A 57671-nucleotide genomic window follows, 5' to 3' on the forward strand; every position below is an offset into this window, starting at 1 on the left:
TCGCTGCTGCAATCCCAATCAGCCAGCAGTTCGCTTTTCTGCACCAGCTTGCTCTGGAAATCGAGCAGGTTCGGCAGTTTGTCCGTCAGCAGACCGAAACGGTCAACCATGAAGACGCGTGCGCGTGCTTCTTCTTCGCTCAGCCCTTCAGACTTCATCTGCGCGACGATTTGCTCAGCAATACCACAGCCTGCGGAGCCCGCACCCAGGAAGGTAACGGTCTGATCGCGTAGCTGAGTACCTGCTGCACGACTGGCGGCAATCAGGCTGCCAATCGCAACGGCGGCGGTGCCCTGAATGTCATCGTTAAAGCTACAGATCTCATCACGATAGCGGTTCAGCAGCGGCGTCGCGTTTTTCTGCGCGAAGTCTTCAAACTGCAGCAGCACGTTCGGCCAGCGGCGCTTCACTGCCTGAATGAATTCGTCAACAAATTCATAGTATTCGTCGTCAGTGATACGCGGATGGCGCCAGCCCATGTACAGCGGATCGTTCAGGCGCTGCGGGTTGTTGGTGCCGACATCCAGAACGACAGGCAGGGTGTAGGCTGGGCTGATACCGCCACACGCGGTGTACAGCGACAGCTTACCGATTGGAATCCCCATGCCGCCGATACCCTGATCGCCCAGACCCAGAATACGCTCACCGTCGGTCACAACGATGACTTTTACATTCTGCTTGGTGGCGTTTTGCAGCATATCGTCGATATGCGCGCGGTTAGGGTAGGAGATAAACAGGCCGCGGGCGCGACGATAGATATCGGAGAAGTGTTCACAGGCTTCGCCAACGGTCGGGGTGTAGATGATAGGCATCATCTCACTGAGGTGACCGTCCAACAGGCGGTAGAACAGTGTCTCGTTGGTGTCCTGAATGTTGCGCAGGTACACGTGTTTTTCAATATCGTGTTTGAATTCCTGATACTGACGCCAGGCGCGTTCTGCCTGTTCTTCGATAGTTTCGACGGCTTCAGGCAGCAGACCATGCAGGTTAAAGTTAGCGCGTTCTTCTTCGGTAAACGCGCTGCCTTTATTCAGCAGGGGAAATTCAAGCAAGATTGGGCCAGCGTAGGGAATATGGAGAGGACGTTTGCTTTCGTATTCTAATTCCATGACTTTTTACTCTCGGATAACAGAAAAAACTCAGGTGTTGTCGATCAAAACTGTTGCGGATCTTAAATTACCCAGAAAATATGTACAGGAATTGTTAATTTAAATAGTTACAGATGGCTTGCATCTTAGTCAAAATGCAGGCTTTATCGATTCACCTCTCGTTTCTCACACTTCCTTTTGCTGAAATCCTGTGCTGACCTCTGCCGTTATTCCTCAATAAAGTGATGTTCAATGTCGGTGCAGCCTAATTCGGCCAGCATAATTTGCGAAATGGCCCAGTGGCTGACAACTGCATTACGACGCTCAACGACTGCCGCGTGTTTAATGGTGCACGCATCTTCGCCAGCAAGGTTCATCAGATTCAATGCAACTTGCAAAGGCGGCAGGCTCGGGTTGAATGCCGCATTTTCTGCATAGCGTCCGGTATAAATGTTGCCACTTGAGGTTTCCAGCGCAATGCCGCTGATGGCTTTGCTATAGGGCGCGTGGCTACGGTTGGCGGCATCCAGCGCCCGACGCGCAAGTGCGTTCACGTTCTGCAAGGTTGCGCCGTGGTTGACGTCATCCATCAGCAAGGTATCGATGTGCAGATCGACGGGGCCAAAGGAATCCGGCAGATAGTGGCTGAGCACGGCAGGCTGGCGACCCGGCAATTGAATGCGCAGCGAAGCAGCATTACGCAATTCATTCATAAACTGACGACAGTGGCCACATGGCGTGTAGTTCACGGTCACGGCCCGCAACCCACGTTCATTGCGTATCCAGGCGTGACTGACGGCGCTTTGCTCGGCATGCACCGTTTGCTGCAATTGAACAGCACTGAACTCCATGTTGGCACCAAAGTAGAAATTGCCACTGAGTCCTTGCGCAATTGCGCCAACCTGAAAATTCGAGATAGGCGCTTGTGCGCAGGCCGCTGCCAGAGGCAATAGCGCAAAGGCCAACGCGTCGGCGTCTAGCTGGCTGGCTTCGCAGACGGCATTCACGTCGTCTGCGGTGAGCATGGCGGCGAAATCTGGTTTATCGATCAAAGGACCGATCGCGGCTTGCAGACTGGCAGGTAATTGCTGGAAGGCGTTTTCAAATCGTGGATGCATATCGGCGTACTCTTTTTACCCGTCAATGACGTCATGTTAGGGAGCAGAGTAGCAATAAATTGTGATCAAAATCTCTTTGTTGAATGAAAGGAATGCAAATTAACTGCTAAATGCGAGATGTATCTCAATTTTATACCTGGCAATGCGAGGGACGCACCGTCCCCCGCGAGATTCAGCCAGCGACGTGCAAGAGTAGAGGGAAGATGAGCGGCGCAATCAGCGACGTGATGATCCCGCAGATGACCAGCGCCAGCGAACTGAATGCGCCTTCCTGATAGTCAACCTCCGCACAGCGCGCCGTACCGAGTGCGTGTGAGGCGGTGCCCATCGACAGCCCGCGTGCGGCTTTGGTTTTAATTCCGACGCGGTTGAACAGGCTGTGGCCTAATACCGCGCCGAGAATACCGACAAAAATCACGCAGACGGCGCTGATAGCCGGAATCCCACCAATCGAGCTGGCAACGGCCATCGCAATCGGCGTGGTGACGGATTTAGGCAGCACCGAGGCGGCGATTTCTGGCGATGCGCCCATCCACCGCGCCACCAGCGTACCGGAGATAATGGCGGTCAGGCTACCGATGAAGCACACGCTGATGATCGACTTCCAGCGAGCGCGAATTTGGTGCAGCTGTTCATAAAGCGGGAACGCCAGCGCGACCACCGCCGGTTGAAGCAGATCGTTAAGGACTTTGCTGCCCTGAAAATAGTGCTCGTAGGGAATCTTCAATACCAGCAGCAGCGGAATAATAATCGCCATCGATACCAGCAGCGGGTTCAACAGGGAAACTCGGGTCAGCACGGCCAGTTTACGCGCGGCGAAAAAGACAATCAGAGTGAGGGGCAGCGACCACCACAAATAGCTGAACATTATTCATTATCCTTCGGCGGCGTGCGATCGCCAGCCACGGCTCGTTCACGCTGCATTATCTGGGTACTGAAACCCACAACCAGCATCACAATAAAGGTACTGATCAGGCAGGAAACCACGATAGGGCCAAACTGTTGGCTGACCAGATCGTAATAATTCATCACGCCGACGCCGATTGGGACGAACAGTAGCGCCATGTGACGAATAAGAAGATGGCAACCCGGTTTTACCCACTGCGCGGGCAGGATTTGCGAGGCGAGAAGGGTGAACAAGACCAGCATGCCTATGATACTGCCGGGGATAGTGAACGGAAGTAACGCGGATACCGCATTGCCTGCCAGCAGGCAGAGATAAATCAATGCGAAAGCGCGTAAATACTGCCAGCACACGATGAACGTATTACGCATGGGAAATTCCTGATTAGCATAGAGGATTATCATAACGCTAATGGAATTGACGTGCCATAGATCACGAATTTTGTTGGGGAGGGAAGGCAAATCCGTCTAAAAGATGAGCGATAGTTGTCCGATCCGACAGGAATCGAGAAGTCGATGGAAGAAATTCGGTTCAACCCCTCGCCAGTGTGGGCGTCGACGTTGAACCGGAAAAGATTGAGATGACAGGCGTGTTATTTTACGTCTACGCTCCACTTGGTGATGTCAATTTGCCCATCACCACCAAAGATCTCAGTGCCAAACTCAACGCTGCTGATATATTTTGCATTACTCATCCATTTCTTGGTTCCCACCAGATAGTTGGTGAAATGGCGAATATTGAGTGACGCACTATTGGTATTGGAGGTACGCACAAAGGAAAAGACATTCCACCCTTTACCGTTACCGGCGTTGATCCAGCCTTTGAATACGTTCCAACTGCTGCCACCGAGGAAAACGGTTTCAATATAATCACCCGCCGGGCCTGCATTGGTATTATTTAGCCAGATCATTAATTCATCGGTAGGGGTAGAATCCCAACTGGCTTTGTCTGTGGTGTGGAACCAAATGTCATAAGCCGCGTTGTAAGTCCCGGTGGATTTGATGGAATAGGTGACGTTACTGGTAATACTTTTATTACTGGATAATTTTATCGGCAAGCCACTGTTTGCTGTATAACCCGCCGTCCAGTGCCAACCGCTCACCAGCGACGGATAGGCTTTAACGCTGGAGGAGCTACTTGGCCAGTGCCAGTTCCACCCCATGCTGGTTGGGCTATTATAGAAAACCGTTTGTTGCCATCCTTTTACTTCATCCTTTCCCCAGACGTTATTGAATACATAATATTTATTATTCTCAAAATAGAGTTTGTCCGCGTCTTTGGATGAACTGACCGCAGAAGCAGTGAATGGAGAAAGCAACAAGGCAGAAAATAATACGGGAAATAATGTGCGGAAGATACGGTACGGCTTCTTATTTGCTGTAAGCATAATAAATCTCCTTTTAAATATATGCTTGAGGTGTTTCACGTTAAAATCTAACACGTATTCATCACGTGTCTATGGTCGGTTGAATATAAACTGTGGCGTGCTTAACATTTTATATTTATTCTACCGATATCAGAGTAATTCAATACGTTAACCATGAATAAAATGAAAAACTTATTCGTGTGCATAATTATAAGAGCGGTAATAAATAGCTATCATTTGAGATGAAATAGGGGACATGTTTTTCGGCGCACGAATGCGTGCGCCTTGGCTGACTGATTAGTCAAATAGCCGTTCATCACGAATCGCGGCACAGACCGCGTCGGTCAGCTTATGCAGTTCATCAGGCTGAATGATAAACGGCGGCATCAGATAAATGAGTCGGCCAAAGGGGCGAATCCACACGCCACGTTCGACGAAGAAACGCTGTAACCGCGCCATATTAACTGGACGCTGTGTTTCCACCACGCCGATAGCGCCCAGCACGCGAACGTTCGCCACCAGCGGCGAATCCGCGCAGGGTTGCAGGCCTTCTCGTAGCTGCTGTTCAATCTGTTTGATCTGCTGCTGCCAGCGGTTCTCCGCCAGCAGCGACAGGCTGGCACTGGCCGTCGCGCAGGCCAGCGGATTGCCCATAAATGTAGGGCCGTGCATAAAACAGCCTGCCGCGCCGTTGCTGATGGTTTCCGCCACTATCCGAGTGGTCAGCGTGGCGGAGAGCGTCATATAACCGCCGGTCAGCGCTTTTCCCAGACACATAATATCGGGTGAAATCCCCGCATGTTCGCAGGCAAACAGCTTGCCGGTGCGGCCAAACCCGGTCGCGATCTCATCGGCAATCAGCAAGATCCCCCATTGATCGCACAGTTCCCGTACCCGACGCAGATAGGCCGGATGATAAAAGCGCATGCCGCCCGCGCCTTGTACGATGGGTTCCAGAATCACGGCCGCAATCTCATGCGCGTGCGCTGACAGCATCGACTGTAGCGGCGCGATCTCCGCTTCCTGCCAGTCGTCGGTAAAACCGCCTTCGTTGATTGCGGCGCAGGGCGGCGCATCGACAAACAAGTGGGTCGGCAGATAGCCCTGATACAAGCTGTGCATCGAATTCTGCGGATCGCACACGGACATCGCACCGAAGGTGTCCCCGTGATAGCCATGACGCAGAGTGAGAAAGCGCTGACGGGTTTCACCGCGTGCCTGCCAATATTGCAGCGCCATTTTCATCGCCACTTCGACGGCGACCGAGCCGGAATCCGCCAGAAACACGCATTCCAACGCATCCGGCGTGATGTCCACCAGTTGGCGGCACAGCGCCACCGCTGCCGGATGGGTGATCCCGCCAAACATCACGTGCGACATCTGGCTGAGCTGAGTCTGTACCGCTTGATTGATCGTCGGGTGGTTGTAACCGTGAATCGCCGCCCACCACGATGACATGCCGTCAATCAGGCGACGTCCGTCATCCAACTGAAGCTCGACGCCGCTGGCCGATACGACCGGATAGCAGGGCAGCGGTTCGGTCATTGAGGTATAGGGATGCCAAATGTGGCGTTGGTCAAAAGCAATGTCTTCCGGGCTCATGATGATCTTTCGTAAACCAAAATGGATTCTATTTGGTTGACAGTATATCGGGTTAATTTACACTGGCGAAACGTTTTTAGTTTGGAGATGCCGAGATGGCTGACCGCATGTACTGGACGCTTGAGCAAGCGCAAGACTTATTTAATAAACCATTTCTGGAACTGATGTTTGAAGCGCAGCAGATCCACCGTCAGCATTTTGATCCCCGTCAGGTGCAGGTTAGTACGCTACTGTCGATCAAAACCGGTTCCTGTCCTGAGGACTGTAAGTATTGTCCGCAAAGTTCCCGCTATCGCACTGGAATTGATACCGAACGCCTGATGCAGGTTGAACAGGTGTTGGAGTCAGCCCGTCAGGCGAAAGCCGCAGGATCGACGCGCTTTTGTATGGGCGCGGCGTGGAAAAACCCGCACGAGCGTGACATGCCGTATCTGGAACAGATGGTGCAAGGCGTGAAAGCGATGGGAATGGAAACCTGCATGACGCTGGGAACGCTGCACAACGATCAGGCTGCGCGTCTGGCCTCTGCCGGGCTGGATTTCTATAACCATAACCTCGATACCTCACCAGAATTTTACGGCAGCATCATCACCACCCGCACGTATCAGGAGCGTCTGGATACGCTGGATAAAGTGCGCGGCGCGGGCATTAAAGTTTGCTCGGGCGGCATCGTTGGGTTGGGGGAAACCGTGCGCGACCGCGCCGGGCTGCTCGTGCAACTGGCTAACCTGCCGACGCCGCCGGAAAGCGTGCCGATTAACATGCTTGTGAAGGTTAAAGGCACACCGCTGGCGGATAATGATGATGTCGATCCATTTGATTTTATTCGGACTATTGCCGTTGCACGCATCATGATGCCGGCTTCCTATGTGCGCCTGTCTGCCGGACGCGAGCAGATGAGCGAGCAAACGCAGGCGATGTGCTTTATGGCGGGGGCGAACTCCATTTTCTACGGCTGCAAACTGCTTACCACGCCAAACCCGAAAGAAGACAAAGATCTGGCGCTGTTCCTCAAATTAGGTCTGAATCCGCAACAGACGGGGACGGAATACGGGGATAACCAACAGCAGCAGCGGTTGGCAGAACAACTGATTAACGCCGATAGCGAGCAATTTTATAATGCCGCGGTATAACGGCCAGCCTGCAAACCATCGGGCAAGGCGTACTGAATCATGAGCTGGCAGCAACGTATTGACGCCGCGCTGGTACAACGCCAGCGCGATGATGCCTACCGTGTGCGGCGGGTGAATCAAGGCGGTAGCGGGCGCTGGCTGATGCAGGGCGATCGCTGCTACCTGAATTTTTCCAGCAACGATTATCTGGGGCTGAGCCACCACCCGGAGATTGTGAGCGCATGGCAGCAGGGCGCGGAGCAATACGGTATTGGCAGCGGCGGTTCCGGGCATGTGACGGGGTATACCGATGCCCATGCCGCGCTGGAAAGCCAGCTTGCCGACTGGCTGGGCTACCCGCGTGCGCTGCTGTTTATTTCCGGCTATGCCGCGAATCAGGCGGTGGTGGCCGCGCTGGTACAGGCGGAAGACCGTATTTTCGCCGATAAGCTCAGCCACGCTTCACTGCTGGAAGCGGCTGCACAGTCACCCGCGACGCTGCGCCGTTTTAAACACAATCAGGTCGATAGCCTGCAAGCGCTGCTGGAAAAGCCTGTGGACGGCCAGACGCTGGTGGTGACCGAAGGCGTTTTCAGCATGGATGGTGATACCGCACCGCTGTCGGCGTTGCAGGCTCAGTGCCGAGCGCACGATGCCTGGCTGATGGTGGACGATGCTCACGGAATTGGCGTGCTGGGTGATGAAGGTCGCGGTAGTTGCTGGCAGCAGGGCGTTAAACCCGAGCTGCTAATTGTCACGTTTGGCAAGGCGTTTGGGGTGAGCGGTGCGGCGGTACTGTGCGCCGAACCGCTGGCCGAATACTTCCTGCAATTCGCTCGTCATTTGATTTACAGCACCTCAATGCCTGCGGCGCAGGCCTGTGCGCTGAGCACAGCAGTTAACTGTGTCCGACAGGGCGACGCGCGGCGTGAGGCGCTACAACGCAACATCGCCCAGTTTCGCGCGGGCTTTTCCAACTCGTCCTATCAACTGATGGATTCACAGAGCGCGATTCAGCCGCTGATTGTCGGTGAGAACGCGCGGGCAATGGATCTGATGAGCCATCTGCGTGAACAGGGCGTCTGGGTCAGTGCGATGCGTCCGCCGACAGTGCCTGTCGGCAGCGCGCGTCTGCGGATTACGCTGACGGCGGAACATCAGCCGGAAGATATCAGTCGCTTGCTTACGGTATTGCACGATGCTGACAGAAAACTATAACAAGCAGGCGATTGCGCAGGCGTTTGGGCGTGCGGCGGGGTGTTACGATCGCTTTGCCGAGCTGCAACGTACTAGCGGAGAACGCCTGCTGGCATTGATGCCGCCGCACAGCGGTGTACAGGTATTGGATGCGGGCTGCGGAACCGGGCATTTTAGCCGTCACTGGCGTCAGACTGGTAATTATGTGACCGCGCTGGATTTGTCGGTAGACATGCTGGCATATGCCCGTGAACTGGACGCAGCAGACTGCTATCAGGAAGGGGATATCGAAAACCTGCCGCTGGCGGATGGCTGTGTAGACATCAGCTATAGCAATCTGGCCGTGCAGTGGTGCGACTCGTTACCGCGTGCGCTGGCCGAGCTGTATCGGGTTACGCGGCCGGGGGGCATGATTGCGTTTGCGACGCTGGCGGACGGCTCCTTAAGCGAACTGTCGCAGGCGTGGCAGCGATTGGACGGCACGCAGCGGACGAATCGCTTTCTGCCGCTCTCCGCTATCGACGCGGCCTGTCAGCCTTACCGACATCATTTAGTACAAGAACGTGAGGTCTGCCTTTTTCCCGATGTATTGACGTTGATGAAATCGCTTAAGGGGATTGGTGCGACCTGGCTGCACGAAGGGCGTACGCCTGGACTACTGAGCCGTGCGCGTCTGGCGGCGTTGTCTGCCCACTATCCGCAAGAACAGGGCGGCTACCCGCTCAGCTATCAACTGGTTTATGGAGTGATTTATCGTGATTGAGCGCTGGTTTGTGACGGGCACGGATACCGAGGTTGGGAAAACGGTCGCGAGTACGGCGCTGCTTCAGGCTGCCAATCAAGCTGGATACCGCACCGCAGGCTATAAACCCGTGGCGTCCGGCTGTGAAATGACGGCCGATGGCATTCGCAACAGCGATGCGCTGGCGCTTCAGGCCAATAGCAGCGTCCGGCTGGAGTATCAGGCGGTGAACCCGCTGGCGTTTATGGAACCGACGTCACCGCATATTATCAGTGCGGTGGAGCAGCGGTCTATCCAGCTCCCAGCGTTGTCTGCAGGGCTACGGGCATTAGAAACGCAGGCGGATTGGCTGTTGGTTGAAGGCGCTGGCGGGTGGTTTACGCCGCTGTCAGAGCAGGAAACGTTTGCCGACTGGGTGGTACAGGAACAGCTTCCCGTGATTTTGGTGGTCGGCATCAAGCTGGGGTGTATCAACCACGCGATGTTAACGGCCCACGCCATTCAACACGCGGGCCTGCGACTCGGCGGCTGGATTGCTAATGACATCACGCCACCTGGAAAATGGCATCAGCCGTATCTGCAAACGTTGCAACAGCGCCTGCCCGCGCCGATGCTGGGTGAAATTCCTTATATATCGGATCTTCAGCAGCATGATTTGGGGCAGTATATTGATATTGGGTTATTAGCGGAGTAATCATTTTAACAAACCCTTCGCCTGCGTTTAATCAAGCATCGGTTTTTGTTGTTTTTTACCGGCATCTGTTTCATGAGTATAAAACCTACATTGTCATGCCGATTAATAGCTAAAACCTTCTTGAGTTTTCCCCTCACTCCCCGCTATGCCTGAATTGTTGCGATTTAGCCCTCTGCTGTTTTTAGTCTTTTTCCGTCTAATACTTATGCGATAAATCACAGAAAGAGTGTGAAGAAAATCCATATCAGGGGGAATCGTGAATGAAGCGGGTATTTCTCTAACTCAGTGCTGATGCGGGGTTGTGGGAGTTATCCACCATTTCTGTGGATAACTATGTGTATTATGGATAGACAACGCGCCTCAACCGAGAGCTGGCGCGGGTTGTCGCCAGGTTGACGCTATTCTCCACGCTTTTGCTAATCTATTTATTATCATATGCTTAAGTAAAATCAAGCGTCTTGAACATCAATGGGGCGTAGTTGCATAAATTAACGTCATCGATCATCCCCGCATGTTACATTTTTACCAAATCTGGGGATAAATGGTGATGTTTTTATCTGGTAGATTGAATATGAATGTGCTAGCAAATTCATTTGTCGATTAATCATCCAATCCAGCGATAATTTCCTTGATGCTGTTTTTATATCCAGTATCATTGCGGTGGCGAATTTCGCCATTGGCATTCAAAATAAAGTTCCGAGCATACATCCACGAACGTCGCATTGCGCGATGGGTAATAACGATAAGTAGCGTGCTTAACGATGAGTAAAGTATTTACACTGAATTCCGACTTTAAACCGGCAGGCGATCAGCCTGAGGCCATTCGTCGTTTAAAAGAGGGCCTGGAAGACGGGTTAGCGCATCAAACGCTGCTCGGGGTAACAGGTTCAGGTAAGACGTTCACGATCGCCAATGTGATTGCCGACCTCAATCGGCCGACGATGATGTTGGCGCCGAATAAAACGCTGGCAGCCCAGCTGTATGGCGAAATGAAAGAATTCTTTCCTGATAATGCCGTCGAATACTTCGTCTCGTACTACGACTATTATCAGCCAGAAGCCTACGTTCCAAGCTCAGACACCTTTATTGAAAAAGATGCGTCGGTTAACGAACATATTGAACAGATGCGTCTTTCTGCGACAAAAGCGCTGCTGGAGCGGCGCGATGTGATCGTCGTGGCCTCGGTATCCGCGATCTATGGTCTGGGCGATCCCGATCTCTATCTGAAAATGATGCTGCACCTGACGCAGGGGATGCTGATTGACCAGCGTGCTATTTTGCGACGTCTGGCGGAATTACAGTATGCCCGCAACGATCAGGCGTTTCAGCGCGGCACGTTCCGCGTGCGTGGTGAGGTGATTGATATCTTCCCTGCGGAATCTGACGAAATCGCGCTGCGTGTTGAACTGTTCGATGAGGAAGTCGAGCGGCTGTCGCTGTTTGACCCGTTAACGGGTCACGTCCTCCAGATGGTGCCGCGCTATACCATCTATCCAAAAACGCACTACGTCACGCCGCGTGAGCGTATTTTGCAGGCGATGGAAGAGATCAAGGTTGAACTGGCCGACCGTAAAAAGGTGCTGCTGGCCAATGACAAACTGGTGGAAGAGCAGCGGCTGAGTCAGCGCACGCAGTTTGATCTAGAGATGATGAACGAGCTGGGTTACTGCTCCGGTATCGAAAACTACTCACGCTACCTTTCCGGCCGCGGCCCCGGCGAGCCGCCACCGACGCTGTTTGACTATCTGCCTGCGGACGGGCTGCTGGTTATCGATGAATCCCACGTCACCGTGCCTCAGATCGGCGGTATGTATCGCGGCGACCGCGCGCGTAAAGAGACGCTGGTCGAATACGGTTTCCGGCTGCCTTCGGCGCTGGATAACCGACCGATGAAATTTGAAGAGTTTGAAGCGCTGGCTCCACAGACGATCTACGTGTCTGCGACGCCGGGTAACTATGAATTGGAAAAATCAGGCGGTGAAGTGATCGATCAGGTGGTGCGTCCCACCGGATTGCTCGATCCCATCATAGAAGTGCGGCCTGTCGCAACACAGGTGGACGATCTGCTTTCCGAAATTCGTCTGCGTGCCGCGATTAACGAACGAGTACTGGTAACCACGCTGACCAAGCGAATGGCGGAAGACCTGACAGAATATCTGGAAGAACACGGCGAGCGGGTACGCTATCTGCACTCGGATATCGATACCGTCGAGCGTGTGGAAATCATCCGTGATTTACGCCTTGGCGAGTTCGACGTGCTGGTGGGTATCAACCTGTTGCGTGAAGGACTGGATATGCCTGAAGTGTCGCTGGTGGCGATTCTGGATGCCGATAAAGAAGGCTTCCTGCGCTCTGAACGTTCCCTGATCCAGACGATTGGCCGTGCGGCACGTAACCTGCGCGGCAAAGCCATTCTTTACGGCGACAGAATTACGGCGTCAATGGCGAAAGCGATTGGTGAAACGGAGCGTCGCCGCGAGAAGCAGGAAGCCTACAACACCGAGCATGGCATTGTACCTCAGGGAATCAATAAGAAGATTTCCGATATCCTGCAATTGGGTCAGTCGGCGAACAAAGGCAAAGGGCGTGGCAATCGTAAAGCGGCAGAGCCAGCTGCACGTTATGAACTCATGACGCCGAAGGCGCTGGAGCTGAAAATCCGCGAGTTGGAAAGCAAGATGTTGACGCACGCGCAGAACCTTGAATTTGAAGAGGCAGCCGCTCTGCGCGATGAAGTGCAAGCACTGCGCGCACAATTTATCGCGGTATCCTAACGATGCAAGCGTTCACTGAGGAGCAATGATGGATCATTCTATATCGGGTGTTGAGGTACTGTTTGTGGCAGGTTTTGGGCCGATCGTGAAATCACTTTCTGCCAGCCATGCGCTCTATGTTGATACGCTGAAGTTGCCGCTGAAGCCCGTTGCGGAAGGGAGCGACTATCTGGTGAGCGATGAGATGGAAGGCGTGAAGCATTTCGCGCTATGGCCGCTGTCACAGGCTAGCGAATCCTGTTTCGGACAGGCAAGTTGGCCAGCACAACACCCTGAGCCACAAAGCTGGCTGGAGTTCGAAGTGGCTGACATGGTGGAAGCGACCAGCACGCTGAAAGCGCAAGGCTATGTGTTGCTGGTGGAAAACCGTCTTGAACCCTGGGGGCAGCAGGTCACACGTTTCCTGAGTCCCGAAGGCATTCTGATTGGCGTGACTTATACGCCGTGGCTGCGGGATTGAGAGCCCAGCAGCTGTAGCGCACGATCGATGGCCTGGCGCAGTAACTCACGGTCGTGATGGTGAGGAACATCTTCTGCGGCCAGCGCCTGTTGCACGACCAGCCGGTCGCCAATCTGGCTGATATCGACTTTTGGACCGACAATTGCGGCATCAACGACCGGTTTCCCTACCTTGTGCTCAATCCAGGATAGCTTCTCCACCAGCGTTAGACGGGCGGCGGGGTTGCTCAGCTCGCTGCCCAGATTACCGATGTATACCATGGGGGCGGGCGTGCGGCGAAGCGCCTGTGTCAGATCGTCCAGTAGCAACAGCGGCATCAGACTGGTCAGAAAGCTGCCGGGACCAATCAAAATCAGGTCGGCTTTTGCGATGGCATCAATCGCCTCGCGTGTGGCCGGCACCGTCGGGTACAGCATCAAGTCCTGTGGCAACGCTGCCAACTGATCGATCTCGACTTCACCATAAACAGGATTGCCCTGTTCATCAATTGCCATCAAATCGACAGGATGTTCGGACATCGGAATTAAAAAGGCGTCCACTTTGAGCAGGTTGCGAATCAGGTTAATGGCTTCCAGCGGACGCACGCTCAGGTGGTCGAGCGCTTTCAGCATCAGGTTACCCAGATTGTGTCCGGCAAGTTCCCCGTTACCGTTAAACCGATACTCAAACATCGCAGATGCCACGCTGGGCGTCGTAATGAGTTGATTCAGGCAGTTACGGGTATCGCCCCAGGCAATGCCGCCTTCAGAGCGACGGATACGGCCGGTTGAACCGCCGTTATCTGTTGTTGTAACAATGCCGGTTAGCCGTGAACCCAGGGAAGAGAGCGAAGACATCACACGACCTAAACCGTGTCCGCCTCCGAGTGCGACAACCCTGTCGAGGTCGGCCAACGTGCGATTGCGCATAGAGAACCTTATGAATGAGTCAGAGGAATATGAATAACGTGTGACAATCGTCGCTAAGGTAGCTGATTTAACCTTAAAACGCGAAAAATCCTCATGCAGGCATGACCTGAGACAATTTCTGCCGCGTATTTTTCCGTATGCTGTACACCATAAGATATTGAAAATTCGCTATATATTTAATTATATACCGTTTTTGAGAGTGGTTGACTGTGCTTTTTCGCAGTAGACTGCTTAATGAAATCACGATTCTTGATCGGTTATCTCGCTGCGGTTTAACGGAAACTGATAGGAATCAAACTCCTAGCCTTGGTGCCTAAGTGATGCGCTGATTGCGCGTGATACGGTGCCCTGGCCGTGGCCTTCGCGGTCACCAGGGTGCGAGGCAGAAATGCCTGCATCTCCCGTATTTGGAAAGGTGTTTATGGTGAGTCAACTGACTGATGCGTTTGCGCGCAAGTTCTACTATTTGCGTCTGTCTATCACAGACGTCTGCAATTTTCGCTGTACCTACTGTCTGCCGGATGGTTATCAGGCCAATGGTACTAATCCACATCGCTTTTTATCACTCGATGAAATTCGTCGCGTCAGCCGCGCCTTTGCCGAATTAGGGACGGAAAAAGTCCGCCTCACTGGTGGCGAACCGTCTCTGCGCCGCGACTTTGTCGATATCATCGCAGCCATTCGTGAAAACCCGGCGATTCGTACGCTGGCGGTCACCACCAACGGCTATCGCCTTGCGCGGGATGCCGCACAGTGGCGCGATGCAGGGCTAACGGCGCTGAACGTGAGCGTGGACAGTCTGGATGCGCGCCAGTTTCACGCGATTACCGGGCAGGACAAATTCCGGCAGGTGATGGACGGCATCGACGCCGCCTTTGACTGTGGCTTTGCTAAGGTCAAAGTTAACACTGTGCTGATGCGGGATGTGAACGCGGGCAGCCTGCAAACCTTTCTCGACTGGATTAAACACCGCCCGATTCAACTACGCTTTATTGAGTTGATGGAAACAGGGGAAGGGGGCGATATGTTCCGCCGTCATCACGTTTCCGGCGAGGTGATCCGCCAGCAACTGTTGCAGCAAGGCTGGCAGCAGCAGCAACGCGCACGCAGCGACGGCCCGGCACAGGTCTTTAGCCATCCTGACTATCAGGGCGAAATCGGGCTGATTATGCCGTATGAGAAAGATTTCTGCCTGAGCTGCAACCGTCTGCGGGTTTCTGCCGTGGGGAATCTTCACCTGTGCCTCTTTGGCGAACAGGGTATTCCGCTGCGCGATTTACTGGCTGACGATCGTCACCTCGATGATTTGAAAATGCGTATCTCGGGCGGGCTGTCGGCGAAAAAGCAGACCCATTTCCTGCATGAAGGGAATAGCGGCATCACGCAAAACCTGTCATTTATCGGCGGTTAATCCGCGACATCACTGATTCTTAAAGGAGCCTGACATGAGCAAAGTCAGCAGCGAATTTGTTTCTCTCAATCTTGCGGTTCTGACCGTTTCCGAACGCCGTACGGCGGAAGATGACACCTCCGGCGACTATCTGCGCGAAGCGTCGCAGTCTGCGGGGCATCACATCGTTGACAGCGCCATCGTGAAAGAGAACCTGTACCAGATTCGGGCGCAGATCTCGGCGTGGATTGCCAACGACAAGGTGCAGGGCATTTTGATTAATGGTGGGACGGGCTTTACCGCAGGGGACGTGGTGCCGGAAGCCATTGGCGTTTTGTTCGACCGCGAAATTGAAGGCTTCGGCGAGCTGTTTCGCATGGTGTCGTATGAAGATATTGGTACGGCGACGCTGCAATCCCGTGCGCTTGCAGGTCTGGCTAACCAGACGGTGATTTTCGCCATGCCGGGGTCGACTCGTGCCTGTCGCACCGCATGGGAACGCATCATTCAGGAACAGTTGGATGCGCGCCAGAAGCCATGCAATTTTTACCCGCACTTGAAAAAATCCTCTTAACGGTAAGCCTTATTCACTATGTCATCATCTAACCCACAATTGACCCACATTAACGCCGCTGGCGAAGCCGCGATGGTGGATGTGTCCGCCAAAGCTGAAACCGTGCGCGAAGCCCGCGCGGAAGCCTTCGTTGAAATGGCACCGCAGACGCTGGCGATGATTATTGCCGGCAGCCACCACAAGGGCGATGTGTTTGCCACTGCGCGCATCGCTGGGATTCAGGCGGCGAAACGCACCTGGGAACTGATTCCGCTTTGTCATCCGCTGTTGCTGAGCAAAGTTGCTGTCGAGCTGGAAGCACAGCCGGAGCACAATCGGGTTCGTATCGAGTCCGTGTGTCGTTTAACAGGGAAAACCGGCGTGGAGATGGAAGCGCTGACGGCGGCCTCCGTCGCTGCGCTGACTATCTATGACATGTGCAAGGCCGTGCAGAAAGACATGGTGATAGGTCCGGTGCGCCTGCTGGCGAAAAGCGGCGGCAAATCCGGCGACTTTACGGCGGAGGGATCATGATTAAGGTTCTGTTTTTTGCACAAGTTCGTGAACTGATCGAGACAGACAGCCTGTCGCTGCCTGCCGAGTATGCCACCGTAGAAGATGTCCGACAGTCGCTGTGCCAACGCGGTGCACGCTGGGCGCTAGCGCTGGAGTCGGGCAAATTGCTGGCTGCGGTGAATCAGTCGCTGGTTGAGCTAACGCACCCGTTACAGGACGGCGATGAAGTGGCGTTTTTCCCACCGGTAACGGGAGGTTGATCGTGGCAGAGACGCGTATTCGGGTTGGCGAAGAGAACTTCATCGTAGGGGATGAATATCAGTGGCTGGCGCAGTGTGATGAAGACGGCGCAGTGGTGACGTTCACCGGTAAGGTGCGTAATCACAATCTGGCGAAAGACGTCAGTGCATTGACGCTGGAACATTACCCCGGCATGACGGAAAAGGCGCTGGCAGAGATTGTTGAACTGGCTCGCGAGCGCTGGGAACTGCCGCGTGTGAGCGTGATTCATCGGGTGGGCGCCCTCTATCCGGGCGATGAAATTGTGTTCGTTGGTGTCAGTGCTGCTCACCGCAGCGCAGCGTTTGATGCCGCCCAATTTATTATGGATTACCTGAAAACTCGCGCGCCATTCTGGAAGCGGGAAGCGACGCCGGAAGGTGAACGCTGGGTGGAATCACGCGACAGTGATAAGCAGGCCGCACAACGCTGGTAGTCCATTTCTGTGTTAGGATAAAAGGATGGTGGGGAGAGAATATGTCGTCTCGATCCTCAAACGGGCGGTTCGCGCCGCGTTAATCAGATAACTTTATGCAAAGGTAACATCATGGACAGATATCCACGCTCGGGTTCGATTGTTGAACGCTCGCAGACGGGTCTCCAGGCCTATATGGCACAGGTTTATGGCTGGATGACCTGCGGCCTGCTGTTGACGGCGTTCGTCTCCTGGTATGCGGCGAATACGCCCGCCGTACTGAATTTTGTTTTCTCCAGCCAGATCACGTTCTTCGGTCTGATCATTGCCCAACTGGGGCTGGTCTTCGTGATTTCCGGCATGGTACAGCGCCTGAGCGGTACGGTCGCCACGTCGCTGTTTATGCTCTATTCCGCGCTGACGGGGCTGACGCTCTCCAGCATTTTCATCATGTACTCCGGTGAATCCATCGCCAGCACCTTCGTTATTACGGCGGGGATGTTCGGGGCGATGAGCCTTTATGGCTACACCACGAAGCGTGATTTGAGCGGCTTCGGCAGCATGCTGTTTATGGCGCTGATCGGGATTGTGCTGGCCTCGCTGGTGAACCTGTGGCTGAAAAGCGAAGCGCTGATGTGGGCCGTGACCTATATAGGTGTTGTGGTGTTTGTCGGTCTGACCGCTTATGACACCCAGAAGCTGAAAAATATCGGCGAGCAACTGTCCGTTGATGACAAAGACAGCTTCCGTAAATACTCCATCGTGGGCGCGCTGACCCTGTACCTCGACTTCATCAACCTGTTCCTGATGCTGCTGCGTATTTTCGGTAATCGTCGTTAAGGGCAAGGCTGTAATCTAAAGGCTTCACTGCGTTATGTGAATCCGTGCAAAGGTTTCGGGCGTGTCAAACATAGCGTTTTTTGTGACTCATCACACGCCCGACAAGGAGCGCTCAGCTGCCGCAGCTCCTTGACCTATGGCTGTTTGGCGCTAATTGTGCCGCTACGCGGTGCCTTCGGCGATCGTGATCGCTATTCGTGCTGCCAGTGACGCGTTCTCGACGCGGCACTGGCTTTCGCGGCGTCCTGCCGCTCACACGGCGGTCACGCCACCTCAGCACAATTTTTTACGCCACTTGGTCATCTTTTTCCCTTACCCGCTATTACGCGATATTCCGCCTGAAAATGGCGTAGGCTGCTGAGCCTGTGGTCAGCGTGATGATAAACAGCGGCCATAAACTGCCCCAGATAATGCTGAAATCTGCATCCTTGAGGTAAATCTGCTTGGTGATGTCGGTGAAGTGGCGGATCGGGTTAATCCAGGTGAGATGCTGCAACCAGATCGGCATGTTCTCAACCGGCGACACATAGCCGGAAAGCAGAATCGCGGGCATCAGGAAGACGAACACGCCGATAAATGCCTGCTGCTGCGTTGAGCAGAGTGAGGAAATCAGCAGACCGAAGCCGACCAGCGACAGGCCATAGATGAGCATCGTGGTGTAAAAGAGCAGTAGCGATCCGGCGAAAGGGATATGGAAAATCAGTATGCCCGCCAGCAGCACGATCGTGGCCTGAAACGTGGCGACAATCAGCGCGGGTACCGCTTTGCCAATAAATATCTGGCTGGTGGACAGCGGTGAAACCAGCAGCTGTTCCAGCGTACCCTGTTCCCGCTCGCGTGCCACGGAAAGCGCCGTAACAATCAGCACGCCGATAGTGGCAATCATGGCAATCAGCGACGGCACCACAAACCATTTGTAGTCCAGATTTGGGTTATACCAGTGACGTACCACCAGCTCGCTGTTGTTTGGATTGGACGTGCTCTGATTCGCGCCGCTTTGAACCGGTCTGGCCGCCAGCAATGCCAACTGATAGTCCCGCACGATGTGCTGCACGGCATTAGCGGCGATCTGTGCGCTGTTAGAGCGTCTGCCGTCCAGAATAAGTTGGAGCGATGTGCTGTTCCCGCTGGCGATATCGCGCGAGAACTGCGGCGGAAAGCGCAGGATCAGAAGCGCGTGCTGATTATCCAGCGTCGGTGCAATATCCTGCGAGTTATGCAGCATCAGCACGTGAGAAAAGGACTTGGCCTTGGCAAAGCGCTGCGTCAGTTCTATCGCGTGAGGGCCGCTGTCTTCGCTGTAAATCGCAATGGTCGCATTGGTCACGTCGAGCGTTGCGGCGAAAGGAAACAGCGAAACCTGGAGGATAACGGGCAGCACCAGAATGGAGCGCGTTTGCGGATCGCGCAGCAGCGATTGCAGCTCCTTAATAATCAACGTCCACAGACGATGCAGCATAATCGCTCCCTAATCCAGCCTGCGCCGGGTTTGCCAGGCCGTCAGGCCAATAAAGACCAGCGCGGAGAGAATGAGAAACAGCAGGTTGGTCATCAGCACCGTACCGATATTCCCCGCGAGAAACAGCGTTTGCAGCGTGCTGACAAAATAGCGCGCCGGGATGATGTACGACACGCCGCGGACAAATTCCGGCATGCTGTCGATTTCAAAAATAAAGCCGGACAGCATGATGGCTGGCAGAAATGCTGCATTCAGCGCCACCATTGCGGCGTTGAACTGGTTGCGGGTGAGGGTGGAGATCAGCAGCCCCATGCCTAGCGTGCTGGCAAGAAACAGGCTGCTGATGACAAACAGCAAAATCAGCGAACCGCGATAGGGCACCTGCATGATGAAGGTGGAAACCAGAATACATAGCGTCATGGCGATCATCCCAAGAAAGTAATACGGGATGAGTTTGGACAGTAGCAGCTCGGCACGGGTGACCTGCGTAGAGAGCAGTGCCTCCATCGTCCCGCGTTCCCACTCACGGGCAATCACCAGCGAGGTGAGGATCGCACCAATCACCGTCATGATGATGGTAATCGCGCCGGGAATGATGAAATGCTGGCTGATGGCGGCCGGATTAAACCAGTAGCGCGATTGCACCTCGATAAGCTGCTCGAAGGTTTCGCCGCGATCTTCCGCCCGCTGTTGTTGCCACAGCAGCCAGATGCCTTCCGCGTATCCCTGCACAAAATTCGCCGTGTTGGGTTCGCTACCGTCGGTAATGACCTGGATCGGCGCGCGATCGCCCGGCCGCGCCAGCCGTTCGGCAAAGTCAGTAGGAATGACGATCAGCCCGCGAATGCTGCCGGCCTGCATCTGTTGGATCAGGTATTGACGATTATTGCTGATGGTCGGCTCGATAAACGGCGACGCCGAGAAGGTATTCGCCAGATCGCGCGCATCCTCACTCTGCTGTTCCATCAGGATACCGACATGCAGGCGGCTGGAATCCAGATTGATGCCGTAGCCAAAGATAAACAGCAGCAACAGCGGAATGACGAACGCAATCAGCCCGCTACTGGGATCGCGCAAGATTTGGCGCGTCTCTTTCAGGCACAGCGCCCGCAGGCGACGCGTGGAAAAATGCGTGCTGCCATGCTGGCTCGTTTTATCCTGCTCTGGCCTATTCTGTTCAGCCATGTTCCGCCTCCCCGTCGTACGCCTGAATCAGCGCAATAAATGCTTCCTCCATCGTCGGTGATGGCGTCTGTGTGCTGGCCGCCTGATGCTTCAGTTCGTCCGGCGTGCCGCTGGCGATCAGCTTGCCGCGGTACACCAGCCCGATGCGATCGCAGTATTCGGCTTCGTCCATGAAGTGCGTGGTGACCATCACCGTGACGCCACGGTTGACCATGCCGTTGATATGTATCCAGAACTCGCGCCGTGTCAGCGGATCGACGCCGGAGGTCGGTTCGTCGAGAAACAGAATGTCGGGTTCGTGCATCAGCGCACAGGCTAGCGCCAGCCGCTGCTTGAACCCTAGGGGCAGGGCGTCCGGCGTTTGGTGGTAAATGGGCTGAAAGTTAAAGGCGTCGGTCATTCCGGCCATTTTATCGCGCTGCGCCTTGCCCTTGAGTCCATAGACGCCGGAGAAAAAACGCAGGTTCTGTTCGACGGTCAGGTTGCCGTAGAGCGAGAACTTCTGCGCCATGTAGCCCAAATGCTGGCGCGCTTTGCCGGAGCTGGTTTTCAAATCCATGTCGAGCACCAGCGCTTTACCGTCAGTCGGTACCAGCAGGCCGCACATCATCTTGAAGGTGGTCGATTTTCCCGCGCCGTTCGGGCCGAGCAGTCCGAAGATTTCTCCTCGCTTCACCTGAAAACTGACGTGATCGGTGGCAGCGAAATCACCAAATTTTTTCGTTAGCGCTTGGGCTTCAATCACCGTTTCACCGCCGCTAACGTCAATCTGCGGCATGATGCTCGCCAGCGATGAATCACTGGCTGGGCCGCCGCCCAGCAGGTCGATAAAGGCATCTTCAAAGCGTGGATCGGTGTCGTGCAGGCTGCCTGCTTCCAGATGCAAGGCGGAGAGCAGCGATGTTCGATCCGCATCGGGTTTTAGCATCAGCCTGACGTACTGCCCCTGAATCACGCCGTCGCTGACCTGTGGCAGACGCAGCGCTTCCTGTAACACATCCCGATGTCGGCGCGTTCCGGTATCAATCAGAATGCAGCGTCCGGCCATGCGGGCGGTCAGATCGCGCGGCGCACCGCGATACAACAGTTCCCCTTCGTTCAGTAGCAGCACATCCCGGCATTGCTCCGCTTCATCGAGGTAAGACGTGCTCCACAGGATCAACATGCCGTCGTCGGCCAGTTCATGCACCATGTGCCACAGTTCGCGGCGAGAGATCGGGTCGACACCCACACCCGGCTCATCCAGCAGGAGCACTTTGGGTTGTCCCAGCAATGTACAGGCCAGCCCCAGCTTCTGTTTCATGCCGCCGGACAGTTTGCCCGCCAGCCTGTAGGTAAAGCGGGTCAGGTCGGTAAATGACAGCAGGCGCTCGAACGTTTCTCTGCGCACTTCGCCAGTGATACCACGCAAGTCGGCATACAGCGTCAGGTTTTCCATCACCGTCAGGTCTTCATACAGGCCGAATTTTTGCGGCATGTAGCCCAAAATGGCATGGAGCTGACGATCTTCTTTGATGGGATCCAGATTCGTCACGCGCAGTGTTCCGTTACTGGGCGTTAATAATCCCGCCAGCATGCGCAGCAGGGTGGTTTTACCCGCGCCGTCGGGGCCAACCAGCCCGGTAACCGCACCGCTGTGTATCTCGGCGGTGAGGCTGGCGAGCGCGGGCTTCTCCTGTCCGGCAAAGCGTTTTTCCAGCCTGTCCAGCGCGATCTGCGCGGGAGAATTAGTCATGGCGAACGGGCTCTTGAGCGCGATCGGCATCCTCCGTGCGTGCGTCTTCAAAACGCAGCGTGACTGGCATCCCTTGCCGTAAGCCATCATCGGGATCGTTAACGACGATGCGCAGGCGATAAACCAAATCGGTGCGGAGATCTTCCGTTTCGACGCTTTTCGGTGTGAATTCGGCACTCGGCGAGACAAAGCCGACTTTGCCACGATAGGGCTGATTGGGGCGGCCATCGGTGTAAATCAGCATCTGGCTACCGGGCACGACGCGACCGAGATCTTTCTCGCTCACGTAAGCGCGAACCCAAACCGGGCGAGTGAGGGAAAGGGTGAAAACGGTACTGCCCGCCGCCAGCATGCTGCCTTTTTCGGCTGCGCGGGTGAGAATCACGCCGGGAGACGGTGCCAGCAGTTCGGCATCCTGTTTATTCAGCTCCGCCTGCGCCAGTCCGGCTTCGGCCTGTGCTACTGCTGCCTGAGCAGCGGCAATTTCCTGCGGTCGGTTACCGCTTTCGAACTGGCTCAGCTTGTCTTTCGCGGCCTGTAGTGTTGCAAGCGCCTGATTACGTGACGTTCTGGCGTCGTCCAGCATGTTGGCGGAAATTGCGCGTTTGTCCCACAGCCCTTGCTGACGCTGGTAGAAGCTGTTGGCGTAATCATAAGCCGCCTGACTCTGTGCAACCTGAGATCGCACCTGCGCGATCTCTTCCTGTCGGTAGCCTTCCTGCGAAAGTTGAAGCTGTGCCTGCGCGCTGGCGAGGTTCGCCTGTGCCTGATTCTGTGCGTTCAGATAAGGCGCGGCGTCCAGCGTTGCCAGCGACTGGCCCGCCTGCACGGCATCGCCCTCATCAACGTTCAGCTCGGCCACTCTGCCTCCGACGCGGAAAGCCAGATTGACGGTGCGGATATCCACATTGCCGTAGAGCGTTAACGGTTTTTCCTGCTGTTGCTGGTGGTGATAAAGGCCATAACCCGCACCGAGCAGGACAAGAACGAGGGCGGCGAACGCCAGTTTTCTCTTGTTCATCACGCATAATTCCTTGTTTATCAAGAATAGTTCCTGGTTTGTCAGCGGTGATCTTGGCAGCGGTAGCGATCCCGCAGGCCGTTAAGAGGGCAGGTCGTTTCTAACTTCTGGAAATGATTAATCATATGACGAGTTACAAGGGTTGATGGTGATTTGGTGTGATCGAGTTCACAAAAATGCATTGCATCCGGCTACAGTTCGCACGTAATTCCGCCCATATCTGGCGTAACGCCTTTATTTTGTTAAAGAAATGGCAGGAATTAGAAAGAATTGTAATTTATTTCATTGAATGATAATAATTGTTATTAGCAATTACATATGTATTGGTACTGACATAGTGATCTGACAGCACTGACACGGCGTACAGAGTGAAAAAACCTGTGTTCAATGCCTGAACGGATCATCACCCGCCAAGATGTTTCGCGTGAGACGAAGCATTTTGGCATTTTTTTGTCTGCGACGACGTGCCTGTTTTCAGGTAAGCACCTCGCCACAGGCGGTGACGTTTATTGACGGTTGGATACATAACCAAAGGGGAAGGACAGTGAACCAGATGCGCACTTTACTCGCATTGATGCCATGCGTGCTGATTGCTCCGGCGTATGCACAGGATGACACGACCAAAAAGGATGAGGCGAGCGGTGATGAGATGGTGATTACCGCCTCACGCTCGAATATCCAGCAGCAGAAAGCGCCGCAGGTGGTCACGGTGATTACCAAAGAGCAAATCGAGCAGCAGATGCAGGTCACCTCCGACTCGTCACAAATTCTCAGCAACCTGCTGCCTTCGTTCTCCCCCAGCCGTCAGAAAATGAGCGGCAGCGGTGAAACCTTCCGCGGCCGTGCGCCGCTGGTGATGATCGACGGCATTCCACAATCTAACCCGCTGCGTCCGACCGGTCGTGAGATGCACACTATCGATTTTTCGATGGTTGAACGTGTAGAGGTAATTCATGGCGCCAGTGCCACTAACGGGTTGGGCGCATTGGGTGGAGTGATTAATATCATCACCCGTCGACCGGAAAACGGTTCATTTAATCAGCACGTCAACGTACAGACCACGATCCCGACGGAAAAGATTCGCGGTGAAACCGCCAGCTATAAAACCACCTATCGGGTTGATGGACGTGAGGACTATCTCGATTATCTGTTCTCAATTGGCTATGAGAATCAAGGGTTGTATCTGGATGGCAACAACCGACCCGTCGGCGTGGATAATACGCAGGGCGATACCATGGACTCCCGCTCTTACGACCTGTTAGCGAAAGTCGGCTACTGGCTGGATGACTATCAGCGCATTCAACTGAGCGTGAACCGGTACCACATCAAAGGCGAGAATAACTACCTCAGCGTAGATGGTATTCGTACACAAGGTATTCCGACGACGTCGGTACGCGGCACACCACCGGGTGAGGCACCGAATAACAGTATCTGGACTTCAGGGTTAACCTACGAACATCACGATCTGGCAGGAATGAAACTGTCCGCACTGCTTTTTAACCAGCGTTATGAAGCATTATTTGGTGCGACGAATTCATCCTCTTTTCAGGATACGACGATTGCTCCAGACAAAACGCTTTACGATCAATCTCGCTCAGTAGCCAATAAGTACGGAACCAAGCTGGCGTTGACCAAAGACGATCTGCTGGATGATACGCTGAAAGTCACAGTCGGTTTCGATACCCTGTACGATAAGGGGAAACAGGATCTCTATCTGACCAAGCGTACCTATGTGCCGGAGATGGAATACACCAGCTACTCACCGTTTATTCAGGGTGAATATCAATTATTGGATAATCTGGTGCTGCATGGTGGCGTACGCCACGAAGCCACGAAGCTAAAAGTAGACAGTTTTCAGGCTGTGGCAGCGAATAACCGCGTAGCTGTCGAAGGCGGATCGTTGAAGTTTAACGAAACGCTTTATAACGCTGGTGCGGTGTATTCCATTACCGACTCAGTCGATCTGTTTGCCAGTTATTCCGAAGGTTTCGGGATGCCGGAAGTAGGGCGTGTGCTGCGTGCTATAGACAATCCAGGCGTTAGCCTGAGCGACTTTACTGACCTGCAACCGATTGTCACCAATAACGTGGAAACGGGATTCCGGGTTAAAAAAGATCGCTTTGATTTTGAGGCCAACTATTATCAGTCCAACGCTAAAATGGGCGACCGTGTAGAGGCTCGAGGTGATAACTTTGTCTCCGTGCGTGAAAAAACACGTATTCAAGGCTTCGAAGTCAAAGCGGGCTATCAGATCAATGAACGCCACAAAGTGAATGCTTCCTATGCGCACAGTGAAGGTAAGTATGACAGTAATAAAGATGGCAAAGTGGACAAAAAACTTAACGGCCTGAATATCGCGCCGGATCGCCTGATTACCAGCTGGTCCGCGAACTGGAACGACCAATGGAGTTCATTCGTGCAGGCGAATTATGCCTTTGGCCGCAGCTTTGACGATGCAGGTATGGCGTTTGACGGTTACCTGTTGATGGATGCTGCCGTGGGGTACAAGCTGCCGTATGGTCGCCTCAACGTTGCGGTGGCGAACCTGCTGGATAAACAGTACATCACCTACTATTCGCAGGCGGGGCTTGTTAACAACACGCGCTATTTCTCCGGGCGTGGTCGTACGGTGACGCTGGGTTATTCGATTGATTTCTAAGCTTAACCGATTTAATTCCGTCCTCAGTTCAGCAACACGGCAGCGTTTTACGCTGGCCGTGTTGTTGTCTTTTCTGCTGGTGACATTAGTGCAGGCGGCGGAGTCCCCGCGTCAGATTCGGCATGCGCTCGGTGTGACTAACGTGGCTGGGACGCCGCTGCGCATCGTGACGCTGTTTCAGGGCGCGACGGACTCTGCCGTGGCGCTGGGAATCAAGCCGATTGGCGTGGTGGAATCGTGGACGGAGAAGCCGACTTATCGTTACTTGCGTCCCGCCTTGCAGGGCGTAACGCTGGTCGGGCTGGAAACGCAGCCCAGTCTGGAAACCATCGCGCTACTCAAGCCTGACCTCATCGTGGCGTCTACGTTTCGGCATGAGAAAATCTACGGCCTGCTATCGCAGATTGCACCGACGATTGCGCTAGACAGGGTGTCTGAATTTAAAGAAACGGTACAGATGATGGGTGTGGCGCTGAACAGGGAAGAGAAAGCGAACGAGATTTTAGCCCACTGGGATCGGCGCGTGGATGCGCTGCGTGACCGGTTGAAAGCCCGGTTCGGCGAACGCTGGCCGCTCCGCGTGTCTATTCTCGAATTCCGTGAAGATCACATGCGCAGCTATCTGCCCGCCAGCTTTGCCGGATCGGTGCTGTCGGAAATCGGCTTTGTCTGGTCGCGGCCGGAAAGCTACACGTCAGGCGTGATGCAAAAGCTCACGAGCAAAGAGAGCATTCCGGTGGTGGATGCCGATCTGTTCTTTGTTCTGATGCGTTCAGACAAGCCTGCGGTGGCGCAGAACTATCGCGACTGGCAGGCGCATCCGCTCTGGCAGCGGCTGCATGCGCCCCAGCAGCAACAGGTTTATCCGGTGGACAACGTGGCCTGGAGCCTGTCTGGCGGGATCTTGGGAGCGAATAATATGCTGGACGATATCGAACGGCAGTTTGCTGGCAAGGCCGAATCTGCCGGTCAAAAAAGCGATATCGCAGAGGAGAACCCTACGCGATGAGACAGGGCATCGTGACGGCAGCGGGCGTCGTATTGCTGCTGCTGAGTATCGTCGCCAGCCTGATGCTGGGGCAAACCACCATTTCGTTGGGGGCCGTGTTCAATTCACTGTTCCATTACGATCCGCAGCAGATCGATCACATACTGGTGCTGACTACCCGCCTGTCGCGGACGGTGATTGCTATCGTCGTCGGTGCCAGTCTTGCCGTCGCCGGGGCGTTAATGCAGGCGTTGACGCGTAACCCGCTGGCGTCGCCGGGGATATTCGGCATTAACGCCGGCGCCATGTTTGCCATCGTCCTGCTGTCTTCCCTGTTTACCTTTTCCTCGCAGATCGCGCTGGCGTGGACGGCCTATCTGGGTGCCGCTGTGGCTGGCGTCATGGTGTATGTGTTGGGAACGCTGGGCAACGCCCGTTCCAGCCACTTACGCATTGTGCTGGCCGGTGCCGCCATTAGCGCGCTGTTTATTTCGTTTACGCAGGCGTTGCTGGTGATCAATCAGGACGGGCTGGACAGTATGTTGTTCTGGCTGGCTGGTTCGGTGTCCGGGCGCAGCCTGTCGATGCTGTTACCGCTCCTGCCGTACTTTGTTATCGCGCTATTCCTCGCGCTGCTGCTGGCACGTCATCTGAATATTCTGGTGGCGGGTGACGAGATCGCCAAAGGGCTGGGGCAGCGAACCGCGCTGGTGCGTGCGCTATCCGGGCTGTGCGTGATCGGGCTGGCGGGCGGTGCGGTGGCGATAGCCGGAAATATCGGTTTTGTCGGGCTGATTGTGCCGCATATTGTGCGTCGCGTGCTGTCTGCCGATCACCGCTGGCTGTTGCCCGGCTGCGCTATTTTCGGTGCCACGTTGTTGCTGTTGGCTGATGTCGCCTCGCGTCTGCTGATCGTGCCGCAGGAAGTGCCGGTCGGGGCAATGACCGCGCTGCTGGGCGCGCCCTTCTTCATTTATCTGGCGAGAAGGGGAATGCGGCATGGCTAAGGTGTATACCGTGCGCGTGGGAAGGGTCTCGCGCCAGATTGATCGCCGTACGTCTGCGGTGGCGTTGTCGCTCCTGCTGGTGCTGTTAGCCGTCGTGTTCCTGTCGCTGTCATTAGGACAGGTGGTGTTGTCTCCCGCACAGGTGATGTCAGCGCTGCAGGGAAAAGCAGACAGCGGTGTGCACTTTATCGTCAACGACCTGCGTTTGCCGCGTGCGTTGCTGGCGCTGTTAGTGGGCGGCGCGCTGGCGATATCCGGCCTGATTCTGCAAAGCATTGTGCGCAATCCGCTGGCCTCGCCGGATATTCTGGGGATTACCAGCGGGGCATCGGCGGCGGCGGTGTTCTTCCTCTCGTTTCTGGCGACGGCGATAAGCCAGCGTTGGCTACCGCTGGCGGCAATGGGCGGGGCGTGGGTGACGGCTATTGCTATTTATCTGCTGGCCTGGAAGCAGGGCGCATCGCCGTTGCGGCTGGTGCTGGTTGGCGTTGGGCTGTCCGCCATTATGGGTGCGGCGGTGACGATGATGCTGGTGTTTAGCCCGATAGGCACCACGCTGACGGCCTATGTGTGGCTGACGGGTAGTATTTATGGCGCGCAGTGGCAGCATGTGTCTGCGCTGGCGGGCTGGCTGCTGCTTGGCGCGCCGTTTCTGGTGGGGCTCGCGCGGCACGTTAACGTGCATGAGCTGGATGACGCGCTGGCCTGCGGCGTTGGGCAATCTGTCGGGCGCATCCGGCTGGCGCTGCTGACGCTGAGCGTCGCGCTGGCAGGGGCGGCGATTGCCTATGCGGGCGCGATGGCGTTTGTCGGCCTGCTGGCCCCGCATATTGCGAAAAAGCTGGCGAGTCGCTCATTCCCTGGACTGGCGCTGGTGTCGGCGCTGACGGGCGGATTACTGGTGATGGTGGCCGATTTGATTGGCCGCACGGCGTTCTTACCGCTGGATCTGCCGGCCGGCATTTTTATCTCCGTGCTCGGGACGCCTTTCTTTATCTATTTATTGCTTCGGCAACGTTATTGAGATTGTAAGATTATGCCAGAGAATGTGCAGCCAACACGCATCCCCCACACTAACCGAGAGGCGATTGCCAGCCAGTCGCTGACGTTGAGTTACGAAAAGCAGGTCGTGATTGATGCGCTGGATATCACGCTGCCCGCTCAGAAGATTTCGGTGCTGGTGGGCAGTAACGGCTGCGGCAAGAGCACGCTATTGAAGTCGTTTGCCCGTCTGCTGAAACCCACGAGCGGGACGATTATCGTCAACGGAGCGGATATCCATCGGCAATCCACCGTTGAGGTGGCGAAGTCGCTAGCGATTCTTCCGCAAACGCCGACCGCGCCGGAAGGCCTGACGGTCTATCAACTGGTGAAGATGGGGCGCTACCCGCATCAGTCGTGGTTGAGGCAGTGGTCGGCAACGGATGAAGAGAAAGTGCTTCAGGCGTTGCGCAGTACCGGCGTGTTGGCATTAAAGGATCGCGCGGTGGATTCGCTATCTGGCGGACAGCGCCAGCGCGTCTGGATCGCGATGACGCTGGCGCAGGATACCGACATCGTCCTGCTGGATGAACCGACGACCTATCTCGATCTGGCGCATCAGATGGAGGTGCTGGATTTGTTGCGGGAACTGAACGCGCAGCAGCACAAGACCATCGTTATGGTGCTGCATGATCTGAATCTGGCGTGTCGCTACGCACATCACATGGTGGCCGTCCATAATCGGACGGTATTTGCGCAGGGCAACCCGCGCGATATTCTCACGGAAGCCACGGTAAAGACGGTGTTTAACCTGAACTGTCGCATCATTGACGATCCGTTCTTCGGCACGCCACTGTGTATTCCGTTTGGACGTGAAGCGTCGGAGCGCGCGGCCGATGTCGGCTAACCGCCTGACCGCACCGCAGTGGGCGATGCTCTCCGGCACGCTGCAATTAACGGATGCCGCACAGCGCGCAGGGCAGGAGAGTTGCCCGAGCCGTAGGGTGTTGGATCCTGAGTATTGCCGCTGGCTGCTGGAAACGCTGACGCCGCCGCTGCTGTCGCCATCAATCAAGATTACCGCTTCGCTGCTGGCGAAGCGGATTGGCTTCTTAACCACGGCCGCCAGCCTGTACGCCATGTCGGTGTATAACAAAGGGCTGAACATGACGCTGGATAACTGCGTGTTGGAATTCGGACACGCTCGCCTGTGGACATCGACTATGCCGCTGTACGATCTCACTGTCTCCCTGCCGGAACTGGGGCAACGGGACGCGTGGCGCGATAGCCTGTTCGATACGCTGTTTGCTCAACACCTGTCGCCGATCCTGCATACGCTGTCGGCGGTGTCGGGCGCGCCGCTGCGTATTCTGTGGGAAAACGTCGCGGTGCGGGTGTTCTCGTTATACGAACAGCGTATTGAGTGGGACGATCCGGCGGCGGAGTGCTCGCCGGGAATGACGCTGGAACAGCAGGTGCAGCAGGACTTTGACGCCTTGCTGGCTGCGCCCGGCGAACGTTTTGGCTGTGATGATAATCCGCTGAAACCGTTCTTTCGTGCGAAAACGCGGGTTCCCGTCGCGGGGCGCTCGGTGAGCTTTCGTGACGTGCGCTTTCGCCGCACCTGCTGTTTTTATTACAAGGCGTCACAGCCGCAGGAATACTGCCAAAACTGCCCATTACTGCGCCCCGCTAGAAAAACGTAGGGAACGTTTTTCAACGTCGCTTGCGACGGCCCGTAGGGTGGCGGGCAGGAAGCTCGCCATACAAAAACCGGCTGATACAGATAAAAATCCCTTAGTGCTCAGAATCTCTGCTACAATCGTCGGCAGTCATGCACCGTAGTTGTGCTCGTTCACCGTGGTTGTTGCGTATGTCGTTGTTACGTGAAGTGTTACGTGAGTTGTTACGTAAATAGTGGCCCAGCAAACCCGTCTTACTGACCCTCTGAAAACTACACCGGCTGCTGTCCGGTCAGAGCGGATCTGGAGTTGTTCTTTTTATGTCATTTGATTCTCTCGGCCTGAGTGCCGATATTCTGCGCGCGATTGACGAGCAGGGTTATCGCGATCCTACTCCTGTTCAGCGTCAGGCGATTCCTGTCGTGCTGGAAGGGCGCGATTTAATGGCCAGCGCACAAACCGGTACGGGTAAAACAGCGGGCTTTACGCTGCCGTTATTACAATTGCTGACCAGCCGTGAAGCGCAGCATAAAGGGAAAGGTCGCCGTCCGGTACGCGCGCTGATCCTGACGCCAACCCGTGAGTTGGCTGCGCAGATTGATGAAAATGTGAAGGCGTACAGCAAGTATCTGAACCTGCGTTCACTGGTCGTATTCGGTGGGGTGAGCATTAACCCACAGATGATGAAACTGCGCGGTGGCGTAGATATTCTGGTGGCAACGCCGGGGCGTCTGCTCGATCTGGAGCATCAGCGTGCCGTTGACCTGTCACAGGTTGAAATTCTGGTGCTGGATGAAGCGGACCGTATGCTGGATATGGGCTTCATTCACGATATTCGCCGTGTGCTGGCGAAGCTGCCTGCTAAGCGTCAAAACCTGCTGTTCTCGGCGACCTTCTCTGATGAGATCAAAGCGCTGGCGAACAAGCTGCTGACTAACCCCGCCTCGGTTGAAGTCGTGCGTCGTAATACGCCGTCTGAACTGGTTACGCAGCACGTGCATTTTGTTGATAAGCGCCGCAAGCGTGAACTGCTGTCGCAGCTGATTGGTGAAAATAACTGGCAGCAGGTGCTGGTATTTACCCGCACCAAGCACGGCGCTAACCATCTCGCTGAGCTGCTGGAAAAAGACGGTATTACCGCTGCCGCTATCCACGGCAATAAAAGTCAGGGGGCGCGTACTCGTGCACTGGCGAATTTCAAAGATGGCAGCATTCGCGTGCTGGTGGCGACAGATATCGCCGCGCGTGGTCTGGATATCGACCAACTGCCGCACGTGGTGAACTATGAACTGCCAAACGTGCCGGAAGATTACGTTCACCGTATCGGTCGTACCGGCCGTGCGGAAGCAACGGGCGAAGCGCTGTCGCTGGTCTGTGTGGATGAGCACAAACTGCTGCGCGACATCGAGCGTCTGTTGAAGCGTGAGATTCCGCGTATCGCTATCGAAGGCTACGAGCCGGATCCGTCCATCAAAGCCGAGCCGATTGTGAATGGTCGTCAGGGCAACCGTGGCGGCGGTGGTGCGCGTAACGCATCTCCTCGCGCACCGTCTGGCGCACCACGCGGTCAGTCCGAACGTCGTCCGGCCGATGGCAATCGCCAGCCGCGTAAAGCGGGCGGTAATAGCGACAGCCCGTGGGGTGGGAATAAAGGCAATAGCGGTAAGGGCAGTGGCGAAGGCCAACGCCGCGCGCCGCGTCCGCAAAACCGCAGTAAGCCAGCGGACAAGTAAAATCGATAGGGAGCCCAGCGGCTCCCTTTTTTATCGCGTTATTTCACCGTGGCAGGCTGTGCGGCCAGACGGCGTGGGCGATAGAACATTGCCGCGTTGCCCGCCAGAATCAGCAGCAGGCCGATAAGCGCGTTGGGCCGCCACTGGTAATCTTCAAATAGTGTCGAAATCGACAGTGCCACCAGCGGAAAGAGCAGCGTGGTATACGCTGCCTGACTGGCACCGATGCGACCGATCAGGCTGAAGTAGGCACCGAAGCCGATGACGGAACCAAAGATAGCCAGATAGAACAGGGAACCCAGATAGCTGGCGCTGTACTCCGGTGCGAAGCTATACCCCTGAATCAGGCTGAACAGCCCCATCCACAGTGCGCCATATCCCATGCCCCAGCCGTTGGTCGTCAGTATGTCGCGGCCCTGTCGCTGGTGCTGAGCGCTAATCATATTGCCAAGTGAGAAGCAGTAGGTGCCCAGAATGCTCAATCCCACGCCCCACAGCAGATAGGGCTGAGCATCGATTTGCATCAGGTCATGCCAGAACAGCGCGACGATGCCGATCAGCCCGAGCGGTGTGGCGATCGCCACGTTGCGTGTTAACGGCTGGCCGAAGAAAATACGGCTATTAAAGGCATTAAACAGTACCGCCATCGAAAAAATGATGGATTCCAATCCGCTCGAAATCCAGGCGATGGCGTGATAAAAACAGAGAAAGTTGACGCCGAATACGCATAGCCCTTGTACCATACACAGCAGATGAGCGCGTGACGAAAGCGGACGCAGGCGACGTGTCAGGGCCAGAAACGTCAGCAGGATGGCCGATGCCAGCGCAAAGCGCCAGAACACGGAGACTTCGGCAGTGACTTCACCGTGTTGCAGGCTAATCGCGATCCAGGTCGTGCCCCAAATCAGGACGACAGAAAAATAGAGTAAGATATTCATTGAGTGATTCCGCATGAGTGCATGACGGCAGTATGGCGCGTGCGTTTGTCGCGGGCTTTCAGCCCCTTGCGGTGAATAACAGAATCTTGCGGTTAAATGAAAAACGGAGGCAGCAATGCATCGTTATAAAGCGTTCGATACCATGCTGCATCATAAAACCGAGCTGCGCGACACCGTTGAGCTGACGTCCGGCGTACGGCTGGCCTCCTGGTTTAACCGCCATGACCGCGTCACGATGGAAAACACCGAACACCATACGCTTAGCCTTTATATTGCGGATGGCTATGAGAGCTATCATAAAACGGCGGACGGCTGGCATAACGGCGGCGGGCCGGATCGTTTCTGCCTGATGCCGAAACAGAGTACATCGACCTGGGACATCCGTGGCGACCTCGAGTTTGTGCATCTGTATTTTGACGATACGCACCTGCGGCAGCTGGCCGAGCAAACCTGGGATCGCAGCCCGGCGTCGATCTGCACGGAAGAACGGATATTTGGTAGCGATCCGCTGATTACCTCGCTGTATCGGCAATTTCTGCTCAGCAACCGCTGGGACGACTCGGCGAATCAGCTTGTGCTGAGTAGCGCCGCAACGCTGTTGATGATTCAGGTGCTGCGTGGCTACACCCAATTGCAGTGGGAACTGCCGACGGTGCGCGGCGGGCTGGCACCTGCTGTACTGCGGCGCAGTAAGATGCAAATTGAGGCACATCTCGATCAGCCGCTGACGTTACAGACGCTGGCGGCGGAAGCGGGGCTTAGCGAGTTTCACTTTGCACGCATGTTTCGCCAGAGTGTGGGCATGGCACCGCATCAGTATGTTCTGAAACAGCGGTTGGCCCGTGCGGAGGCGCTCGTGCGACAGGGTACGTTGTCGATTACGGACATTGCGCTGGCCTGCGGGTTCAGCTCAGCTAGCCACCTGAGCCACCAATTTAAAAAGGAATATGGTTTGACGCCATCGGCGCTGCGGCTGGCGCAGAAGTAGACCGGAAAAGTAGATGGGTAAACAGTCAGTGAGGCGTTGTTGAGGCGGACAAGTGTCCGCCTCACGTTTTTCTGGACGCGATTACTTCGCCGCCAGCAGGCATAAATTCAATGCCACTTCATACGATTTCACAAACGATGGCACAGGAAGAAACTCAAAGCGCGAGTGGAAATTGTGTGCACCGGTAAAGAAGTTCGGCGTGAGCAATCCTTTGGCAGACAGCGCGGCGCCGTCCGTGCCGCCACGCATCGGTGTCACTTTGGGTTCAATGCCCAGCGTGTCCAGTGCGGCAAACAGCAGGTCGATAGCACGGCGATCGTCGGTGATGGCGTTGCTGATATTGCTGTAGATATCGGTGAGGGTGTAGGTCACGTTGCCAGTCGGATACTGCGCGGCAATCTTCTCTGCGATTGCGGCAATCTGCTGCTTCCGCTGTTCAAACGTAGCTAAATCAAAATCGCGGATAGACGCTTTGAGCTTCGCCTCATTGGCGTTCGCCGTCAGATCGTTAAACCAGACATAGCCCTCGCGTCCTTCCGTGTGCTCCGGCGTCTGCTGGCGATCGAACTGGCTGATAAAGTCATGTGCCATGAGCAACGGGTTAACCAGCACGCCTTTCGCCGACATCGGGTGCGCTGGCACACCGGTAAAGCGAATTTCCGCGGAAGCCGCATTGAAGTTCTCATACACCACTTCACCCAGCTCGCAACAGTCGATGGTGTAGGCAAAATCAACATCGAAGCGTTTAAGATCGAGCGCTTTCGCCCCACGCAGCCCAATCTCTTCATCCGGCACGAAGGCGACCACGATATCGCCGTGCGGCGTCGCGTCAGTCAGGTTCTCCATCAGCGTCATGACCACGGTAACGGCAGATTTGTTGTCCGCGCCGAGTACGCTGGTGCCGTCGCTAAAAATAATGTCCTGCCCAACATACGGTAGAATTTCCGGGTGTTCCGCCGTGCGCAGCCAGATGTCCTGTTCGGCATTCAGACACAGGTCTTCACCGGTAAAGCGCAGCGTTTGCGGGCGAATATGCGGCGACAGACCAACGTCAACCGTATCGATATGAGTAATAAAACCGATGCGCGGTGCGGACGGACAGTTGCCCGGCTTCACGGCCGTCACGGTGGCATGCTCATCAATCACCACATCCTGTAGGCCCAGCGCGCGCAGCTCGTCCGCCAGCAATCGCGCCATGTCATGCTGTTCCGGTGTGCTAGGCAATGTTGTCGAACGGGCATCGCTTTGGCTGGTGACGGCGAGGTAACGGTAAAAACGCGTGCTGAGCTGCTGAGCTAAACGGTCTGTCATAACGAATCCTTTTTATTCAGTAATAGCTATGACAGTTATCCTAACGTAGAAATTATTTCATTCGGTGGTTTTATTTGTCATTTTATTGTCATGGCTTTCTCTTTCAGGCAGGGGACGTCAGAAAGCAAACGCACTAAATGGGACACGAATAACACTAAATGGGACACGAATAACACAACAAGCGAGGACTGGAATGAAAAAAGCAGGAATACTATTGACTCTGGCAGCGTTGACGCTGGCGGTCGCCTCAGCGGCTTCGGCGAATACGCTGGTGTACTGCTCTGAAGGATCGCCGGAAAACTTTAACCCGCAGCTTTACACCTCCGGCACCAGCGTGGATGCCAGCGCCGTGCCGATTTATAACCGTCTGGTGGATTTCAAGGTGGGCACCACGGAACTGGTGCCGAGTCTGGCAGAGCGTTGGGACATTAGCGCCGATGGGCGCGTCTATACCTTCCATTTGCGCAAAGGTGTGAAATTCCAGAGCAATAAATACTTCAAACCTTCGCGCGATTTTACCGCCGACGACGTTATTTTCTCCTTCATGCGGCAAAAAGATCCGCAGCACCCTTACCACAGCGTCTCGAAAGGGACCTATGCCAATTTTGAGAGCTTGTCCTTTGGCTCGCTGATTCAGAGCATCGAGAAAGTGGATGACCACACGGTGCGCTTTACGCTCTCCCATGCGGAAGCGCCGTTTCTGGCCGATTTAGCCTGGTACTTCGCGTCTATTCTCTCTGCGGAATATGCCGATGCGATGCTTAAAGCCGGGACGCCGGAGCGCGTGGACATGGAGCCGATTGGCACCGGACCGTTTGAATTAGCGCAATATCAGAAGGATTCTCGTATCCTGTTTAAAGCGTTCCCCGACTATTGGGAAGGCAAGGCCAAGCTGGATCGGCTGATTTTCACCATCACACCGGATGCCTCTGTGCGGTATGCCAAGCTGGAGAAGAATGAGTGTCAGGTGATGCCGTTCCCTAATCCCGCCGACCTGCCGCGCATGAAAGAAAACAAGGACATCGTGCTGATGCAAAAGGCCGGACTGAACACCGGTTTCCTGTCGTTCAATACTCAGAAAGCACCAACGGATAATGTGAAAGTACGGCAGGCGTTAACGATGGCGATTAACAAGCCGGCGATTATCGAAGCCGTTTTCCAGGGGACCGGAACGGCGGCGAAAAACCTGCTGCCGCCGGGTGTCTGGAGTGCCGATAGCGACCTGAAAGATTATGACTACGATCCTGAGAAGGCGAAGGCGTTACTGAAAGAAGCCGGTTTGGCGGAGGGCACCGCTATCGAACTGTGGGCGATGCCAGTGCAACGTCCGTATAACCCGAACGCCCGCCGCATGTCGGAGATGATTCAGGCGGACTGGGCGAAAGTCGGCGTGCAGGCCAAAATTGTCACCTTCGAGTGGGGCGAATACCTGAAAAGAGTGAAAGGCGGTGAGCATCAGGCGGCACTGATGGGCTGGACAACGGCAACGGGCGATCCTGATAACTTCTTCGGACCGCTCTTTACCTGTACGGCGGCCAACGGCGGATCCAACTCGGCAAAATGGTGTTATGCGCCGTTTGATAAACTCATTATCGAAGCACGCGCTTCACAGGATCACGAGCAGCGTATTGCCCTGTACAAGCAGGCGCAGCAGATGATGCACGATCAGGCACCGGCCGTCATGATTGCGCATTCCACCATCTTTGAACCCGTACGTAAGGAAGTGACCGGATATGAGGTTGACCCGTTCGGTAAGCATATTTTCTATCAGGTAGACGTGAAGAAATAAGATGCAGAGAGTCTGGTACGCGCTGTGCCAGACTCTGGTGTGATGCGGTTACTCGGTTTCATCACCGTAATACAGCTTACCGATGCGGATAATATCGCGCCCCTGTGATTTGCGATGCTTATTGGAATCGCGCAGAGAATAAATGCAGCCGCAATACTCCTGTTGATAGAAACGTTCGCGTTTGCTGATTTCGATCATGCGCGATGAGCCGCCGCCTTTGCGCCAGTTGTAATCCCAGTAGGTGATGCCGGGATATTTCTGCGCGGCGTTCTGACCACATTCGTTAATCTGCTGCATGTTTTTCCAGCGGGAAATCCCCAATGAGCTGGAAATGACGCTAAAGCCGTTTTCTGCGGCGTACAGCGCCGTGCGCTCGAAGCGCATATCAAAGCACATGGTGCAGCGAATGCCGCGTTCCGGTTCCCACTCCATGCCTTTGGCGCGTTCAAACCAGTTATCCGTATCGTAATCCGCATCGATGAAAGGCACGTTATGCTGTTCGGCGAAACGGATGTTTTCCTCTTTGCGGATCAGGTATTCGCGCTGCGGGTGGATATTGGGGTTATAAAAGAAAATGGTGTAATCGATGCCAGAAGCGGTGATGGCTTCCATGACTTCACCAGAGCAGGGCGCGCAGCAGGAGTGCAGCAACAGCTTGTCGGCATCATTCGGCAGAGAAAGCTGTGGACGTTGCAGTGCAGCGGTTTTGACGTTCTGCATAGTTTTGACATTCGACATAAGAAATGGTCACTTCGTTGTGGTCCGTAAGGACGGTGTCGGCACAAGTTCGTCACGAATTATTGATGATATGTTCACAAGAGGCAACCTCATGGCCTGCCCTGCGTTATCTTTCCCGTTGCGTTCCCCGTACAATACCCCCTAAGATTGCCTGCTTTTTTTGGCCTGAATGGCTGTGATTAACGATCGAATGGTTACCGAGTAGCGTTATGCGTGTTCTGCTTGCCCCGATGGAAGGGGTTCTCGACTCATTGGTGCGAGAACTGCTGACTGAAGTAAATGATTATGACCTGTGCATCACCGAATTTTTACGCGTGGTGGATCAGTGTCTGCCGGTTAAGTCCTTTTATCGCCTTTGCCCGGAATTACACCATGCCAGCCGCACGCCATCAGGCACGCTGGTACGTGTTCAACTGCTGGGACAATATCCACAGTGGCTGGCGGAAAATGCGGCGCGAGCGGTAGAACTGGGCTCGTATGGTGTCGATCTTAACTGCGGCTGCCCGTCGAAGCTGGTGAACGGCAGCGGAGGCGGGGCGACGCTGTTAAAAGATCCTGAACTGATTTATCGGGGCGCAAAAGCGATGCGTGAGGCGGTGCCCGCACACTTGCCAGTCACGGTGAAAATCCGGCTGGGCTGGGATTCCGGCGCTCGCCAGTTTGAAATTGCCGACGCGGTGCAGCAGGCGGGTGCAAGCGAGCTGGCCGTGCATGGCCGCACGAAAGAAGACGGTTACAAGGCCGAATGCATTAACTGGCAGGCAATAGGGGAAATCCGCCAGCGATTGCGGATTCCGGTGATCGCCAACGGCGAAATCTGGGACTGGGAGAGCGCACAGGACTGTATGGCGACAACGGGCTGCGACGCGGTGATGATCGGGCGGGGCGCGCTGAATGTGCCGAATCTGAGCCGCGTGATTAAGTATAACGAACCGCGCATGCCGTGGCCGGAGGTCATGCTGCTGCTACAAAAGTATGTGCAGTTGGAAAAGCAGGGCGACACGGGACTGTATCACGTCGCGCGCATCAAACAGTGGCTCGGCTATTTGCGTAAAGAGTATGACGACGCCACAGAATTATTCAGCGAAATCCGTACCTTGAAGACTTCAACAGATATTGCACGCGTGATTGGTGAGCCATAGAGGCTTACCGTTTCTTTTTCTGTCTTCCTACGCTTCGTGTTCTCATGACGCTGTTCAGTTTTAACGCACCCCATCACTCTCGCACTGGCCTGTACTTTACTTTACGAATCGGTTGACGGTATAACACACCATCTATCTGGAAGTTTAGACGTCTATACCCGTCATACTTCAAGTTGCCTGTGCGTTGGCTGTGCTCACTCACCCGAATCACTTACCTGTGTAAGCTCATCGGGATTCCCTCACTTGCCGCCTTCATGCAACTCGAATTATTTAGGGTCTATACCGTTCTGCTGCATAAAGCAGGGCGGATACACTGATAAAGAAAGGTCATCATGGAACAACACGCATCAGGCACGGAAGGGCAGTTTAAACGCACCATGAAAGCTCGCCATTTGGTGATGCTTTCGCTCGGTGGCGTCATCGGTACCGGCCTGTTTTTTAATACCGGCTACATTATTTCCACGACGGGCGCGGCCGGAACGCTATTGGCGTATCTGATCGGCGCGCTGGTGGTGTATCTGGTGATGCTGAGTTTGGGTGAGCTGTCCGTCGCCATGCCGGAAACCGGGGCGTTCCATGTGTATGCGTCCCGCTATCTCAGCCCTGCAACCGGCTATACCGTGGCGTGGCTGTATTGGCTGACGTGGACGGTTGCACTGGGCTCCAGCCTGACCGCGGCCGGTTTTTGCATGCAGTATTGGTTTCCGCAGGTGCCGGTCTGGACCTGGTGTCTGCTGTTTTGTGTGCTGATCTATCTGCTGAATATCGTGTCGTCCCGCTTCTTTGCCGAAGGCGAATTTTGGTTCTCTATCGTTAAAGTCGTCACGATTCTCGCTTTTATCGTGCTCGGTGCTGGCGCGATGTTTGGCTTTATTCCGATGCAGGACGGTTCACCCGCACCGTTCTTCCAGAACATTACCGCGTCTGGCTGGTTCCCACACGGTGGCCTGCCGATCCTGATGACGATGGTGGCGGTGAACTTCGCTTTCTCCGGTACGGAGCTGATCGGCATCGCGGCTGGAGAAACCGAGAATCCGCAGAAGGTCGTGCCGATGGCGATTCGTACTACCGTTGCGCGGCTGGTGATCTTCTTTCTGGGCACGGTGCTGGTACTGGCGGCGATCATTCCGATGGAAGAGGCCGGTATCGCTAAAAGCCCGTTTGTGCTGGTGTTTGAAAAGATTGGTATTCCTTACGCCGCCGACATTTTTAATTTCGTGATTTTGACGGCGATCCTGTCTGCCGCTAACTCGGGGCTGTATGCCTCGGGGCGTATGCTGTGGTCGCTGTCCAACGAAGGCACATTGCCGCGCCGTTTCTCTCGCCTGACGCGTCGTGGTATTCCGCTCTTTGCGATTTCCGTCAGTATGCTGGGCGGGCTGCTGGCGCTGTTTTCCAGCGTGGTCGCGCCGGATACTGTCTATGTGGCGCTGTCCGCGATTTCTGGTTTTGCCGTGGTGGCGGTGTGGCTGAGCATCTGCGCCTCGCACTATATGTTCCGCCGTCACCATGTCCGCTCGGGAAAACCGCTTTCCGACCTGCAATATCGCGCCCCTTGGTTCCCCATCACGCCGATTCTTGGCTTCCTGCTGTGCCTGCTGGCCTGCGTCGGGCTGGCGTTTGACCCAAGCCAGCGGATTGCACTGTGGTGTGGAATTCCGTTTGTCGCGCTGTGCTATGGTGCTTATTATTTCACGCAGTCAATGAAGAAACGTAGATTAACGGGAGCGGAAGACATTGCGTAAGAATACGGTTACCGAAATGCTGGCGACGGCATCAACGATTGTGCTGGACGGCGCGTTGGCGACCGAACTGGAAGCGCGCGGCTGTGATTTAACGGATCCGCTGTGGTCGGCGAAAGTGCTGGTTGAAAATCCGGCGCTGATTTATCAGGTGCATCTCGATTATTTCAAAGCTGGGGCACAGTGTGCGATTACCGCCAGCTATCAGGCGACGCCGCAAGGGTTTAAGGCGCGCGGGTATAGCGAAGCGGAATCACTGACGCTGATTGCCAAGAGCGTGCAGCTGGCGGCGCAGGCGCGAGATGATTATCGTCGCGATAATCCGCAGGCTGGCACGCTGCTGGTGGCGGGGTCGGTGGGGCCGTACGGTGCCTATCTGGCGGATGGTTCGGAGTATCGCGGTGATTACCAACTGCCGCAGACCGAGATGATGGCGTTTCATCGGCCGCGTATAGCGGCGCTGCATGAGGCGGGTGCCGATCTGTTGGCCTGCGAGACGCTGCCGTCTTTTGCCGAAATAGAGGCGCTGATTGCGTTATTGGCCGAATTCCCTCAGGCGCAAGCTTGGTTCTCCTTTACGCTGCGTGACAGCGAACACCTCAGTGACGGCACGCCGTTGCGTACGGTGCTGGCGCAGGTCAATGCCTGTTCGCAGGTGGTCGCTGTGGGTATCAACTGCATCGCGCTGGAAAATGTGACGCCCGCGCTGACGCACCTGTCCTCGCTGACGGATTTGCCGTTGGTGGTTTATCCCAATTCCGGCGAGCAGTATGATGCGGTAACGAAAACCTGGAGCAGCGCTCACGATGACGCCTGCTCGTTGACCGCGTATTTGCCCGAGTGGCAAGCAGCAGGCGCACGGCTGATTGGCGGCTGCTGCCGAACCACGCCCGCGGATATCGCCGGTATCGCACGCTGCTGCCAGCATGAGGGCCAGCACTAAATAAGGGGATGCCGTGATGGAAAATGATGTGAATCTGCAACAGGCGTACTCGCTTGCCAGACAGCGTGTCGCGCCGGATGTGCCGGTAACGGTGCTGTACATTGGCGAACAGCAGACGACGGTTGTCTGCGGAACGGCGTCACAACCGTCGGCAACCCTGCAATTGACCATCGGTTTTGACAAAACGGCGGCGGCGTTTTTCAAGCATCTTCCCCCCACGCCAGACGAGATGGAGCGGGCGATCATGGCGGTAGAGGATGAGGTGACGCGCATTCGCCACGACATCCCAGCGGATTCCGTTCTGTTTTCTTTCGACCCCGCATTGGTGACTCTTGCTCAGATTTCGGGAGCAGAAGAAGAGGACGCAGGCTGGCGTTTACCGCAAGATGACATGGAACGGACATTTAAACGTCTGGAACGCGTCATGCAGGGTAGCCCGGCAAGCTGGGAGGGGATCCCGCTAGAGAACGCTTTCTCCGCCCGATTGCTAATTTTTCGTGAGTTTATGCACCATCACGGCTTCGATTCTGCACTGATTTTGCTATTACCTGCAGTTGCTGCGTGAAGAACTAGCGGTTTTTCCCTTCTCAGCTACTATTAACGGCGGTCAGCGTCCAGCAAGGATTCTGACCGCATTTTTTTGCTGAGAAATCGCCGATAGCATTCATCTAACAATATTCGTTGTCAGGAAATTGCGATCGGGATATCTGACGTTGTAAGGTAATAACGCTGCATGATTATCAAGGTCATGCTATCGCGGTACCAGGATGTGACAGGATGTGGAGGTGTTAATCAAGGAGGATTAGAGGACGGCCCCTGGGCCATATTATGTTACCTGTATGATCTATTTTGCGGATGACCGAATCATTATTATCTTGAATTTCCGTATGACAGCGTAATAAAACGCTGAATGATGTAGCGGAGAGTCAATGTTATTTCAGGGAATCCAGTGAGGGGAAAGAACATGGTTGAACATTTCACAGGGAAATATGAAGTTGAGCTTAAATTTCGCATCGACGATATCGCTGTTTTCAGGAATACGCTTTTTAGCCTTCATCCCGAGGCTTTCGTCTTTGAAAATAAAGAACACGATGTTTATTACGATGATGCAGAGAATCGCCTACAGCAGCAAAATATCAAAATGCGGGTGCGCCGCATGGAGCCATCGGGCATTAAGCTCTGGATTGTGAAAGGGCCGGGCGTCGATCGCTGCGAAGCGGTTAACGTCGAAGACTTTGAAAAAACCGACAGCATGCTACAGACGTTGGGGTATCGACCTCTTTTTGAAATACATAAAATCCGTAGCATCTACTTTTTAAACGCCTTCCATATTACGCTCGATTATATTGAATCACTGGGTTATTTCGTGGAAATATCAGTGATGACCGATGATGAGACCCAGTTGAAAGCACTCAGAGAACGGTGTATAGAGTGTGCGTTACGGCTTCAATTGCCATTGGATAATATTGAAACGAAATCTTATTATCAATTATTAGGCTTTAATTAACTGTTATTTTCTGGTTATTGAATTGTTGTTTTTATTGTTCTATTTGCACACGGGGAAATGATGAAAAAATCTATTTCGGCGGCGCTGGCTACGTTAGTGATGGCGTTCTCTCTGTCCGTTCATGGTAGTGATGGGGTGCACTACAAAGACGGTGCCTACATCGGTAAAGCGCAGGGGAAGGCAGCAGAAGTTGAGGTCACGGTTAGCATTAAAGACGGGAAGATCGCCAATGCTGAAGTGCTGAAGCATGGCGATACCGAAGCGATGATGCTGAGCGCGACGGATCAGATTGTGCCGGAACTCATTGAGAAGCAGGACATTAACAAGGTGGATGCGGTAACAGGGGCAACGTTATCGAGCCAGGGGGTGATTAATGCGGTGAAACAGGCGCTGGAACAGGCCAAAGTCACGCCGTAGTCACCCCGGTTTTTTGGCTATTACCGTTAATGAAGGCCTAAGTGATTAAGGAGTCGTACTGCCGTGGAAAACCTGCTGATTATTCTGCGTCACACGCCTTATTGGGTGTGGATCGTGTTGGGTTACCTGATTTATGCCGGCGTAAAAGCCAGTCAGCCACGGCAGCAATCGCTGGCACGGATGTTAGTTGTGCCGACCATTTTTATGGTGTGGGGCATCAGCGCGATTTTTCATACGCTGCGGCTCCCGCTTGCGGCAGCGGGCGGATTTCTGCTGGCATTGATGATTGGTCTGGGCATCGGCTGGGCATGGGGGAAAACGTCAGGCATTTATTTGCCGGAATCACGCTGTTTTAAACGTACCGGTTCGTGGTGGTCGCTGGTCTTGATGCTGCTGACGTTTTGTTCTCATTTCTACTTTTCCGTCCAGTTGGCTCTGTTTCCCGCGTTGGCGCATGACCCCGTATTCTGCCTGCTGTCCGGCGCGGCAAGTGGGATTACCGCAGGGATATTCAGCGGCGTCAGTCTGCGGTTGCTCAACCACATGCGCAAAATAAGACCATCTCTGACGTAACATAATAAAAAACGGTAGGTTGCCAAAACCGTCTGTCAACATTTGTCACAAAGCTTTTCTGCTGTATGAGTGCGCAGGGAAGGACGGTAAATTATAATGCCGCTGCCCATCCCTTTCATTTAACAGAATACTGTTTAAGTTATTGAAGAATGACTAAAAATTTTAAGCTTTCTCTTTTTGGCCTGTTGGTGCTATCAACCCATGCTGTGATGTTGCCTCAGGCTGTGGCGAAAGCGCCGACGTACTCCGCTGGCACGGCGCATCAGGAAATTGCTTCCGGTAGCGCCATGGTGGTGGATCTGCGTGATAACCACATCCTTTATTCCAGCAATCCTGATGTGGTGGTGCCGATTGCTTCGGTGACGAAACTGATGACGGCGCTGGTGGTGTTGGATGCCAATCAACCGCTGGATGAAATCATCTCTGTCGATATCAGCCAGACGAAAGAAATGAAAGGGGTTTACTCGCGCGTTCGTCTGAACAGTGAGATCAGCCGCCGTGACATGCTGTTGCTGGCGCTGATGTCATCAGAAAACCGCGCGGCAGCCAGTCTGGCGCACCACTATCCGGGCGGCTATCAGGCGTTTATCCGCGCGATGAATGCCAAAGCCCGTGCGTTGGGGATGGCCCATACGCGCTATGTTGAGCCGACCGGGCTGTCTATCAATAATGTCTCGACTGCCCGCGATCTCACCAAGCTCCTGATTGCCAGCAAGCAATATCCGCTGCTGGGCCAGCTTAGTACCACTCAGGAGAAAACCGCGACGTTCTCCCACCCGGCGTACAGCCAGCCGTTCAGAAACACGAACCATCTGGTCTATAAAGCGGACTGGAGCATTCAGCTCACCAAAACGGGTTTTACGAATCAGGCGGGGCACTGTCTGGTGATGCGTACCGTCATTAATCAGCGGCCTGTTGCGCTGGTGGTGTTGGATGCCTTCGGTAAATACACGCATTTTGCGGATGCTAACCGCCTGCGTAAGTGGATTGAAACCGGTAAGGTTAGCGAGGTGCCTGCCGCCGCGTTGAGCTATAAGAAACAAAAATCGCTGGCTTCCCGCCAACCACAGAGCATGGCGAGTATCGAAACCGAATAATCAGTACTCCCCTTCCTGATGGTGTGGAAGGGGATGACTTAACGGTGGCCTAGGGAGCCACCGCCTGCACGGGCTGTCACGCTTGAGCGCGAAAATCTTCTATCACTTCACCCGCTTTTTTCACTTCGTCATCATGCGCAGCTTCACGCCAGGTTTCCGCTAATGCATCCTGTAGCCAACGCTGCATGGCTGGCTGTGCTAACAGATGGTCGCAATAGGCAGTGGCTTCCGGCGAAACGGGAAGCTGGTAGGTTTTGATACGGAAGACAACCGGTGCAAAGAAGGCGTCCACGGCCGAAAACTGTTTTCCTGCCAGAAACGGTCCGCCAAAGCGCGTCAGTCCTTCCTGCCACAGCTCGCAGATGCGGTTAATGTCGTTACTGAGGTCTGGCGATATTTCGTTCATTTTAACGCGCACGCCGCAGCTCATGGAGCAGATGCTACGCAGTGCGGTAAAGCCGGAATGCATTTCGGCAGCGGCACAGCGTGCCCAGGCGCGGGTTTTGGCATCAGCAGGCCAGACGCCGGGATGTTGTTCAGCCAGATATTCGGTAATCGCCAATGAATCCCAGACGGTGGTTTCGCCATCGATCAGGCAGGGAACTTTTGCCGTCGGCGAAAAGGCCTTAAATGCCGGCTGTGACATGCCCGGTGCAAAGGCAACCTGTTTCTCTTCGAAAGGAATCGACAGTGCTTTCAACAGCACCCACGGACGCAGTGACCAGGACGAATAGTTTTTGTTGGCGATATACAGCTGATACATGTCTGATGCTCCTTGTGTTAACGAAGCCTTAGGATTAGCACGAAAGGTAGGATAAATCATCCTCCTCTCCGGGGTTCGTCTATCGGTTTTGCGCAGCGCTGTCAGGATGTGGGTGCAAACGGAAGACGGGGAATGTCAATTATGCGTATCGTTTAGCATTATTCTTGCAGTTTTTATTAAATGAAATCTCAACAAATGCACTATATTACGCGCTGTGCATTTGAGTGCGTCGGTGCGGCAACCACTATCGGGAAGCCTTATTCGCTTAAGGCAAGAGAAGGTGTTTTTCGCCTTGTCAGAGAAGGGATGTGACCGTCGGAATCTTCAACCTGTCTTGTGCTTCAGCGCGCTGTTCTGACTCTGACGCCTGGATTGACTGGGTCTTTATAACGAATGAAATGGCTTACTTCACTGACTATAGCAATTGGACTTGCCTGTAATCCGGCGTTTGCGCAGGAGCTGACGTCTGCGCCGACCTCGCTATCGCCTTCACATCAGCAACGTGATGCGTTTGTCACCGATCTGCTGAAGAAAATGACGCTGGAAGAGAAAATCGGCCAGCTCCGATTAATCAGCGTCGGGACGGATAACCCGAAAGAAGCCATTCGGGAAATGATCAAAAACGGCCAGGTTGGCGCGATTTTTAATACGGTGACCCGCCCGGATATCCGTGCGATGCAGGATCAGGTCATGCAGCTCAGCCGCCTGAAGATTCCCCTGTTTTTTGCCTACGACGTGGTACACGGCCAGCGCACCATTTTCCCTATCGCACTGGGGCTGGCTTCCAGTTGGGATATGGACGCGATTGCGAAAAGTGCACGCGTAGCGGCGTATGAAGCAACGGAAGACGGTCTGAACATGACTTGGGCGCCGATGGTGGATATTACCCGCGATCCGCGCTGGGGCCGTGTGTCAGAAGGCTTCGGTGAAGATACCTGGTTGACCAGCAAAATTGCTGGTGTGGTAGTCAAATCCTTTCAGAGCGATGATGTAACGGGACGCCACTCGCTGATGACCAGCGTAAAACACTACGCGCTCTACGGTGCGGTGGAAGGCGGACGTGACTATAACACCGTGGACATGAGCCCTCAGCGCATGTTCCAGGACTATATGCCGCCTTACAAAGCGGCGATTGATGCGGGCAGCAGCGGCGTGATGGTCGCGCTGAACTCAATCAACGGTACGCCAGCTACCTCCAACAGCTGGTTGCTGAAAGACGTTCTGCGCGATCAGTGGAATTTCAAAGGCATCACCATTACCGATCACGGCGCGATTAAAGAGTTGATTAAGCACGGCGTGGCAAGCGATCCGCGTGATGCATCGCGTCTGGCGGTTAAATCCGGTATCGGCATGAGTATGAGCGACGAGTATTTTGTGCGCTATCTGCCTGAGCTGGTGAAAAGCGGGGCGGTGAGCGTGCAGGAGATTGACGATGCCTGCCGTCAGGTGCTGAACGTGAAATATGATATGGGGCTGTTTGAAGATCCGTATCGTCACCTGGGGCCAGTCGGTTCCGATCCGGTGGATACCAATGCGGAAAGTCGCTTACACCGTCTGGATGCACGTGATGTGGCGCGTAAGAGTCTGGTGCTGTTGAAAAACCGCCTGCAAACGCTGCCGTTGAAGAAAGAAGGCACGATTGCCGTTGTGGGGCCATTAGCTGACAGCCAGCGCGATACGATGGGAAGCTGGTCTGCCGCGGGCGTCACGAAACAGACGATTACTGTCTATCAGGGCCTGAAGAATGCCGTCGGCGATAAAGCCACCATTCTCTATGCCAAAGGTGCCAACGTCAGTAATCACAAAGGCATTATCGATTTCCTGAATCAGTATGAAGATGCCGTTCAGGTGGATAAACGTCCGCCGCAGGTGATGATCGATGAAGCCGTCGCAGCAGCGAAGAAGGCGGATGTGGTCGTTGCGGTTGTCGGTGAAGCGGCAGGGATGGCGCATGAAGCGTCCAGCCGTTCGAACATCGACCTGCCACAAGGTCAGCGAGACCTGATTGCCGCGCTGAAAGCCACGGGTAAACCGCTGGTTCTGGTGCTGATGAACGGACGTCCTCTGGCGCTGGTGCGTGAAGATCAGCAGGCAGATGCGTTACTGGAAACCTGGTTCAGCGGTACGGAAGGGGGTAATGCGATCGCCGATGTGTTGTTTGGTGACTATAACCCGTCCGGCAAGCTGCCGATGTCCTTCCCACGTTCCGTTGGTCAGATCCCAATTTATTACAATCACCTGCCGTCAGGCCGTCCTTACACGCCGGAAAATCCGGGCAAATATACGTCTCATTACTACGATGAGGCCAACGGGCCGCTCTATCCGTTCGGTTACGGCCTGAGCTACACCACCTTCAGCGTGTCAGACGTGCGTTTGTCTAGCCAGACAATGAAGCGTAACGGGACGATCAACGCCAGCGTAACGGTGAAAAACATCGGCAGCCGTGCAGGGGAAACAGTCGTGCAGCTGTATGTGCACGATGTGGTGGCCTCCATCAGCCGTCCGCTGAAAGAGCTGCGTGGTTTTGAGAAAGTGATGTTACAGCCGGGAGAATCCCGCACGGTCACCTTCACGCTCGATCAGGACGCGCTGAAGTTCTACAATGCCAGCATGCAGCAGGTGGTGGAACCCGGCAAATTTGATGTGATGATTGGTCTGGATTCACAGCGTGTGAAGAGCGACAGCTTCACCCTGCTATAATGATGTTCGTCTCGTCGCCGAAAACTCCGGCGGCGAGACGAATTGTGCTGATCGTAATACAGTGTGACTGCCGGAGAGTAGAGTATTGCAGGAGAAAGCTATGCCGTTGACTGAAGTGGTGCTGGTTGATGAAAATGACAGGCCAACGGGCGTAATGGAAAAGCAGGAAGCGCATGTAAAAGGAGCATTACATCGTGCGATTACCGTCTATGTTTTCAACTCTCGCCAGCAGTTGTTATTGCAGCAGCGCGCAGAGGAGAAATACCACAGCGGCGGTTTATGGAGTAATACCTGCTGTAGCCATCCTGCGCCCGGTGAAGAGACGTTGCAGGCAGCACATCGCCGCTTGTATGAAGAAATGGGGTTACGCTGTGCGCTGACGCCGATGTTTACGCTGACCTATCGTTTGCCGCTGGATAACGGGCTGATTGAGCATGAATTGGGTCATGTGTATTTTGGCGTGACGGACGACGTCCCGCAGATGAATCCCGATGAAGTGTCGAGCTATGCATACCAGTCGATAGACGAGATTGCCCAGCAAATGGCGACGACGCCCGAACAGTTTACGGCCTGGTTCCAACTGACCTTCGCACGCATTCCTGAGTACTGGCAGACGTTTCAGTCAGAACAGTCACATGAGTTAAAATAGCCGAATTAGTTAAAACAATCACATTAGCCTAAATAACCGCGTTAATTGCCGCGTTTCCGTGCGGCACTGCTCGTGCATTTTTGTCGTAAATGTGTGCCGTAAGAATAGCGCGCGCGGCGGGCCGAAAGCCTCAGCCCGCGTGCTCGATAATAATGTAGCCCACGAGCATCATGCCGGACATGCCACCTAAGGCTAGCAGGGCAAAGAGACTGATAATGCCGATTTTTTGAAGAGTCATCAGGTTATCCTTTTGTTAATTGCCTCGAATTATAATGCCTTCCGCCCATGAAACAAGGCCGAAACGCGCCTTGCTTTTTAAATGCCCTTCATTAGCGAAATAACAGCAGCAAACCGAAAAACATCAGAATGACGCCGGCTCCGCGCTCAATCGGGTTAAGCCAGCGGGTTAAACGCTGTTGAATCAGTGGGCGAGCGATCAGCGCGGCGATCAGCAGATCCCACACCAGCACGACAGAAAACATCCAGCTACCGCTGACGACTTGCTGCGTAGGCGTCACATGTTGCCCAAGAATACTGGTCATCAGGCTGATGTAGAACAGCATGTTTTTGGGGTTCAACAGCGCCGAACCAAGCCCTAGCAGAATTTGTTTACGCAGCGTCGGGCAACGCTCGGACTGCTGTTCCGCCTTTAGCGATAGCACAGAACGACTTTTCACTAACTGATAGCCAACCCAGAGCAGATAAGCCGCCCCGGCTAATTCGATGAGGGTAAACAGCGTGGGCGAATGTTGAATACCTGCCCAACCGATTGCCGCCAGCAGAATATAAACGCCGTTGCCCAGCGCAATACCCAGACAAATTCCCGCACTGCCGCGCAGTCGGTAGCGAATGGCATAGGCCGTCAGCAGAAAGAAGTCCGGGCCAGGGCTCAGTAGCGCCACAAAATGCGCCAGCGCCAGAGCAGGAAAGTGGGTAGGAAAGAGCGAGTCGGCGGAAAAAAGGGTACTGATAAACATGATATTTCTGACCTCAATAAGTAATCGAGGTCAGTCTAGACAAGGTGTTCGGCTATTTATTGTCAAATATTGATCGCGCGTACTGACCCGGCGTCGCGGCGGTATATTGCACAAACGTTTTGTGGAAATGGCTTTGATCGCAGAAGCCGCTTTGATAGCTGGCATCAACCAGCGGCGTGCCCTGTTTCAGCAGCGACTTGGCATATTCAATACGGGCATTATTCAGGAAGGCCATCGGTGTAATGCCGGTATCGTGACGAAACTGCCGCACGATGGTTTCACGCCGCAGGTTCAACTCCTCCGCCAGCGTTTCCAGCGAGGGCGATTCTTGTAAATTATTCAGCAGACGCTCGCGTACGTGTCGCGTCGTAGTTTGCGAAGCATGATGGGGTAAGGCGGGCAAACAGGACGGTGCAGGCTGGCAATATTGTCGCCAAATCGGCTCCAGCATCGCTTTGAGCTGGTTATCTGCCGATGTTATGTCCCCCTGATAAAGCAGGGCAACCACGTGCTGATAACGTATAAACAGGGCGGGATCGCGCAGAATAACGCGGTTGCAATGCAAGGTCTCCGCCTGATAACCACAGTGAACCGCGATCTGATCGAGACACCATTCGGTATCCAGATAAAGCATGTGATAACTGCGCGTCTTTCCGGGCAGCGGGTTACAGCTGTGCGGCTGTTGAGGATCGATGAAGATCAGATCGCCAACCTGCAAGTGATGGGTTTCGTTGCGGTAATGGCAAAGCGTTTCGCCGTGCTCTATCGCGCCAATCGAGAACTGTGCATGGCTGTGTGTTTTATAGGCGTGGCTGCTGTTGCGCGTGCTGCGGCTTTCAACATGCGGTAGTCGTGGCGAAAACCAGTACGATTGGTTAATGGCGTGGACTGAAGACATAATTTACCGCTCGCGAGAAAGACCATGTTTGATAAAAATAATCGTTTACCCTAATCGTTGGACAGACGATTGTCGAGGTCGGAATTGTCGCGAACGTGATATCGGCTGACGTCGCCGGGCGTCTGTGGGACAATGGCGGCCAGATTACACAGATACAGAGTATGCATGACGCTGTCCCCCGCAATAAAATTGCAGATTGGCCAATGGTATAAGGCCCTGCAAGAGCAAATCCCGGATTTTATTTCCCGCGTTCCCCAGCGACAGATGATTGCCGAAGTGGCGAAAACACTGGCGGGTGATTACCCGCGCCATTTGGCTATTGAAGCGCCAACCGGCGTTGGGAAAACGCTTTCTTATCTGATTCCGGGTATTGCGGTAGGGCGTGCGGAGGATAAAACGCTGGTGGTCAGCACCGCGAATGTGGCGTTGCAGGATCAGATTTACAGCAAAGATTTGCCGCTGTTGCAGAAGTTTATTCCCGAACTGAAATTTACCGCTGCATTTGGCCGTCGTCGTTATATTTGCCCACGTAATCTGGCGATGCTGGCAACCGATCCCGATGCGCAGGGGGACTTACCGCTCTTTCTGGATGATGAACTGATGTCCGCCAACAAGGAGGAAAAACGCACCTGCGTACGGCTTGAGAAAGCGCTGCAAGGCTATGCCTGGGACGGATTGCGCGACCATTATCAAGACGCGATTGACGATAGCCTGTGGCAGAAGCTGAGTACGGACAAAGCGAACTGTCTCGCGCATAACTGCCATTACTACCGCGAGTGCCCGTTCTTCACCGCACGGCGTGAGATCGAACAGGCCGATGTTGTCGTCACCAACCATGCGCTGGTGATGGCGGCGATGGAAAGCGAATCGGTTCTTCCTCCTCCTAAAAATCTCCTGCTGGTGCTCGACGAAGGGCATCATATCCCCGACGTTGCCCGCGATACGCTGGAGATGTCTGGCGACATTCATCCGGCTTATATGATGGCGCAACTGGAACAGCTGGTGCAGCTTATCGGCCAGTGCATGGCGCAATTTGCGCCTAAATCACCGCCGCGACTCGCTAACAGCGAGCGGTTAACCAGCCACTGTGAGGAGATCCGCGAGTGTGTGCTGTCTTTCTCGCAAATGTGCGGGCTGTTCCTTCCGCATGACGGGCAGGAAACCGAATACCGTTTTGCGATGGGCAAAATGCCGGATGAAATGCGTGAACTCTGCGTGCGGTTGTTCAAACTGACGGATACGCTGCGGGCGCTGGCGGAGTATATGCTTAACGATCTCAGCGAGAAAACCGGCAAGCATGATGTGGTGCGGGTCTATCAGGCTCTGCTGAAAATGAGTCGCCAGCAGGGCTACCTTGAGTCTATGAGTAAACTGTGGCGATTGGCGGCGATGGAAAAATCGTCGAACGCGCCGGTTTCCAAATGGATCACGCGGGAAATGCGCGATAACCAGCCGCATCTTCACCTACACTGCGCGGGCATTCGCGTCTGCGATCAGCTTGAAAGGCTGCTGTGGGGGAAGGTCTCGCACATTGTGATGACCTCGGCCACGCTGCGCTCGCTGAACAGTTTTTCTCGTATACAGGAGCTTTCTGGCCTCAGCGAGCAGGAGGGAGATACCTTCATCGCGCTGGATTCGCCGTTCAACCACCGCGAGCAGGGGCGTCTGGTGATTCCCAAAATGCGTTATGAGCCGCTGATGGAATCGGAAGCGCAGCATATTGCTGAAATGGCACAGTTTTTCCGAGCGGAGTTAAAACAGGATAAGCATAAAGGGATGCTGATGCTGTTTGCCAGCCAGCGTGCGATGCAGCTCTTTCTGACGCAGGTGACCGATTTGCGCCTGATGCTGCTGGTGCAGGGAGATAAGCCGCGCTACAGGCTGGTCGAGCTACACCGTCAGCGGGTACAGGAAGGTCAGACTAGCGTGCTGATTGGTTTGCAGTCCTTTGCGGAAGGGTTGGATCTGAAAGGGGAACTCCTTTCTCAGGTGCATATCCATAAAATTGCGTTTCCGCCTATCGACAGCCCGGTCATTCTGACGGAAGGCGAATGGTTAAAAAGCCTCAAACGGCATCCGTTTATCGTACAAAGCTTACCTAGCGCCTCGTTTAACCTCATCCAGCAGGTTGGACGCCTTATTCGTAGCCATGACTGCTTTGGTGAAATTGTCATTTACGATCGTCGCCTGTTGACCAAAGGCTATGGCGCACAGCTGCTGGCGGCGCTGCCCGTCTTCCCGATTGAACAACGGGATATGCCATAACAAATTCTTCTATATCCGTCCCCCGAATAAGGGGGTAATTAGTCCCTATTTAGCGCTATATTTTTTTATTCTTATTTGTTAGATTTGTCTCGGAACAGCAAGGATGCCGTTAATACGTGTGACAAAGTATGTCATTAGGTAGTGCGGTTTTTATCAACCAAGGACTGGTAGCATGATGAAAATTAACGCAGTGAATAAAAACTCCTTCCTTTTCAAAAATGAATGCCGTCTGGCATCCGTTCTTCTTGCTGTCCATCTCAATACCAATAATAAAAATTAGTCACCGTGACTTTATTATTTATCATTTGATAATAACGAAAATAATTGGCGTTCTTTCTTAATTATTTCCTTATAGAGATAATTTTTATTTATATGCGTTTTTTGGATATAAATATTTTTAGTGAGCGTTATCTACCCAGGAAACGATTAGACCGCGGCTATGTGCGGTACATGCAATACCTCGATTGCATGAAGGGATTTAGGATTCTGATCATCCCGATCAGACTTATGGAGAAGAAAAGATGGCTTTACGAGATGAAGATAAGGATACCGCTGAATCGGCATTGCATGCAGCGGGTACGGGATATAGTGATGTGTACGACCTGTATAATTACCACTCCCGTGGCGATGGACAGCTTAATGGCAAACCTTCGTTCACAAGCGATCTGGCAGCTAAGGAAATTGTCCGCGACGGTCTGACCTGGAATGGCACGAACGTATTCGGTAAATCCGCTAATTTGACCTATTCGTTCTTACAGAACGTGCGGTCTATCCCTTCTGGCGATCAGGGTTTTGTGAAATTCAGCGCAGCTCAGGAACAACAAGCCAAACTGTCTCTGCAATCGTGGTCAGATGTCGCTAATATCACGTTTACTCAGGTTAGCGCTACCCAAAAAGCTACCATCACCTTTGGTAACTACACCCGTGATTCAAGTGGCCGGATGGACTACGATACCCAGGCTTACGCTTATATGCCGGGTAACCACTCGGCAGCGGGCAGCGCCTGGTTTAACTACAACTCCGACACAGTGCGTAATCCGGCGACGGAATACGGCAAGCAGACGCTGACGCATGAAATCGGTCATGCGCTGGGTCTGAATCACCCGGGTTCTTACAATGCGGGCGAAGGCAATCCGACCTACCGCGATGTAACCTACGCGGAAGATACACGCCAGTTCAGCCTGATGAGCTACTGGAGTGAGCAAAACACTGGAGGCGATTTCCAGGGTCACTATGCTGCGGGTCCGCTGATTGATGATATCACGGCAATCCAATATCTGTACGGTGCAAACATGAACACGCGTACCGGTGACACGGTATATGGTTTCAACTCCAATACCGGCCGTGATTTCTATTCAGCGAATAGCAATAGTGACAAATTGATCTTCTCCGTTTGGGATGCGGGCGGTACGGATACGTTTGATTTCTCTGGTTACAGAAACGATCAGCGTATCAACCTGAATGAAGGCGGCTTCTCTGATGTTGGCGGCCTGAAAGGTAACGTCTCTATCGCTCACGGCGTCACGATCGAAAACGCCATTGGCGGCTCTGGCAATGATATTATTATCGGCAATGACGCGAATAATATCCTGAACGGTGGCGCGGGTAATGACGTTATTTACGGCGGCGGCGGTGCAGATACGCTGACGGGCGGTGCGGGCAAAGATATTTTTGTCTATGCCAGCGCCAGCGATTCTTCCTATAAGAACGGCTATGACACCATCACTGATTTCCAACGCGGTATCGACAAAATCGATCTGTCAGCGTTGAATCAAAAAGGTGATTTGCAGTTCGTCAATTCATTCACCGGACTCGGTAATGAAGCATTGCTTAACTGGAATGCAGAGAGCAATACCACCGATCTGTGGCTGAACTTTGCGGGTCAGACCACACCAGACTTTGTTGTACATATTGTTGGTCAGCCTTCAGCGGCAACCGATTTTATCGTGTGATGTAGCAAGGACGGGGTAATCCCCGTCCTTTTCTGTTATCGACTTGGGGCCACTATGAAAAAGTTAATCATCGCGGCGCTGTTAAGTGCAATAAGCGGAGGATGTATGGCGAGTAGTTTGAAGTTGCCTTCAGCAAGTGAGCTAAGCGGCGTATGGCAATTGCGTGGCGGGGAACAGCAGTGTGAGGTTGTGCTGCACAATACGCCGTTAGTGGATAACACCTGGCGTCTTGAGGGGGATGCGCCGTGCTTAAAAGCGCTGCTGCCGGATGTGCCTGCTGGATGGCGGCCGACGCCAGACGGTATCACGCTGACGAAAGAACAGGGCCAGTCCGTGGCGTTCTTTAGCAAGGAAAAAGAGGGCTATACGCTGATATTGCCTGATGGCAGTGCACGTACGTTGCAGAAACAGCCCTGACAGGAGAGGCAAACGCAGTGAGTCAACTAGCAAATAAGGAACGTTCGTTGTTGAGTATACTGCGTCCTTTCCGGCGCAGCTTTTGGAGCATTGGGATTTTCAGCGCCATCGTTAATCTACTGATGCTGTCGCCTTCGATTTATATGCTTCAGGTTTACGATCGCGTACTGGCTTCAGGGAATGGCACCACGTTGTTGATGCTCACCCTGCTGATTGCCGGTCTGGGAATATTCATGGCGGCACTCGAATGGGTGCGAAGCCTGGTGGTCGTAAGGCTCGGTACCCGTATCGATCTACAGCTGAATCAGCAGGTCTTCAACGCCGCATTTGAGCGCAATCTGGAAGCTGGCGAGGCCAAAGCGGGTCAGGCGCTGAACGATCTTACGCTACTGCGGCAGTTTATTACAGGCAACTCATTGTTTGCCTTCTTCGATATTCCCTGGTTTCCCTTCTTTTTATTAGTGCTGTTTCTGATCCATCCGGTTCTCGGCCTGTTGGCGTTGGGAGGAACAGTGGTGCTGGTGCTGCTGGCATGGCTGAATCAGTATCTCACCACGTCGCCTTTGGAAGAGGCAAACCATGAAGCGCTACAGGCGACCCATCTTGCGGATACGCAGCTGCGTAATGCTGAAGTCATTGAATCGATGGGAATGCTGCCTAATTTGCGCCGCCGTTGGTTGGGGCAACACTACCGTTTTATTACGCTGCAAAATCTGGCGAGCGAACGGGCAGCAGTTGTCGGGGCTGCATCAAAACATGCGCGCATTTTTCTGCAATCGCTGATGCTCGGCGTGGGGGCCATGCTAGCGATTAAGGGCGAAATCACACCGGGGATGATGATTGCAGGATCAATTCTTGTCGGGCGCGTGTTGAGCCCTATCGATCAGTTTATCGGTATTTGGAAACCGCTGAGCAGCGCGCGGCAGGCCTGGTATCGACTCAGCCGTATCATGACGGCTTATCCGCCCAAGGCGGAGGCGATGGCGCTGCCTGCGCCAGTTGGCCAGCTTAGCGTCGAGAATGTGTTATTGCAGACGCCGCAAGGGGCATCAAGATTGCAGGATATCCATTTCTCGCTTCAGGCGGGAGAAACGCTGGCGATTCTGGGCGCATCGGGTTCGGGTAAATCCACGCTGGCACGTCTGCTGGTTGCGACGCAAACACCGACGCGTGGCAAGGTTCGATTGGATGGAGCCGATCTCAGTCAGGTAGATAAAACGGCATTTGGCCCGGCAATGGGCTATCTGCCACAGGATGTGCAGCTCTTTAAAGGCACGCTGGCGGAGAATATTGCCCGCTTTGGCGAGCATGATGCGGAAAAGATTGTCGCAGCGGCGAAGCTGGCTGGCGTCCACGAAATGATTCTGAGCCAACCGCAGGGATATGACACGCCGCTTGGCGCTGACGGCAACGGGCTGTCGGGCGGGCAACGGCAGCGTATCGCTCTGGCGCGTGCG

At 54.3% G+C, this 57671-nt stretch carries 53 protein-coding genes and 1 riboswitch (2 of these 54 running past the window's edge); of the genes, 35 read left to right on the forward strand and 18 right to left on the reverse strand.

The features are described from left to right. From NXT09_RS00745 to bioA, 6 genes are all read right to left on the reverse strand, one after another. A protein-coding gene (locus NXT09_RS00745; protein ID WP_268578517.1) for an NAD-dependent malic enzyme crosses the window boundary here: on the reverse strand, positions 1-1109 show its 5' portion. Its footprint begins 589 nt before the window's first position; 1109 of the gene's 1698 nt are visible here — the first part of the coding sequence; it begins with the start codon at positions 1107-1109; its stop codon lies off the left edge, out of view. 206 nt (positions 1110-1315) lie between these two features. Further along, complete coding sequence (gene cdd / locus NXT09_RS00750; protein WP_119889510.1) at positions 1316-2206, reverse strand: cytidine deaminase; 891 nt, start codon at positions 2204-2206, stop codon at positions 1316-1318. A 172-nt stretch (positions 2207-2378) separates the two neighbouring features. Further along, on the reverse strand, positions 2379-3074 hold the full coding sequence (locus NXT09_RS00755) for a CidB/LrgB family autolysis modulator (RefSeq protein WP_268578518.1): 696 nt from the start codon (positions 3072-3074) through the stop codon (positions 2379-2381). After that, complete coding sequence (locus NXT09_RS00760; RefSeq protein ID WP_010303345.1) at positions 3074-3481, reverse strand: CidA/LrgA family protein; 408 nt, start codon at positions 3479-3481, stop codon at positions 3074-3076. The genes NXT09_RS00755 and NXT09_RS00760 overlap by 1 nt, the downstream gene beginning before the upstream one ends. Before the next feature lie 221 nt (positions 3482-3702). Next, positions 3703-4497 carry a GH12 family glycosyl hydrolase domain-containing protein gene (locus tag NXT09_RS00765; protein ID WP_205551085.1) on the reverse strand — a complete coding sequence of 265 codons (795 nt, stop codon included), beginning with the start codon at positions 4495-4497 and terminating at the stop codon, positions 3703-3705. A gap of 276 nt (positions 4498-4773) precedes the next feature. Further along, positions 4774-6078, reverse strand: a complete 1305-nt coding sequence (bioA, locus tag NXT09_RS00770; protein WP_268578519.1) for an adenosylmethionine--8-amino-7-oxononanoate transaminase — start codon at positions 6076-6078, stop codon at positions 4774-4776. A 95-nt stretch (positions 6079-6173) separates the two neighbouring features. Here bioA and bioB point away from each other — a divergent pair, with 95 nt between their 5' ends. From bioB to NXT09_RS00800, 6 genes are all read left to right on the forward strand, one after another. Then, positions 6174-7211 (forward strand): biotin synthase BioB, encoded by a 1038-nt coding sequence (bioB, locus tag NXT09_RS00775; protein ID WP_205551081.1) that lies wholly within the window; start codon positions 6174-6176, stop codon positions 7209-7211. Positions 7212-7250: 39 nt separating this feature from the next. Further along, positions 7251-8408, forward strand: a complete 1158-nt coding sequence (gene bioF / locus NXT09_RS00780) for an 8-amino-7-oxononanoate synthase (protein ID WP_268578520.1) — start codon at positions 7251-7253, stop codon at positions 8406-8408. Beyond that, positions 8389-9150, forward strand: a complete 762-nt coding sequence (gene bioC / locus NXT09_RS00785) for a malonyl-ACP O-methyltransferase BioC (RefSeq protein ID WP_268578521.1) — start codon at positions 8389-8391, stop codon at positions 9148-9150. The genes bioF and bioC overlap by 20 nt, the downstream gene beginning before the upstream one ends. Continuing rightward, a complete protein-coding gene (gene bioD, locus NXT09_RS00790) occupies positions 9143-9823 on the forward strand; it encodes a dethiobiotin synthase (protein ID WP_268578522.1) in 681 nt (226 codons plus the stop codon). The genes bioC and bioD overlap by 8 nt, the downstream gene beginning before the upstream one ends. 761 nt (positions 9824-10584) lie before the next feature. Then, positions 10585-12597 (forward strand): excinuclease ABC subunit UvrB, encoded by a 2013-nt coding sequence (gene uvrB, locus NXT09_RS00795; RefSeq protein ID WP_268578523.1) that lies wholly within the window; start codon positions 10585-10587, stop codon positions 12595-12597. A gap of 28 nt (positions 12598-12625) precedes the next feature. After that, positions 12626-13057, forward strand: a complete 432-nt coding sequence (locus tag NXT09_RS00800) for a VOC family protein (protein WP_268578881.1) — start codon at positions 12626-12628, stop codon at positions 13055-13057. Here NXT09_RS00800 and yvcK read toward each other — a convergent pair. After that, positions 13033-13965 (reverse strand): uridine diphosphate-N-acetylglucosamine-binding protein YvcK, encoded by a 933-nt coding sequence (gene yvcK / locus NXT09_RS00805; protein ID WP_268578524.1) that lies wholly within the window; start codon positions 13963-13965, stop codon positions 13033-13035. The genes NXT09_RS00800 and yvcK overlap by 25 nt on opposite strands. A 285-nt stretch (positions 13966-14250) precedes the next feature. Beyond that, positions 14251-14399, forward strand: a riboswitch (molybdenum cofactor riboswitch). Between yvcK and moaA the strand changes: the two genes are divergently transcribed. From moaA to NXT09_RS00835, 6 genes are all read left to right on the forward strand, one after another. Further along, on the forward strand, positions 14387-15376 hold the full coding sequence (moaA, locus tag NXT09_RS00810; RefSeq protein WP_205551063.1) for a GTP 3',8-cyclase MoaA: 990 nt from the start codon (positions 14387-14389) through the stop codon (positions 15374-15376). It overlaps the preceding riboswitch by 13 nt. Before the next feature lie 34 nt (positions 15377-15410). Then, the gene (gene moaB / locus NXT09_RS00815; RefSeq protein WP_268578525.1) at positions 15411-15929 is read left to right on the forward strand and encodes a molybdenum cofactor biosynthesis protein B; all 519 of its coding nucleotides are present in this window, start codon (positions 15411-15413) and stop codon (positions 15927-15929) included. Positions 15930-15947: 18 nt separating this feature from the next. Continuing rightward, positions 15948-16442 (forward strand): cyclic pyranopterin monophosphate synthase MoaC, encoded by a 495-nt coding sequence (moaC, locus tag NXT09_RS00820; RefSeq protein ID WP_240585033.1) that lies wholly within the window; start codon positions 15948-15950, stop codon positions 16440-16442. Next, a complete protein-coding gene (gene moaD / locus NXT09_RS00825) occupies positions 16439-16684 on the forward strand; it encodes a molybdopterin synthase sulfur carrier subunit (RefSeq protein ID WP_268578526.1) in 246 nt (81 codons plus the stop codon). The genes moaC and moaD overlap by 4 nt, the downstream gene beginning before the upstream one ends. A gap of 2 nt (positions 16685-16686) precedes the next feature. Continuing rightward, positions 16687-17139: a molybdopterin synthase catalytic subunit MoaE gene (gene moaE, locus NXT09_RS00830; protein WP_268578527.1), complete on the forward strand. Its 453-nt coding sequence runs from the start codon at positions 16687-16689 to the stop codon at positions 17137-17139. A 111-nt stretch (positions 17140-17250) separates the two neighbouring features. Further along, the gene (locus NXT09_RS00835; protein ID WP_095699095.1) at positions 17251-17958 is read left to right on the forward strand and encodes a Bax inhibitor-1/YccA family protein; all 708 of its coding nucleotides are present in this window, start codon (positions 17251-17253) and stop codon (positions 17956-17958) included. A 322-nt stretch (positions 17959-18280) separates the two neighbouring features. Here NXT09_RS00835 and NXT09_RS00840 read toward each other — a convergent pair whose 3' ends face one another. From NXT09_RS00840 to hlyD, 4 genes are read right to left on the reverse strand one after another with little or no spacing between them, the layout of a single operon-like run. After that, positions 18281-19417 (reverse strand): ABC transporter permease, encoded by a 1137-nt coding sequence (locus tag NXT09_RS00840; protein ID WP_268578528.1) that lies wholly within the window; start codon positions 19415-19417, stop codon positions 18281-18283. Positions 19418-19426: 9 nt separating this feature from the next. Next, on the reverse strand, positions 19427-20602 hold the full coding sequence (locus NXT09_RS00845; protein ID WP_268578529.1) for an ABC transporter permease: 1176 nt from the start codon (positions 20600-20602) through the stop codon (positions 19427-19429). Beyond that, positions 20595-22337 (reverse strand): ATP-binding cassette domain-containing protein, encoded by a 1743-nt coding sequence (locus NXT09_RS00850; protein ID WP_268578530.1) that lies wholly within the window; start codon positions 22335-22337, stop codon positions 20595-20597. Before NXT09_RS00850 ends, NXT09_RS00845 begins: the two co-directional genes overlap by 8 nt. Then, complete coding sequence (gene hlyD, locus NXT09_RS00855; protein ID WP_268578531.1) at positions 22330-23358, reverse strand: secretion protein HlyD; 1029 nt, start codon at positions 23356-23358, stop codon at positions 22330-22332. The genes NXT09_RS00850 and hlyD overlap by 8 nt, the downstream gene beginning before the upstream one ends. Before the next feature lie 553 nt (positions 23359-23911). On the opposite strand from hlyD, the gene NXT09_RS00860 reads away from it, so the two are divergent. From NXT09_RS00860 to rhlE, 7 genes are all read left to right on the forward strand, one after another. Further along, on the forward strand, positions 23912-26017 hold the full coding sequence (locus tag NXT09_RS00860; RefSeq protein WP_268578532.1) for a TonB-dependent receptor: 2106 nt from the start codon (positions 23912-23914) through the stop codon (positions 26015-26017). Then, on the forward strand, positions 26007-27026 hold the full coding sequence (locus NXT09_RS00865) for an ABC transporter substrate-binding protein (protein WP_268578533.1): 1020 nt from the start codon (positions 26007-26009) through the stop codon (positions 27024-27026). The genes NXT09_RS00860 and NXT09_RS00865 overlap by 11 nt, the downstream gene beginning before the upstream one ends. Next, positions 27023-28012: a FecCD family ABC transporter permease gene (locus tag NXT09_RS00870; protein ID WP_174871350.1), complete on the forward strand. Its 990-nt coding sequence runs from the start codon at positions 27023-27025 to the stop codon at positions 28010-28012. Before NXT09_RS00865 ends, NXT09_RS00870 begins: the two co-directional genes overlap by 4 nt. Beyond that, positions 28005-29036, forward strand: coding sequence for a FecCD family ABC transporter permease (locus NXT09_RS00875; protein ID WP_268578534.1), 1032 nt, complete (start codon positions 28005-28007; stop codon positions 29034-29036). Before NXT09_RS00870 ends, NXT09_RS00875 begins: the two co-directional genes overlap by 8 nt. 12 nt (positions 29037-29048) lie before the next feature. After that, positions 29049-29900, forward strand: a complete 852-nt coding sequence (locus tag NXT09_RS00880; RefSeq protein WP_240585043.1) for an ABC transporter ATP-binding protein — start codon at positions 29049-29051, stop codon at positions 29898-29900. Next, positions 29890-30699 carry an IucA/IucC family C-terminal-domain containing protein gene (locus NXT09_RS00885; protein WP_268578535.1) on the forward strand — a complete coding sequence of 270 codons (810 nt, stop codon included), beginning with the start codon at positions 29890-29892 and terminating at the stop codon, positions 30697-30699. Before NXT09_RS00880 ends, NXT09_RS00885 begins: the two co-directional genes overlap by 11 nt. A 296-nt stretch (positions 30700-30995) precedes the next feature. Next, the gene (rhlE, locus tag NXT09_RS00890) at positions 30996-32408 is read left to right on the forward strand and encodes an ATP-dependent RNA helicase RhlE (protein WP_268578536.1); all 1413 of its coding nucleotides are present in this window, start codon (positions 30996-30998) and stop codon (positions 32406-32408) included. A gap of 38 nt (positions 32409-32446) precedes the next feature. Here the strand turns inward: rhlE and NXT09_RS00895 are convergent, their stop codons facing one another. After that, positions 32447-33346: a DMT family transporter gene (locus NXT09_RS00895; RefSeq protein ID WP_268578537.1), complete on the reverse strand. Its 900-nt coding sequence runs from the start codon at positions 33344-33346 to the stop codon at positions 32447-32449. Positions 33347-33461: 115 nt separating this feature from the next. Here NXT09_RS00895 and NXT09_RS00900 point away from each other — a divergent pair, with 115 nt between their 5' ends. Further along, positions 33462-34334: a helix-turn-helix domain-containing protein gene (locus NXT09_RS00900; protein ID WP_268578538.1), complete on the forward strand. Its 873-nt coding sequence runs from the start codon at positions 33462-33464 to the stop codon at positions 34332-34334. Between the two features lie 81 nt (positions 34335-34415). Here the strand turns inward: NXT09_RS00900 and pepT are convergent, their stop codons facing one another. After that, positions 34416-35645 (reverse strand): peptidase T, encoded by a 1230-nt coding sequence (pepT, locus tag NXT09_RS00905; protein ID WP_268578539.1) that lies wholly within the window; start codon positions 35643-35645, stop codon positions 34416-34418. 193 nt (positions 35646-35838) lie between these two features. On the opposite strand from pepT, the gene NXT09_RS00910 reads away from it, so the two are divergent. Beyond that, positions 35839-37434, forward strand: a complete 1596-nt coding sequence (locus tag NXT09_RS00910) for an ABC transporter substrate-binding protein (RefSeq protein WP_268578540.1) — start codon at positions 35839-35841, stop codon at positions 37432-37434. 48 nt (positions 37435-37482) lie between these two features. Here NXT09_RS00910 and NXT09_RS00915 read toward each other — a convergent pair whose 3' ends face one another. Beyond that, positions 37483-38154, reverse strand: a complete 672-nt coding sequence (locus tag NXT09_RS00915; protein ID WP_240585049.1) for an epoxyqueuosine reductase QueH — start codon at positions 38152-38154, stop codon at positions 37483-37485. Between the two features lie 227 nt (positions 38155-38381). Between NXT09_RS00915 and dusC the strand changes: the two genes are divergently transcribed. From dusC to pbpG, 8 genes are all read left to right on the forward strand, one after another. After that, positions 38382-39314, forward strand: a complete 933-nt coding sequence (gene dusC, locus NXT09_RS00920; RefSeq protein ID WP_268578541.1) for a tRNA dihydrouridine(16) synthase DusC — start codon at positions 38382-38384, stop codon at positions 39312-39314. A gap of 332 nt (positions 39315-39646) precedes the next feature. Further along, entirely contained in the window at positions 39647-41059 is a 1413-nt protein-coding gene (gene mmuP, locus NXT09_RS00925) for an S-methylmethionine permease (RefSeq protein ID WP_039519018.1), read from the forward strand. Continuing rightward, positions 41052-41999, forward strand: a complete 948-nt coding sequence (gene mmuM, locus NXT09_RS00930; protein ID WP_268578542.1) for a homocysteine S-methyltransferase — start codon at positions 41052-41054, stop codon at positions 41997-41999. The genes mmuP and mmuM overlap by 8 nt, the downstream gene beginning before the upstream one ends. Positions 42000-42015: 16 nt before the next feature. Continuing rightward, complete coding sequence (locus NXT09_RS00935) at positions 42016-42564, forward strand: hypothetical protein (RefSeq protein WP_268578882.1); 549 nt, start codon at positions 42016-42018, stop codon at positions 42562-42564. A gap of 399 nt (positions 42565-42963) precedes the next feature. Further along, positions 42964-43506 (forward strand): class IV adenylate cyclase, encoded by a 543-nt coding sequence (cyaB, locus tag NXT09_RS00940; RefSeq protein WP_240585053.1) that lies wholly within the window; start codon positions 42964-42966, stop codon positions 43504-43506. Between the two features lie 60 nt (positions 43507-43566). After that, complete coding sequence (locus NXT09_RS00945; RefSeq protein WP_039480132.1) at positions 43567-43923, forward strand: FMN-binding protein; 357 nt, start codon at positions 43567-43569, stop codon at positions 43921-43923. Between the two features lie 63 nt (positions 43924-43986). Then, a complete protein-coding gene (locus NXT09_RS00950) occupies positions 43987-44496 on the forward strand; it encodes a DUF6622 family protein (RefSeq protein ID WP_268578543.1) in 510 nt (169 codons plus the stop codon). Positions 44497-44645: 149 nt separating this feature from the next. After that, complete coding sequence (pbpG, locus tag NXT09_RS00955; RefSeq protein WP_010280988.1) at positions 44646-45593, forward strand: D-alanyl-D-alanine endopeptidase; 948 nt, start codon at positions 44646-44648, stop codon at positions 45591-45593. A gap of 76 nt (positions 45594-45669) precedes the next feature. Here pbpG and NXT09_RS00960 read toward each other — a convergent pair whose 3' ends face one another. After that, a complete protein-coding gene (locus tag NXT09_RS00960) occupies positions 45670-46356 on the reverse strand; it encodes a glutathione S-transferase family protein (RefSeq protein WP_268578544.1) in 687 nt (228 codons plus the stop codon). 393 nt (positions 46357-46749) lie between these two features. On the opposite strand from NXT09_RS00960, the gene bglX reads away from it, so the two are divergent. Continuing rightward, on the forward strand, positions 46750-49056 hold the full coding sequence (gene bglX, locus NXT09_RS00965; protein ID WP_268578545.1) for a beta-glucosidase BglX: 2307 nt from the start codon (positions 46750-46752) through the stop codon (positions 49054-49056). A 100-nt stretch (positions 49057-49156) separates the two neighbouring features. After that, positions 49157-49705, forward strand: coding sequence for an isopentenyl-diphosphate Delta-isomerase (idi, locus tag NXT09_RS00970; RefSeq protein WP_205551013.1), 549 nt, complete (start codon positions 49157-49159; stop codon positions 49703-49705). A 130-nt stretch (positions 49706-49835) separates the two neighbouring features. On the opposite strand, the gene NXT09_RS22640 is transcribed toward idi, so the two are convergent. The 3 genes from NXT09_RS22640 to NXT09_RS00985 form a co-directional block, all read right to left on the reverse strand. After that, entirely contained in the window at positions 49836-49943 is a 108-nt protein-coding gene (locus tag NXT09_RS22640) for a YohO family small membrane protein (RefSeq protein ID WP_039291214.1), read from the reverse strand. Between the two features lie 91 nt (positions 49944-50034). Next, positions 50035-50682, reverse strand: a complete 648-nt coding sequence (locus NXT09_RS00980; protein ID WP_240585056.1) for a LysE family translocator — start codon at positions 50680-50682, stop codon at positions 50035-50037. A gap of 52 nt (positions 50683-50734) precedes the next feature. Then, positions 50735-51580, reverse strand: a complete 846-nt coding sequence (locus NXT09_RS00985) for a helix-turn-helix domain-containing protein (protein WP_268578546.1) — start codon at positions 51578-51580, stop codon at positions 50735-50737. A gap of 165 nt (positions 51581-51745) precedes the next feature. Between NXT09_RS00985 and dinG the strand changes: the two genes are divergently transcribed. The 4 genes from dinG to NXT09_RS01005 all read left to right on the forward strand — a co-directional run. Continuing rightward, positions 51746-53845: an ATP-dependent DNA helicase DinG gene (gene dinG / locus NXT09_RS00990; RefSeq protein WP_268578547.1), complete on the forward strand. Its 2100-nt coding sequence runs from the start codon at positions 51746-51748 to the stop codon at positions 53843-53845. A gap of 521 nt (positions 53846-54366) precedes the next feature. Beyond that, positions 54367-55797: a serralysin family metalloprotease gene (locus NXT09_RS00995; RefSeq protein WP_268578548.1), complete on the forward strand. Its 1431-nt coding sequence runs from the start codon at positions 54367-54369 to the stop codon at positions 55795-55797. 105 nt (positions 55798-55902) lie between these two features. Continuing rightward, positions 55903-56214 carry a protease inhibitor Inh/omp19 family protein gene (locus NXT09_RS01000; protein ID WP_138255449.1) on the forward strand — a complete coding sequence of 104 codons (312 nt, stop codon included), beginning with the start codon at positions 55903-55905 and terminating at the stop codon, positions 56212-56214. Positions 56215-56231: 17 nt separating this feature from the next. Further along, positions 56232-57671, forward strand: partial view of a type I secretion system permease/ATPase gene (locus tag NXT09_RS01005; RefSeq protein ID WP_268578549.1) — the 5' portion only. The gene runs 288 nt beyond the window's last position; only the first 1440 of its 1728 coding nucleotides appear in the window; its start codon is at positions 56232-56234; its stop codon lies off the right edge, out of view.

The sequence above is a fragment of the Pectobacterium jejuense genome (assembly GCF_026800125.1).
Classification (GTDB): domain Bacteria; phylum Pseudomonadota; class Gammaproteobacteria; order Enterobacterales; family Enterobacteriaceae; genus Pectobacterium; species Pectobacterium jejuense.

What these genes read in the sequence shown, in the direction of transcription:
- cdd (WP_119889510.1), bottom strand. Translation starts at nt 2,206, where the DNA reads ATGCATCCACGATTTGAAAACGCCTTCCAGCAATTACCTGCCAGTCTG.
- NXT09_RS00755 (WP_268578518.1), bottom strand. Translation starts at nt 3,074, where the DNA reads ATGTTCAGCTATTTGTGGTGGTCGCTGCCCCTCACTCTGATTGTCTTT.
- NXT09_RS00760 (WP_010303345.1), bottom strand. Translation starts at nt 3,481, where the DNA reads ATGCGTAATACGTTCATCGTGTGCTGGCAGTATTTACGCGCTTTCGCA.
- NXT09_RS00765 (WP_205551085.1), bottom strand. Translation starts at nt 4,497, where the DNA reads ATGCTTACAGCAAATAAGAAGCCGTACCGTATCTTCCGCACATTATTT.
- bioA (WP_268578519.1), bottom strand. Translation starts at nt 6,078, where the DNA reads ATGAGCCCGGAAGACATTGCTTTTGACCAACGCCACATTTGGCATCCC.
- bioB (WP_205551081.1), top strand. Translation starts at nt 6,174, where the DNA reads ATGGCTGACCGCATGTACTGGACGCTTGAGCAAGCGCAAGACTTATTT.
- bioF (WP_268578520.1), top strand. Translation starts at nt 7,251, where the DNA reads ATGAGCTGGCAGCAACGTATTGACGCCGCGCTGGTACAACGCCAGCGC.
- bioC (WP_268578521.1), top strand. Translation starts at nt 8,389, where the DNA reads ATGCTGACAGAAAACTATAACAAGCAGGCGATTGCGCAGGCGTTTGGG.
- uvrB (WP_268578523.1), top strand. Translation starts at nt 10,585, where the DNA reads ATGAGTAAAGTATTTACACTGAATTCCGACTTTAAACCGGCAGGCGAT.
- NXT09_RS00800 (WP_268578881.1), top strand. Translation starts at nt 12,626, where the DNA reads ATGGATCATTCTATATCGGGTGTTGAGGTACTGTTTGTGGCAGGTTTT.
- yvcK (WP_268578524.1), bottom strand. Translation starts at nt 13,965, where the DNA reads ATGCGCAATCGCACGTTGGCCGACCTCGACAGGGTTGTCGCACTCGGA.
- moaA (WP_205551063.1), top strand. Translation starts at nt 14,387, where the DNA reads ATGGTGAGTCAACTGACTGATGCGTTTGCGCGCAAGTTCTACTATTTG.
- moaB (WP_268578525.1), top strand. Translation starts at nt 15,411, where the DNA reads ATGAGCAAAGTCAGCAGCGAATTTGTTTCTCTCAATCTTGCGGTTCTG.
- moaC (WP_240585033.1), top strand. Translation starts at nt 15,948, where the DNA reads ATGTCATCATCTAACCCACAATTGACCCACATTAACGCCGCTGGCGAA.
- moaD (WP_268578526.1), top strand. Translation starts at nt 16,439, where the DNA reads ATGATTAAGGTTCTGTTTTTTGCACAAGTTCGTGAACTGATCGAGACA.
- NXT09_RS00835 (WP_095699095.1), top strand. Translation starts at nt 17,251, where the DNA reads ATGGACAGATATCCACGCTCGGGTTCGATTGTTGAACGCTCGCAGACG.
- NXT09_RS00840 (WP_268578528.1), bottom strand. Translation starts at nt 19,417, where the DNA reads ATGCTGCATCGTCTGTGGACGTTGATTATTAAGGAGCTGCAATCGCTG.
- NXT09_RS00845 (WP_268578529.1), bottom strand. Translation starts at nt 20,602, where the DNA reads ATGGCTGAACAGAATAGGCCAGAGCAGGATAAAACGAGCCAGCATGGC.
- NXT09_RS00850 (WP_268578530.1), bottom strand. Translation starts at nt 22,337, where the DNA reads ATGACTAATTCTCCCGCGCAGATCGCGCTGGACAGGCTGGAAAAACGC.
- hlyD (WP_268578531.1), bottom strand. Translation starts at nt 23,358, where the DNA reads ATGAACAAGAGAAAACTGGCGTTCGCCGCCCTCGTTCTTGTCCTGCTC.
- NXT09_RS00860 (WP_268578532.1), top strand. Translation starts at nt 23,912, where the DNA reads ATGCGCACTTTACTCGCATTGATGCCATGCGTGCTGATTGCTCCGGCG.
- NXT09_RS00870 (WP_174871350.1), top strand. Translation starts at nt 27,023, where the DNA reads ATGAGACAGGGCATCGTGACGGCAGCGGGCGTCGTATTGCTGCTGCTG.
- NXT09_RS00875 (WP_268578534.1), top strand. Translation starts at nt 28,005, where the DNA reads ATGGCTAAGGTGTATACCGTGCGCGTGGGAAGGGTCTCGCGCCAGATT.
- NXT09_RS00880 (WP_240585043.1), top strand. Translation starts at nt 29,049, where the DNA reads ATGCCAGAGAATGTGCAGCCAACACGCATCCCCCACACTAACCGAGAG.
- NXT09_RS00885 (WP_268578535.1), top strand. Translation starts at nt 29,890, where the DNA reads ATGTCGGCTAACCGCCTGACCGCACCGCAGTGGGCGATGCTCTCCGGC.
- rhlE (WP_268578536.1), top strand. Translation starts at nt 30,996, where the DNA reads ATGTCATTTGATTCTCTCGGCCTGAGTGCCGATATTCTGCGCGCGATT.
- NXT09_RS00895 (WP_268578537.1), bottom strand. Translation starts at nt 33,346, where the DNA reads ATGAATATCTTACTCTATTTTTCTGTCGTCCTGATTTGGGGCACGACC.
- NXT09_RS00900 (WP_268578538.1), top strand. Translation starts at nt 33,462, where the DNA reads ATGCATCGTTATAAAGCGTTCGATACCATGCTGCATCATAAAACCGAG.
- pepT (WP_268578539.1), bottom strand. Translation starts at nt 35,645, where the DNA reads ATGACAGACCGTTTAGCTCAGCAGCTCAGCACGCGTTTTTACCGTTAC.
- NXT09_RS00910 (WP_268578540.1), top strand. Translation starts at nt 35,839, where the DNA reads ATGAAAAAAGCAGGAATACTATTGACTCTGGCAGCGTTGACGCTGGCG.
- NXT09_RS00915 (WP_240585049.1), bottom strand. Translation starts at nt 38,154, where the DNA reads ATGCAGAACGTCAAAACCGCTGCACTGCAACGTCCACAGCTTTCTCTG.
- dusC (WP_268578541.1), top strand. Translation starts at nt 38,382, where the DNA reads ATGCGTGTTCTGCTTGCCCCGATGGAAGGGGTTCTCGACTCATTGGTG.
- mmuP (WP_039519018.1), top strand. Translation starts at nt 39,647, where the DNA reads ATGGAACAACACGCATCAGGCACGGAAGGGCAGTTTAAACGCACCATG.
- NXT09_RS00935 (WP_268578882.1), top strand. Translation starts at nt 42,016, where the DNA reads ATGGAAAATGATGTGAATCTGCAACAGGCGTACTCGCTTGCCAGACAG.
- cyaB (WP_240585053.1), top strand. Translation starts at nt 42,964, where the DNA reads ATGGTTGAACATTTCACAGGGAAATATGAAGTTGAGCTTAAATTTCGC.
- NXT09_RS00945 (WP_039480132.1), top strand. Translation starts at nt 43,567, where the DNA reads ATGAAAAAATCTATTTCGGCGGCGCTGGCTACGTTAGTGATGGCGTTC.
- pbpG (WP_010280988.1), top strand. Translation starts at nt 44,646, where the DNA reads ATGACTAAAAATTTTAAGCTTTCTCTTTTTGGCCTGTTGGTGCTATCA.
- NXT09_RS00960 (WP_268578544.1), bottom strand. Translation starts at nt 46,356, where the DNA reads ATGTATCAGCTGTATATCGCCAACAAAAACTATTCGTCCTGGTCACTG.
- bglX (WP_268578545.1), top strand. Translation starts at nt 46,750, where the DNA reads ATGAAATGGCTTACTTCACTGACTATAGCAATTGGACTTGCCTGTAAT.
- idi (WP_205551013.1), top strand. Translation starts at nt 49,157, where the DNA reads ATGCCGTTGACTGAAGTGGTGCTGGTTGATGAAAATGACAGGCCAACG.
- NXT09_RS22640 (WP_039291214.1), bottom strand. Translation starts at nt 49,943, where the DNA reads ATGACTCTTCAAAAAATCGGCATTATCAGTCTCTTTGCCCTGCTAGCC.
- NXT09_RS00980 (WP_240585056.1), bottom strand. Translation starts at nt 50,682, where the DNA reads ATGTTTATCAGTACCCTTTTTTCCGCCGACTCGCTCTTTCCTACCCAC.
- NXT09_RS00985 (WP_268578546.1), bottom strand. Translation starts at nt 51,580, where the DNA reads ATGTCTTCAGTCCACGCCATTAACCAATCGTACTGGTTTTCGCCACGA.
- dinG (WP_268578547.1), top strand. Translation starts at nt 51,746, where the DNA reads ATGACGCTGTCCCCCGCAATAAAATTGCAGATTGGCCAATGGTATAAG.
- NXT09_RS00995 (WP_268578548.1), top strand. Translation starts at nt 54,367, where the DNA reads ATGGCTTTACGAGATGAAGATAAGGATACCGCTGAATCGGCATTGCAT.
- NXT09_RS01000 (WP_138255449.1), top strand. Translation starts at nt 55,903, where the DNA reads ATGGCGAGTAGTTTGAAGTTGCCTTCAGCAAGTGAGCTAAGCGGCGTA.